Genomic DNA, 50,749 nt, shown 5'->3' on the forward strand with positions numbered 1-50,749 from the left:
GGCTCGCGCGCGTTTTTGACGCGCCCTTTGCCGCCCATGGTCTGACGCCGGTCACCCTGCCCGACGACGGCGAGTTGCTCGCCATCATCCGCGCCGTCAAGGCGGGCGAAACGCCCATAGAGCTTGGTCCGCGTCTGCGAGACCAGGCGCAGATGCTGATCGCTGAGGGCGCCGATCACCTGCTGGTCGCCTGCACCGAGCTTTCGCTGATGACCGATGCCCTGCCCGCCAATCCGCCCTGGACCGACAGCCTTGATTGCCTCTGCGCAGCCATCGCGGAATTTGCCCAAAGCTAAGGCGCGAAAAAGCGGCACAATCGCCTCTCCTGCGTCCCTTCCCGGTTCTTCTTGGCAAAAATACTCAATACCACGGCCGCCTCCAACGACCCCACCCCGGGCATGATGCGACGAAGCGTGACACAAGGGCATCTTGCGGCATTGCAGCATGAGGCGTATGGCTGCGGGATGAGCACAGAACGCCGCCCCCGACTGACCCGTACCGACTGGCTTGTGGCCGGGTTCGCGGCGCTTTGCGATCAGGGGCCGGGCGCGCTTGGGGCCGAGCCGCTGGCGCGGCGGGTGGGGGCAACCAAGGGGTCGTTTTACTGGCATTTCACAGATGTGCCCGCCTATAATCTGGCCCTTTTGGAGCTATGGGAGAGTGCCGCGCAGCGGGCCCTTGCGACCTGCGCGCAAACCGATGCGACCGACGCGACCCGCCTGCGCGCCACCGCCCAGATGATTGCCGCGACATCCACCAGCGACACACCGGCCTTGCGCGCCGAGCCTGCGATCCGCGCATGGGCGCGCGACGATGCGAGCTGTGCCGGCGTGGTGACCCGGGTCGACGAGGCGCGGCTGCACCAACTGCGCGGCCTTCTGTCGGCCTGTGATATCGGCAACGGCGAAATGGCGCGCATTCTTTATGCCAGTGCCATCGGCATGGAAGAGTTGCACGACCGCGACGCGGCGCAGAATGCAGACGCGATCGGCTCGCTTGTCGATCTGGTTCTGGCACTCCGGTAACCCGCATGCGGCTTGCTCTTCTCCTCTCGGCTCTCACTTTGTTTGGCGCCTGCAAGGACGAAACCGTGACCGGCTACGGTGGCGATGACGCGACCTGGACCCTGCAAAGTCTCGACGGACGCCCCTTTGGCGCCCGTGCCACCCTGATCTTTCCCGAGGAGGGCCAGATCGCCGGACAGGCGCCCTGCAACAGCTATTCGGGCCAGCAAACCGCGCCTTACCCGTGGTTTGCAACCACGGGCATTGCGGCCACCAAACGCGCCTGTCCCGAGCTTGCCGACGAGACCCGCTATTTTGCCGCCCTGGCGGAGATGACCCTTGTCGAAGTGGTGGGCGATATCCTTATCCTGAGCAATGACACCGGGCGCGAGATGATCTTTTCCGCCGCCGAGTGATGCCAGCCCGCGCGAGGCGGCCTCGTCAGGGCCGATGAGCGCGTTGCGCAAACCGGTCAACGAATCTCTGGCGTGCATCCGGCAGCGGCTTGTTGCCAAGCTCGGGCGCCAGACTGTTGCGCAGGAAATGCCCGGTCAGCTCGAACCCCTGCAAAATCTCGGCGTCAGGCGCGGGCCCCTGCCGCAGCATGCAGGGCGGCAGCGGCAGCAACCGATCGGCCCAATCCCCCGCGCCTGCGCGCGACACCGCCCGCCCGCTGCGCGGCGAGACGAACGACAGGTCATTGGCCTGCGACCCCATCACCGCACAGGCGCGCAGATCAAGACCAAAGCCCATCTCTTCCAGCAAGGCCACTTCCCAATTGAGATAGGCCAGCGGCCAGATCTCGGGCTGATCCAGCAGGTCAAGCAATGTCTCGGTGCGCCGGTAAAGCGGCAGGCAGGCCTCACGCTCGGGCAGGCAAAACAGCAACAGCGCGGTGACGGCATTCAGCCCCGCCAGCGCCAGCCTGTCGCCTATCGCCGCGCCTGCGCGCGAGCGCAGCGGCTCGACCCGGAAGGTGCCGATGTGATCCTCAAGCCGCGCGCGCCATTCAAGATCAAGCTGGGCACCGGGTTGCAGGACCGGAGCGAGTTTGCGCGAGGCACCACCGCGCACCACGCCGGCATGACGCCCGCGCAGGGGCGTCAACACCTCGATGATCGCGGCGTTTTCGCCGTGCCTGCGGCTTGCCAGCAATATCCCCTGATCGCGCCAGTCCATCACCCGCTCCCTGCGCCTCGCTCCGCGCCATTGCACACCAGACGATGCGCCCTGCCAAGCCCCTTGGTATCTCAGTCCGAAAGGCCCGGTTCATCGAGCAGGTGGCGCCCTGCGCGATCTTCGACCTCAATCACCCAGACATCGGGGTCAAACCCGCGCTGGCGGGTGATGGCGGCGTCAACATCCCATTCGGCGCCCTCGGCCAGAACCACCCAGGCCCGCGCGCCGGACATCAGATCGAACGACCGCTGATAGGCGCGCGCCTGACCGTCGAGCGTGTTGAGTTTGACCAGCACCGCGCCGCCGGTATCATCACCATGCGCCACGACAAAAGCGGGAATATCGACAAGCCGAAGCCGCGCGAGATAGGCCTGCACCCAGAATGACGCGGTCAGGCGCGCCATCAGGCGGCGGTGCCTGTCGTGCGCGCGGACGCCTCCGGCGGGAGTATTTCTCCCAAGAAGAAGCCCCGGCGCATGGCCCTAGTTTCCGTCCTTGAAATTAAGGCCCATTTCCGAATAGCGCTCGGAGTCTTCAAGCCAGTTGGGACGCACCTTGACCTGAAGGAACAGGTGAATGCGCCGGTCGAGGAATTCTTCAAGCTCTTCGCGGGCAGCCTTGGAGACGGCTTTTATCGTCTCGCCGCGGTTGCCAAGGATGATCCCCTTGTGGCCGTCGCGCATCACATAGATGACCTGGTCGATCTTGGCCGAGCCATCCTTGCGCTCTTCCCAGTTCTCGGTCTCGACGGTGAGTTGATAGGGCAGTTCCTGATGCAGGCGCAGCGTCAGCTTTTCGCGGGTGATCTCGGAGGCGATCATCCGCATCGGCAGATCGGCGATCTGGTCTTCGGGGTAAAGCCAGGGGCCTTCGGGCATCTGCTCGGCCAGCCAGGCGCGCAAATGCTCGACACCGTGGCCTTTTTCGGCGGAAATCATGAAGGTTTCCACAAAGGGAAAGCGCGCGTTCATCTTTTGGGTCAGAGCCAGCAGAACCGGCGAATGCACCCGGTCGATCTTGTTGATGGCAAGCGCCACCTTGCGCCCCTTGGCGATATCGCCGAGGCCCTCAAGGATGCGCTCGACACCTTCGGTGACGCCGCGATGCGCCTCGATCAGAAGCACGACAACATCGGCATCAGCCGCCCCGCCCCAGGCCGCCGCCACCATCGCGCGATCCAACCGGCGGCGCGGCTTGAACAGACCCGGCGTGTCGACAAAGACCAGCTGGCTTTCGCCCTCCATCGCGACGCCGCGAATGCGCGCGCGGGTGGTTTGCACCTTATGTGTGACGATGCTGACCTTGGCCCCGACCATGCGGTTCAGAAGCGTTGATTTGCCTGCATTGGGTTCGCCGATCAAGGCGATGAAACCGGCGCGGGTCATGTCTGTGTTTCCAATCTATCCAAAAGGGCGCGGGCCGCCGTCTGTTCGGCGTGGCGTTTTGATCCGGCGGTTGCACGGGCGGTTTCGCCGCTTTTCAGCCTTGCCTCGATCGTGAATTGCGGGGCGTGATCGGGCCCCGAGCGATCCGCTTCAACATAATCGGGCGGCGGCAGGCCACGCGCCTGCGCCCATTCCTGAAGTGCCGTCTTGGCGTCGCGTGCATCATCCTTGACCGTGCCGACGCGCGCGCCCCAAAGCCGAAGCACCAGATCGCGCGCACCCTCGAACCCGCCGTCAAGGTAAACGGCGGCAATCACGGCCTCCATCGCGTCGCCCAGGAGCGCCTCTTTGCGCCGACCACCCGACATCATCTCGGAGCGGCCAAGCTTCAGGACCACCCCAAGATCGACCTCGCGGGCAACATCGGCGCAGGTTTCCTTGCGCACAAGCGCGTTGAAACGCGGTGCAAGCTGGCCCTCGGTGGCGCCCGGATCATGCGCCAGAAGTGCCTCGGCCATCACCAGGCCCAACACCCGGTCACCGAGAAATTCAAGCCGCTGATTATCATCGCGCGTCGGCGAGGACATCGAGGAATGTGTCAAGGCCCGCACCAGAAGCGCGGGCCTGGAAAACTGATAGCCCAACCGCGCCTCTAGCGCTTTCATGTCGCCGGAAAGCTTCAATCGAGCCTCTTGAAAAAGCGGTCGCTGCGCCAGGTCCAGAACGCCAGCATCGAGCGGCCCGCCGAGGAAAAGATCACCCGGTTGGCGCGACCGATTAGGTTCTCAAAGGGCACAAAGCCAACTCCGCCCACCGCCGCCGGAAAGCGCGAGTCGGTCGAATTGTCACGATTGTCGCCCATGAAAAAGTAATGCCCTTCGGGCACGCTGAAGACGCCGGTGTGATCGGCGCGCTGATCGCCGATATTGATGATGCTATGCGAGCGCCCGTTCGGCAATGTCTCGATCTGGCGCGACTTGATGCAAGTGCCGCCCTCCCCCACAACGCCGTTCTCACAGCGCGGGCGAATGCCCATCGGGCCCTGGCGGCTGAACTCTTCGACAAAATCGGGTGCAGGCTCAAGCTTGACGGCGACATCGTTGATATGAAGCACGCCATCCTTCATCTGAATGCGATCCCCGGGCAGGCCGATCACCCGCTTGATGAAATCGGTGCCATCGGTGGGTTGGCGGAACACGATGATATCGCCGCGCTCGGGCTCTGAGCCGAAAATGCGGGTGTTGTCACCATCCAGAAAACCGCAGATATCCTTTGCATCCACATCAAGCCCGGCAAAGCGGATCGACGGGCAGGACGCATAGGAATAGCCGTAGGCCATCTTGTTCACGAACAGGAAATCCCCGATCAAAAGCGTGTCTTTCATCGACCCGGACGGAATCCAGAACGGCTGAAAGAACAGGGTGCGGAACAGGCCCGCTATTACAAGCGCCCAGAATATCGTCTTGATCGTTTCGACGATGGAATTTCCTTTTTTGGCGTCAGGTGCCATCGGGTTTCTCCGAAATTAGCTGAATAAGCGGTCCCGCGCTACATGCGGTGCGCGCGGCGGGGTGTCAAGCCGGAGGGGCGGCAATCGGGTGGGCCTCGATCACCACAAAAGCCTGCGCCCAGGGGTGATCATCGGTCAGGGTCACATGGATGATCGCCGCGTGGCCGGGCGGTGTCATCTCGGCCAGACGCGCGGCGGCCCAGCCGGTGACCTGCATCACGGGCTGGCCGGTCTCAAGATTGCTGACGGCCATATCGCGCCAGGCGATGCCCATCCGCAGTCCGGTGCCAAGCGCCTTGGAACAGGCCTCTTTCGCGGCCCAGCGTTTGGCGTAGGTGCCCGCCACATCGGCGCGCCGTTCGGCCTTGGCCTGTTCGACAGGGGTAAAGACGCGATTGCGAAATCGGTCGCCAAAACGCTCAAGCGTGCGCGCGATCCGCTCGATATTGGCAAGATCGGTGCCGATGCCAAGGATCATTCGGCACCCACCGTTCGGATCAGCAGAAGATCATTGCCTGACATCACACACCCCTTTCACGCCGATCACGACATGGTCTTGCATCCAGCATAAAAATCAGGCCTCGCGCGCCTCGTCCATCAAGCGGCGCATCTCGCCGATGGCCGGGCCGAGGCCGCGAAAGATCGCTTCGCCGATCATGAAATGCCCGATATTGAGTTCGGCCACCTCGGGAAAACCCGCGACCGGCTTTACCGTGTCATAGGTAAGGCCGTGCCCGGCATGCACCTCAAGGCCAAGCGAATGGGCGTAGGCCGACATCTCGCGCAGCGCGGCAAGCTCGGCGTCGCGCGCATCAAACCGGCCCTCGGCATGGGCATCGCAATAGGCCCCGGTATGCAGCTCGATCACCTGCGCGCCGATCCGGTGCGCGGCCTCGATCTGGCGTTTGTCGGCGGCGATGAAAATCGACACCCGGCTTCCGGCCTCGCGCAGCGGCGCGATGAAATGCGCCAGCCGGTTTTCCTCGCGCGCGACCTCAAGCCCGCCCTCGGTGGTGCGTTCTTCGCGCTTTTCGGGCACGATGCAGACCGCGTGCGGTTTGTGACGCAGGGCAATCGTCTGCATCTCGGGGGTCGCGGCCATCTCAAAGTTGAGCGGCACGCTCAGTCCCGCCATCAACCCGTCGATATCGGCGTCGGAAATATGGCGACGATCCTCGCGCAGATGCGCGGTTATGCCATCGGCGCCCGCCTCCTGGGCCAGCTTCGCGGCGCGCAGCGGGTCAGGATAGGCGCCGCCACGGGCATTGCGCACCGTCGCCACATGATCAATATTCACGCCAAGGCGCAGTTTCCCATCACACGGCATCGACTTTTCCTTTGTTGCAAACCGACTCGGGGTTGAACCTAGTCCTGTTTTGGCTTGGCGTCAGCCTTGAGCGCCTTTTTTTCCTTCAGCGCCTCCCATTTCGCCTTGAGCGCCCCCTTGCGGCGGTTCTGATAGGCCTGAATCACCGGCAGGCAGAGGTAATAACAGACCAGCGCGGTGATGATGCCGGGAACGATCCCGCCGATCATGTAGGGAAAAAAGACCTCGTCATAAAACACATGCAGGCTGTGCCAATCGGCCGCGCGGTCGGAAAACATCGCGACGAAATTGTTGCGCAGGTCATCGCCGGCATCCAGAAACTTGCCGCCCAGAGAGCGGCGCACTTCGTCCTCGCCGGGGCCGGTGCGCCCGAGAATGAAATGCCCGGTCTGCAAGGAGGCCACGCCAATCGGCACATAGGTCAACGGATTGCCAAAGAATGTCCCCAGAAGGGCCGCCGGGATACTGCCGCGCAGCACCCAGGCCAGAACCGCAGCGACCAGGAAATGCAGGCCATAAAACGGGGTGAACGTCGTGAAAACGCCGGCAAAAATCCCCCGCGCGATCCGGTGCGGCGGATCCGGAAGACGGTGCAGGCGGTGCTTGACATAGGTAAATGCCCGCGCCCAGCCCCCACGGGGCCACAGGAAGTCGGAAATGACCTTCCAGAATGGGCGTTTGTCACGGCGTTTGAAAACCAACAGTCGGGCTCCTAGGGTTCATGGCTTTGCATAGCCCCGGACCGGGACGGATCACGATAGCGTTCAACAGCGGCAACGTCGGTTTCAGCATCGAGCGCGGACAGCACACCATGCAGATGTTCAGCGTCGCGCAATTCCACATCTATAAGCAATCGGTAAAAATCTGGTTTCCGGTCAACAAAGATCAAGTCCGAGATATTGGCCTTCTGCTCTCCGATCAAGGTGCAAATCCGCCCCATCACGCCCGCATCGTTGCCAATCGTGACATCAAGCGTCACCGCATAAACCGCAGGGTGAGTTCCGTTGTGCCAATGCAAGTCTAACCAGCGCTGCGGTTGATCGTCATAGGCGGTCAGGGTTTCGCAATCGATCGCGTGAATGACCACGCCGCGCCCGCGATAGGTGATACCGACGATGCGCTCGCCCGGCAGCGGCTGGCAACAGCGCGCACGCTCAAAACTCTGATCCGCCTCAAGGCCGATCACCGCAAGATCGCGCGTCACCTCGTTGCCCGCATCGGGCACCAGATCGGGGTAGACCGCGTTCAGCACCTGATGCGCGGTCAACTCGGCACTGCCAAGGCGGGCGCGCACCTCTTCGGCGTCTCGCAGGCGCAGCGTGCGCGCCGCCGCCTCAAGCGCCTTGTCGGTGGCCTTTTTGCCGACATGCTCGAAGGCCGAGCGCGCCAGTTCGCGGCCCAGCTTGATATAGCGGTCACGATCCAGCTCGCGCAGGGCGCGGCGAATGGCGGCGCGGGCCTTGCCGGTGGTGGCGATATCAAGCCATGTCGCCTGCGGTGTCTGGCCCTCGGCGGTGATCACCTCGACCGATTGGCCGTTCTTGATCCGGGTCCAGAGCGGCACCCGCATGCCGTCGATCTTGGCGCCAACGCAAACATGCCCGATCCGGGTGTGAATGGCATAGGCGAAATCAATCGGCGTCGCGCCGCGCGGCAGCTTGATCACATCGCCCTTGGGCGTGAAACAGAACACCTGATCGGCGTACATCTCAAGCTTGACCGCCTCCATGAATTCGGTGTGGTCTTCTTCGGCGTCAAACTGTTCGGTGACGGATGAAATCCAGCGCGCGGGATCGACCGCAAAGGGGTTTTCGCTGCGCACCCCGTCGCGATAGGACCAATGCGCCGCGACCCCGGTTTCGGCCACGTCATGCATCTGGCGGGTTCTGATCTGAACCTCGACGCGCTTGCCATCGCGGCCCGAAACGGTGGTATGGATCGAACGATAGCCGTTCGATTTCGGCTGGCTGATGTAATCCTTGAAGCGCCCCGGCACCGCGCGCCAGCGTTGGTGGATCGCCCCCAGAACCGCGTAACAGTCGTTTTCGCTCTGGGTCACGACGCGAAACCCGTAAATGTCAGAGAGCCGCGAAAAGCCCATTTCCTTTTCCTGCATCTTGCGCCAGATCGAATGGGGTTTCTTCGCGCGGCCAAACACATCGGCGGTGATCCCGGCCTTGTCCAGCTCGTGACACATGTCGTTGGTGATCCGCTCGATCACATCGCCGGATTCCTTTTGCAGGGTGATAAAGCGGCGGATGATGCTTGCGCGGGCCTCCGGGTTGAGAACGCGAAACGCCAGATCCTCAAGTTCTTCGCGCATCCACTGCATGCCCATGCGACCGGCCAGCGGCGCAAAGATATCCATGGTTTCGCGGGCCTTCTGGGCCTGCTTGTCAGGGCGCATCGCCTTGATCGTGCGCATGTTGTGAAGCCGGTCCGCCAGCTTGACCAGAATGACCCGCAGGTCCTTGGACATCGCCATAAACAGCTTGCGAAAATTTTCGGCCTGTTTGGTCTCGGAGCTGCTGAGTTGCAGATTGGTCAGCTTGGTGACCCCATCGACAAGATCGGCCACCTCGCGCCCGAACTTTTGCTCGACGGTCTGATAGGAGGCCTTGGTATCCTCGATCGTGTCATGCAACAGCGCGGTGATGATGGTGGCATCATCCAGCCGTTGTTCGGTCAGGATGGCGGCGACGGCAACGGGATGGGTGAAATACGGCTCACCCGAGTGGCGAAACTGCCCCTCATGCATCGCGCGGCCATAATCATAGGCCGCGCGAATCAGCGCCTCGTTGGTCTTTGGGTTATAATGCCGAACAAGCGTGATCAGGTCGTCAACGGCGATCATCTGATCTGCGCCTCTGGGTGGGGGTAAGGCTTAGCCTTGACCCTGTGCTTCCATCAGTGCCCGCAGAAGTTTTTCTTCGGACATGTCATCGGTCTCGGGCTTGTCGGCCTCGCCCCCCATCAACAGAGCCATCGAATCATCTTCGGGCTCGTCAACTTCGATCTGGCTCTGGTTCGATTCGATGAGACGCTCGCGCAGATCATCCGCAGACTGGGTTTCTTCGGCGATCTCGCGCAGGGCCACAACCGGGTTCTTGTCGTTGTCACGATCCACGGTCAGCGACGCGCCGGATGCAATTTCACGCGCGCGGTGTGCGGCAAGCATCACCAGATCAAACCGGTTTGGAACCTTATCAACGCAATCTTCTGTGGTAACGCGGGCCATTTGACCTCCGAGAAATAGGGGCAGGTTTGCAAGAAGCCCTGTATTTAGGCTGTCAATACAGGATTTACAAGCAGAGAATCAGAGCAATACAACCGCATCTTTCTCTGCTTGCGGCAGCGCATCCACCATCTCCTGCACCGATTTGCCCAGGACCGGATGCACCCAGCCCGGCGCCACCTCTGCCAGGGGCACCAGCACAAAGGCGCGGTCCTGCACCCTGGGATGGGGCAGGAGAAGCTGATCGGGCGCGCGGCTGGTCTGCACATCCGGGGCCAGATTGCGCCAGGCGTTGAAGGTCGCGGCATCCGGCACCACCGTGTTACCGACCGCGATCAGGTCAAGATCAAGCGTGCGCTGCCCCCAGCGCCGCAGCCTCTCTCGCCCGAAGGCCGCCTCGACACGGTGCAAAAGTGCCAGAAGTTCCTGCGCAGTTCCGCCGAACCCAAGCACAGCCGCGCCATTCACATAGTCCGGCCCTGCCCCGGCGGGAAAACACGGCGTGCGGTAGAACCCGCTTGACGCCACGACATCTGCGCCCTCATGTCGCAGCATCTCAAGGGCCGCAGAGAGCGTTTTTGCAGGCCCACCCAAGGCAGATGGCATATTTCCACCTATTGCAATCAAGCATTGTTGATTGAATGTCATCGACATCCTATCCTTTCGATATGGTTCACGCTCTTGCGTGTCGTGTTTATGATCCCTAATTGATTTCTCTGCGTCTGTCTTGCCTCACCACTCACACACCATATCCCAGGCGGGACAGTTTACTTCGGAAGGACATTTGAAATGTTTTATAAGGATGAACGACTGGCTTTGTTCATCGATGGCTCGAACCTTTATGCTGCCGGCAAGGCGCTTGGGTTTGATATCGACTACAAGCTGTTGCGTACCGAGTTCATGCGTCGCGGTAAATTGCTGCGCGCATTTTATTATACCGCTTTGCTCGAGAACGACGAGTATTCGCCGATCCGCCCTCTGGTGGACTGGCTGCATTACAACGGGTTTTCCATGGTCACCAAACCGGCCAAGGAATACACCGACAGCCAGGGCCGCCGTAAGGTCAAGGGCAACATGGATATCGAGCTGACGGTGGATGCAATGGAACTTGCACCCTATGTCGATCATATCGTGCTGTTCTCGGGCGACGGCGATTTCCGGCCTCTGGTGGAAAGCCTGCAACGGCGGGGCGTGCGTGTTTCGGTGGTGTCGACCATCCGAAGCCAGCCGCCGATGATCTCTGATGAATTGCGCCGTCAGGCCGACAATTTCATCGAGTTGCAGGATCTCAAGGATGTCATCGGTCGCCCGCCGCGGGATGTCAGCCACGAACGCGAGCCGGTCTACGAAAATCAAGATTGAACCAATCCTGAGCCGCACCAAAGATGACGCCGAGGGCCGCCGCCGATGATGGGGGCGGACTTGGGCGTTTTCGCGCAACTGGGCGGGTTGTTTCTGGCGGCCTTAGGGGCCGCCACAGTTTTTCCGTTTCAATCCGAATTCGTCTTTGTCGGCCTGCAACTCGGCGGCACGGCGCCGCTTATGTGGCTGATCATCGTGGCCAGCATTGGCAACACGCTTGGGGCGGTGGTCAATTACGTGCTCGGGATCTGGATCGAGACGTTTCGCAACCGACGCTGGTTCCCGGTAAGCACCGGCCAAATGGCCCGCGCCGAGGGTTGGTATGCCCGGTGGGGCGTCTGGACGCTGTTGCTGAGCTGGGCCCCGTTTGGCGATGCCTTCACGGTGATCGCGGGGGTGATGCGCGCACCGCCCTGGCTTTTCCTGGTTCTGGTCACCGTCGCCAAGACCGGGCGCTATATCGTGCTGGCGTGGCTGACGGCCCAAGCGGCGGCCTGATTGCGCCCATCACCACTGGACGTCGCGCACCACAAGCCTTACCTCTGGCCGCGACAGGAGGTGTGCATGACAAAACCAGCCCTTACCCTTTATCTCGCCGCCCCGCGCGGATTTTGCGCCGGTGTGGATCGCGCCATCAAGATCGTCGAAATGGCGCTTGGGAAATGGGGCGCGCCGGTCTATGTGCGCCATGAGATCGTGCACAACAAATACGTGGTCGACGATCTGCGCGCCAAGGGCGCGGTGTTTGTCGAAGAACTTGACGATTGCCCCGATGACCGCCCGGTGATCTTTTCCGCCCATGGCGTGCCAAAATCCGTGCCTGCCGAAGCCGGCGCACGCCAGATGCTTTTCGTCGATGCCACCTGTCCGCTGGTCAGCAAGGTCCATGTCGAGGCCGAACGCCACGCCGAGGCCGGGTTGCAGATCATCATGATCGGCCACGCGGGCCACCCCGAAACCGTCGGCACCATGGGCCAGTTGCCCGATGGTGAGGTCCTGCTTGTCGAAACCCCCGCCGATGTGCCCGGCCTTGCGGTGCGCGATCCACAAAAGCTTGCCTTTGTGACCCAGACCACCCTGTCGGTGGATGACACCGCCGATATCGTCGCCGCCCTTCAGGCGCAGTTCCCCGCCATCAGGGGACCGCACAAGGAAGACATCTGTTACGCCACCACCAACCGCCAGGAGGCGGTCAAGGCGATGGCGAAACAGGCCGAGGCGATGCTTGTCGTCGGCGCGCCGAACTCGTCGAACTCGCGCCGTCTTGTCGAGGTCGGGGCGCGGGCGGGCTGTGGCTATGCCCAGCTCGTGCAGCGCGCAACCGATATCGACTGGCGCGCGATTGAGGGCATCAAGAGCATCGGCATCACCGCCGGGGCCTCGGCCCCCGAGGTGCTCGTGAACGAGGTGATCGCGGCGCTTCAGGACCGCTATGACGTGACCATCAAAGAGGTTGAAACCGCCACCGAAAACGTCGAATTCAAGGTCCCCCGCGTGCTGCGCACCCCGGCCTGAGGCGGCGCAACAGCCCCTGCGCCAAGGTTGCCTACCCCAGACGTTGCGGACACGTGCGAAGCCGCGCGGGGGTGTCGAATGCGTTTCAAACCAGACCTGCTCTGCGGCATGCCCAAAGGTCGGTGGCGCGGGACTTTCCGGCCTTTTGCTTGAGCAGCTCTTGCTGACGCAGCATCCCTTCGCGGGCGCAGCACGCTCTCCGCCGCCTAGCAGCCAAGATTGTTAGAGCGGCCATTCAACGCGGCTTGATGACATCAAATCCAAACATCATTTTCGCTGCACAGTGTAAGAACTATCGAGACACGGACAGCGCGCCATTTCGCTGCGACGGCGCCAATTGCTGCTTGGGGTCAACGATTAGAACATCCCGTTATCGTTCGCGCTTTGATCCGGTAGGACTTGCAGCACATCCCAGTGTTCAACGACTTTACCTGCGTCATCCAGGCGGAAAATATCAATCCCGGCGTATTCAAGACCGTCAGGCCATATCTGATGGCAATGCAGGACAACGAACTTTCCTTCCGCGATTGCGCGCTTAACTTCAACGCGTTTGCCGGGATACTCTTCGGCCATCTTCTCAAAGTACGCGACGAACGCCGCCTTACCGTCACCCACATGCGGGTTGTGCTGGATGTATACCTGAGACGGACTTCAGGCGGTGCGTTCGAAATGCGGGCGGCCAAGTCCGGTCATCCGGTTCAGAACTCGGACGCCAATCTTGGCTTCTGTTTTCTGATTTTCGATGGTGTACGCCTTTAGCTTGGGTCCAATGACGGCTTTCCAGCGGCCCATGAGGGTTTCGCCCCGGCTGCGTTGGTTGTAACCAGTGGCTTTCGATCTCGGCGATATGGCAGTCTCGTGAGGTCGGATTCTGGGTCGCATTCACGCCGCATGACTTGTTAGAAAGCACCTGCTTGATGAACTCCCACTCCAAATCGCGCAGATCCGACCGCGCCATGTTTCTGCTCCCCCATGTTGTTTTGGAAGAAATGAATCGCAAACCTATGCGAAAGAACAGAAATTAATGGGTGTGCTGCCTAGTCATGGCGGTCATTCCAGCCCTCTTCGCGTAACGATTACCACGCGAGAGGCCCCTAGAGTGCGGAAGTCCCGTGCCAGATTTACCAAAGTGATCGCGGATAGCGCCTCATCCGGTACGATCCGAACCACTTCGCGTTCATCTTCCGGGCGCGCGGCATAGAACGCCTGCGGAGAGGCGATGGCCTTGCCCCGGTATGTCAGCCTTCCGTCTGGATGCACGACAATGGTATCGGGCGGCGCGCGGCCTTCAAGATCAGAGGTGCGAACAAGTCTGAGATCCTTATCCAGCGGTTGTGAAAGGGTGCCCGCGACCATGAAGAAGACAAGCATCAGAAAAACAACATTGATCAATGCAATTGTGGGCTCGATCCGCGACCTATGTATTCGTGTCCGCATTACGACCCCAACACGCTTATGCTGAGCCGGTCAATTCCGCGAAGAATGACAAGAACGTCGGTCAATCTTTGCGCCGTCACATCGTCCCGCAGGCTGACGATCACTTGCAGGGTCTCGGCCTCAGAGGACATGTCGGCAAATCTGTCCGGTAGCGCCCCCAGCACAACATCCTGACCGTTCACGCGCAAAGAGGTTTCGCCCAGTTGAAGAAAGCTCTTCTTGACGTCGCTGCTGCCAGTCGCGCCCGCACTGGCGGTGGACAGGTCAACCTCGGCAAATCGCGAGAAGGTTGAAGAGAGCATGAAAAACAACAGCAAAAGGAAGATGACGTCAATCAGCGACGTCATCGACAAGCGCCGACGCCGGGTTTGCTTACGCATGGGTTGGCTCTGCGAAGGCGTGTGCGACGGGGTCGCGACGACCCTGAGGATGCAGGACAGAGGCGATCGCCCGCTCGGCGGTCACGCGCTCCGCGTCCATCCGCCCCTCAAACCAACTAAGCACCATGGCTGTGGGCATCGCCACCGCAAGACCCACGGCGGTAGTCAATAGCGCCACCCAGATGCCCCCCGCCAGAAGCGATGGATCGACCTGTGACCCTGCATCTTGCAATGATTGGAACGCCTCAATCATACCCAGAACCGTGCCAAAAAGACCCAGAAGCGGGGCAAGCTGTGCGACGCTGTCCAGCAGACGAAACCCGCCTTCCAGCCGGGCAAACCTCACCTCGGCTTCTGCCTCCAGTCGTTTGGCGTCCTCCGGTCCTGCGCCAAAGGCCATTTCAACCACAGGCGCGAGGTAGCTTTTGGATTTCTTCAACGCGCTCACAGCGGCGCTGCGGTCGCCTTGATCCCAGGCGGCAACCGAGTCTTTCAACGCGCGATGCCGCCCCACTCCGGCCGCAGAAAACTGCCATAGTTTGTAGAGGATGGTTGCCAAGGTAACGACCGAGACAACCAGCAATATCATCACCACCGGCCCCCCAAGATCAGCCGTCTGGCGCAGGCTTTCCAAAATCCGGGTCATCCCGTCACCTCAATCTTGGTGCGTGTTTTCAGGATCAAACCGGTCTCGCAGGCACCATCGGTCAAATCTGGCGCCTCGCAGGTATGGGCGCCGTTTATCAGGACCTGACTCAAGGCGTCGCAAGCGATCCCCGGAACGGAAAACTGACGCACGCGCGGGCGACCCGGGGGTAAGGTGCCGAAATCAAACAGGGTCAGCCGGTCCACCTGGCCCGCGCTGTCAAACAGGACGGTTTCATAGACCACCTTTTCAATCTGGCTGGCGTGCCCGTTCGCCACCAGAAAGGTCAGCGTACAGCCCCCCTCATTGGATTTCACAGCATTCAATTCAATCGTGACAGCCTCGCCCAGCTCTTTATCCTGTGCCAGGGTTCCGGTGGCAAAGGCGAGGTTGGCAATGATCGCCACAGCCGCCAATCGGGTCGTCTTCATCTGCATATTCCTTATCTGCTGGCACCGCGCCTGTTTATGTCAGAAGCGCTGCGTTTTACATTTCAAATTTGGGCCCGTGACCCAACGAGCCGCCCGACAAAAATCGCCCTTAACGGTCAGAGGCGGTTGGCGACGGCGCTACATCAGGCACCCCGGAGGTGTGTGGATCAGTTCATGCGCTCACCTGTTCCGGTACAGAAAGGCCAGCCTTTGGCTGGTGCCGTCTGGAGGACGCGGGAAGGGCGCCGCGCTTCTGACCTGAGCGCTGGCGGCGCGTCCGATATCCCCCGACCCTGTGCTGTTAAGTATATTGACCCAGGCCACCGTGCCGTCGGGGTTGATCTCAAAGGACACCTGAGCCGTTCCATGCGCCGAAGGATAGACGACCGGGGCACGATTAAGCTGAACCAGGACCCGACCAACGTAATTGGTCGTGCTCGAATTGCCAGGATTGCGGGCCCCGCTAAATCCAGTCGTTCCAGATCGGGAACCGCCGCTGCGAGAGGCAAACGGATCAACGCCGGTGCGTTTATAGGCGGTCAGAGGCGACTCGATAGCGCCGTTGGACCGCCGTGTTCGCGTGCTTCGCGGCTGCGTGCCATTGGGTTGGCCTGCTGCCACGGATGGCCGTTCTTTCGGAGGGCGCAGCGACGTTGTGACAGCGGAGCGTGTTAGATCTGTCTCTTCCTCGGCGCTCAGAATCTCGGGGTCGTCAGGCGCGGAGGTAACCGTTATCTCCGGCTGCACTGGCTCCTGCACTTGGGGTTCAGGAAGGATGGCGGGGCTTGGTGACGGGGCGGGTGCGGGAACAACAGGCGAAACAGTCTCGGTGACTGACACGGGCGCCACCTCGCTGGCCTGAGCATCAGTTGCATCCGGTGCCCCCTCCGCTGCGTCGGGTTCGGTCTCGGGTTCAACCGGTTGCGATATCGCCAGATCGGCCAGATCATCATCTTCACCACCCGAGCGCTCTGCCGTTTCGGGCGCGGGGACATCGCTTTCGGACGGCTCAGCGGTGTCTGGTTCAAGTACCTCGACCTCCCCGGTGTCAGGTGAGATGACGTTCTGGGGATTGTCAGACGCCACCAGCGCCTGGGAGGTTGATGTTTCTTCGATCACCTGTTCAGGCGATGTCACGCTCGGGGGATCAGGAGCCGAGGCTTCTTCTGGCGCCGCAGGTTCTGCCGGGGTGCCGGCGAAATCCTCGAATGTGCCGCCTGCATCAGCAAGATCAGATGCAGTGTCTTCGTTCGATGATGGCCGATTTTCGCTTGAGGTGAAACTCAACCCCAGAGCATGCAGGAGCAAGGACAATAAAATGGCCGCCACCGCCGCAAAAACAGACCCCCTGGTCATTCAGGAACTCGTGCAGTCAACAGAACACGGCAGACAGGCACACGCGGCACCAAAGGGTGCCGGCGAGCTTTGGTAAGGAGAAGACGGTGAAACGACATGGTCGTATTTCTTATCTGTCCAGCGCCGGGCGCTGAGGATACTTTTTTTGGTTAGGCACCACCGGCCAATGCCTCTGTTCCTATCGCAAAGCATGATTTCACGGTAGGCATTTCCACGTCATTGTGATCAGAGGGGATTTGCCAGGTAGTTATGTAGCGACGTGACCAAGATCCTCGCGCCGTTCAGGCAGCCATTTCGGCCGGGGAGTGGGCAAAACCTGGGGGTTACCGGTGATGCTATGATGGTTTCTTTGCAAGGAGAGCTGCAGTTCTCGACGGTCGATTGGCTCTCTCATATCAAACACTTGCCGCCTGACCCCCAGCTTTTGCCCACTCCCTTTGTCGTTTGGCCATCTCTCCTTGAATCCCCAAAAAGCCAAGCATCACTTCGCATTGTTACCCTATCCTCATGATCGCAGTCACTCACACATGCGGTTGCCTACCGCGTCCTACAGTTCGCTGGTCAGCAATTTGATCTGGTCAATCAGTGGATCAATCAGGTTACGGTCTCGACCTTCATGACATACCAACCATACGGGCAAGGAGAACTCGGGCATATATTCCACCAGGGCGATTCTGCCCTGGGTGATCAAGCCGGCAACCAACCGGTAGGGAAAGTATCCGGAGCCGCCATTGGCCAGCAGGTAGTTCAGCCCCAACCAACCGATGTTGACAGAAATCGGCGGTCCCGGCAGATCCGGAAAACTGGCGCTGTGCTGGGCGTAAAACTCCGGCCCCCAGTCGACATAGATGTATGGCGGATCGGAATCGTCATTCCTGCACGAAACCAGGACAAGTCGTTCGCGCAGTAGTTCAAAAGTTTCAAGCTGGGGACGATGTTGAGGTGTATACATGACCGCCATATCCATTCGCCCGTCAATGAGACCCTGCATCAGGTCCGGTTCAAAGCCGATTTCGGCTCGGAATGAAATCTCCGGTGACGAGTAACGCGCCCTAGCGAGCCAGGGGAGCATCAAGCCATCCCAAAGCCCGATGCGTGCGCCAACAACAACGCTGTCGCGGAATCCCTGGGGCAACCCAACATCATGGCGGGCCTGCTCCACGGTCCGGACAATCAGTGCGGCATGTTTCTGAAAACGGCGTCCGTTGTCCGTCAACGTTGCGCCGGCGCGATTGCGCGTAAACAACCGGCATCCAAGTTGGTCCTCAAGCGTCTGAATACGCCCGCTTACGGTGGATTGCGTGACATGCAGTCTCTCAGCAGCAGCGACGAAACTGCCAGCTGACGCAACCGCTAAAAATGTACGTGCGAACTCGCTATCCATAGCGGCATCATCGGATATTCCGATATTAAACACAATTAAAAACCATTTTTCAACTTGCAAACAGATTGCTATTCTGTGGTTATACATTGATCTCGAGGTGTAAAATGCATACTCAACTTTCCCCGTTTGACGTACTGAGCCATACGTTCTGGGCCGGGTCAAAACCACTTGAGTCTGACATTCGCCTGCAGCCCATTGCCGATTGTGTCGGCGATACACTGCCGACCATCGCACGCCTCAGCGAGGTCCATACCAGCCGCCAGATCATGTGGGCGCTGATTGCGATCATCGTCGATATGTCGCTTGAGGAGGGCGATGGAGAGTTGACCGCTGCAATGCTGCACTCGAATGCACGCTTGCTGGAGGTGCAGGCGGAAGTGGATCTGTATGGGACAGCCCGGAGGTTATCATGAGCAAGACCCTCGCAGATCGCCGCCACGCGTTGGCTCCCGAAACCGAAGACGCTTTCCGCTCCTTTTCCAAGGCGGTTTTTGCCGAAGGCACACTAGATGCCCGCACCAAGCAGCTTATCGCGGTGGCGGTCGCCCACGTCACGCAGTGCCCTTGGTGTATCGAAGGCCATGTGAAGGCGGCGCAGCGCGCGGGCGCGTCGGGAGAGCAGATCATGGAAGCCGTGTGGGTTGCGACCGAGATGCGGGCCGGAGCAGCGTGGGCGCATGCCTTAAAGTCCGTGGAACTTCTGGATAAGCCCGGTGCTGACGGAAATACTTAATGCCACCGCGTCCGCCCGTCCCTGACGACTTGAGCGAACGGATCCGCATCAAGCGGATTTATCGTGCTGTGCGTGTCTCTGACGGCAAGCGGATCCTTGTCGACCGTCTCTGGCCGCGCGGGGTATCAAAGGACAGGGCGCGCCTGCACGCCTGGGAGAAGGACATCGCGCCAAGTGACGACCTGCGCCACTGGTTTCATGCAAGCCCCAATCGTTGGGACACGTTCAGGACACGCTATTTGCGGGAACTGGAAGCGAAGGGCGATCTGATAGGCAAAATTGCGGAATGCGCCAGGGACGGCGTTGTCACGTTGCTGTTTGCCGCCAAGGATGAGGACCACAACAATGCCGTCGTATTGCAGGAGTATTTGCAAAAACGGCTGAGACAAGGAACAGGATCATGACCGGCTATTCCAACGATCCGATCCGCACGCCCCTCTGCGATCTGCTCGGTTGCGATGTACCGATCCTGCTTGCCGGCATGGGTGGCGTCTCCCGCTGGGAGCTGGCGGCCGCTGTCGCGAATGCCGGTGGCTACGGAATGCTGGGGATGGTGCGCGAGGATCCGTCGCTGATTAAGCAGGAGGTAACAGCACTCCGCGCCGCGACCGACCGGCCCTTTGCCGTCAATCTAATTCCGGCGGCGACGAAGCCGGAATTGCTTGATGCGCAGCTCTTGTGTTGCCTCGCTCTCGGCGTCCCTGCATTTACTTTCTTTTGGGACGTGGTGCCGGCGGCCATCGAGCGGGTCAAGCAGGCCGGATGTCTTGTCTTGCATCAGGTTGGCACCCTCCAGGCCGCCAGAAACGCTGAAGATGCGGGAGCTGATTTGATCATCGCCCAGGGGATCGAGGCGGGCGGTCATGTGCATGGGCGCCAGTCCGTATGGGATCTAACGGCCGCGATATTGGCACAGACCAGCCTCCCGGTGGTCGCATCTGGCGGCCTAGCGACTGGCGCAGACCTTGCTGCCGCTCTAAGGATGGGGGCGGTGGGTATTCAGTGCGGTACAGCTTTTCTGGCGACCGAAGAGTCCTTTGCCCATGCCTATCACAAGAGGTGTGTTGTCGATGCTGGCGGAGCGGACACGGTGCTCACCGATATCTTCGTATTGAACTGGCCCAAGGCAGCCGCAGTGCGGGTGATTTCCAACAGTGTGACCGCCGGGCTGAAAGGATCTAACCTGGGTCATGATCCCGCCGACCTGCCCCGCGAAACCATCGCCTGGGACGGGAAGACGCCGCGCTTGCGCTACAGCACGGATTCACCTCTCAGGACCACGACCGGAAACCTTGAAGCCATGCCAGCATTTGCCGGGAAGGGTCTGGATGCCATCACCGACATCGTTCCTGCTGCCAGCCGCCTGAACAAACTGGCCGCTGACGCGAGATACAGCATCGCACATTCCTCGGAGGCGACCTCATGAGCGACAAGTTCGACAGCTTTCGCTGCAAGACGGGCTTTTCCTCGCCACCCTGCTATGCCGCCGAAGTCGCGCCAGAGTATTTTGACCCGCTTGCCGTCGACCCCGCTCAGACCCGCGACGTTGCACGCTGGCGCAAGGCCGAGCGCAAACGGCTTCGCGGTGAACGCGACAGAATGCCGGTTGCCGACCGGCAATCGGCTGGAGCCGCGCTGATAGATCACTTACGGCAGGTGCTGCGGCACCGTTTTGGCGGTATGCAGGGCATGGTTTTTTCTGCCTATTGGCCAATCAAGGGCGAACCCGATCTGCGTCCTCTGATGTCGGAATTGCATAAGGCAGGCGTGACGATCGCGCTACCCCTGGTCGAAACAAGGGCGGCACCGCTGACATTCCGCCGATGGACGCCCGATATGACGATGGTCCGCGGCGATTGGAGCATTCCCGTGCCGCCGCCCGACGCGCCAGAACTCACCCCCGATATCGTGCTGGCGCCGCTTGTCGGCTGGAGCGCCGATGCTTATCGGCTTGGCTATGGCGGTGGCTATTTCGACCGAACATTGGCGGCTCTGAAGCCACGGCCTTTCGTCATCGGCGTTGGTTTCGACGCCGCGCGTCTGCGGACGATCTATCCGCAACCCCACGATATGCCGCTCGACCTCATCCTTACAGAGGCCGGGAACAAAACTGAGTAAGCACCTCGGTGGAACAGAGGCGGGCATGGCGTGGCTCTGCAATCCTGAACCAGGCTTCCGGCCCATATTCCTCGGCGCTTGCCATGGCGCTCCGGATTCTGATGATGTCGGGGGCGGTGGACATGCCGAAGTATTCGCCCTGTTTAATTCGCAGCAAGCCCAATGATAAAGAACACAAGCGCTACGGTCGAAGAGACTGTCCGAACGTGGTTTCAAAATGCCCAGCTTAACAATCTACGATTTTTCAACATTGTCCAACGGCAGCAATGTCCCGCGACCTGTGAATTCGGCGTTTGAGCCTTGCTGCGGTCTGCGTGAATGACTGTTACTTCCGCTGCGCAGCGGCACCATAATTTTCGCTCACGCGGCATTTCTGACGCTGTGCGCGCACGCAGCGAGAACGTCGAATTTACAGGATGGGCTCTTCTTCCTCTTTCGCTGTAGTCTGCGCTAAGGTCCGGTTTCGCCATTTGCGTCAGTTTATGACGTGAATGACAAAACCAGCCTCTGCGCGCAACGCCCCTTGCCAAGCGAGGATCACAAAGCCATGTTGCCGCCCATGCAAACGATCCCCCGCGCCCCGCTTCTTCTTGGCCTTGCCGGCCTTTTGCCCTTTGTCTGGGGGGCGATCACCGTTTTGCTGCCCGATCTTGGCCTCTGGACGGCACAGATCATCGGACCGCGCTTTGCCGGGCCCTACGTGATGCTGTTTTACGGCGCGGTGATCCTGTCGTTCATGTCCGGCGTGCTCTGGGGTTTTGCCACACAGCTCAGCGGCCCCCGCGCCACCAGCGGTTATGCCCTTTCGACCCTGCCCGCACTTTGGGCGTTTTTCATGACCGGAGGCGGCCCGACCAGCGCGGGGATTTCCCTTATGGCGGGGTTCATCGGGCTGCTGGGTCTTGACTGGCTCTTCTGGCATCACGGTGTGACCCCGCCATGGTGGATGGGCTTGCGTGTCATGTTGACCGCGGTCGTGCTGATCTGCCTTGCAATCGGAGTATTCTTTTGACCCGCGACCCCGAAACCCTGCGCGTCTATGACGAGATGGCGGGCAAATATGCCGCTGTCACCGCCGATGTTGCCTCTGATCCGCTTTTGGCGAGCTTCATCGACGCCTTGCCGCGCGGCGCGCATGTGCTTGATCTTGGCTGCGGCCCCGGCATCATCGCGGCCCATATGGCGAGGTCTGGCCTGCGGGTGACGGCCACGGATGCCTCGCGCGAAATGATCGCGCTTGCCGTCGGCTCGCCGGGCGTGACCGCCCGTCTCGCGACCTTCGACGAGATCACCGGCGAAGATATCTTCGACGGCATCTGGGCCAACTTCTCGCTATTGCATGCGCCCCGCGCCGACATGCCCCGCCATCTCGCCGCTCTGCACGCGGTACTCAAACCCGGCGGGCTGTTTCACATTGCGCTCAAATCCGGCACTGACGCGCATCGCGACAGCCTTGGCCGGTTGTACACCTATTACACCGCCGATGAACTTGACACCTTGCTGCGCGCCGCCGGTTTCACCCCGTTTTCCTCTGCCACCGGTCGCGACACCGGGCTTAGCGGGGAAATGGCCGACTGGATTGCGATTGCCGCCCATGGCTGAGTTGTTTGCCTATACCGACGGGGCCTGCTCGGGCAATCCCGGCCCCGGCGGCTGGGGCGCATTATTGCGTGCCACCGAGGGTGAAAAAATCGTCAAGGAACGCGAATTGTCCGGCGGCGAGGCCCTGACGACCAACAACCGGATGGAGCTTTTGGCCGCCATCCACGCGCTTGAAACCCTCGCCAAGCCCAGTCAGATCACCATCGTCACCGATAGCGCCTATGTCAAAAACGGCGTCACCGGCTGGATTCATGGCTGGAAGCGCAATGGCTGGAAAACCGCCGCCCGCAAGCCGGTCAAGAACGTCGAGTTGTGGCAGCGTCTGGACGAGGCCCAGGCCCGCCATGATGTCACCTGGGAATGGGTCAAGGGCCACGCGGGCCACCCCGAGAACGAGCGCGCCGATGAATTGGCCCGCGCGGGCATGGAGCCGTTCAAACCCGGCAAGGCGCGCACATGAACCCGCTTATCCTGCTTGATTACGCCTCGGTGCTGATCTTTGCGCTGACCGGCGCCTTGGTGGCCAGCCGACAACAGCTTGATATCGTCGGATTTTTCTTTATCGCTAGCCTGACGGCGGTGGGGGGTGGCACGCTGCGCGATGTGCTGCTGGATCGCAACCCGGTGTTCTGGCTTGGCAATCCGAATTATATTCTGATCGCCAGCGCCGCAGCCCTGCTGATCTTTTTCACCGCGCATCTGATCGAAAGTCGCTATCGCCTGTTGCTCTGGCTCGACAGCTTTGCGCTTGCGGTCGCAGTGCCTGCCGGCGTGGCGGCGGCGATGAGCATGCTGCAACCCGGCGCGATCGTGGTGATCATGGGCGTGTTGACGGGGTGCATGGGCGGGCTGTTGCGCGATGTGGTCTGCAACGAGGTGCCGCTGGTCCTCAAGCAAGGCGAGCTTTACGTCAGCGCCGCTTTCGGCGGTGCCCTGACCGCCGTTGGCCTTAGCTATGTCACCGGCGAAAATCTGTTGATCCTCGGTGGCTGCGCCTTGGTCACCTGGGCCCTGCGCGCAGGCTCGCTTACCTTCGGCTGGCGCCTGCCGGTCTATCGCCCGCGTCCACCAAGAGTATAGGACGGTGCCGGGCGTATGACGCCAGAAGTCCCGCGCCTACTTCCGCCCCAGATAGGTCTGATAGAGCCAGATCAGCAACAACGCCCCAAGCACCGCGCCGATCAGGCCGCCCAACAGACCGGTGACCGTCAGCAACACCCGGATCACCACCCCGCCGACAAGCGCGCCTGCGATCCCGATCAGAACGGTCGGGACGATGCCCGCCTCAACCTTCATCATCCTGGTGGCAAGAAATCCGGCCGCGGCCCCGATGATAATAAGATAGATCACACCCATAATGCCTTACCTCCTGCCTCGCCAATGCGTGGGCACGATGATCAGCGCCCCGATCGAGGAAATGATCGCGTCAATTCCCGGCGCGCCAAAGCGAAACCCGAACATGATCCGCATGAAATAAAACAGGAACGCCCCACCAATACAAATGATGATCGACGCCACATAGCCATTGCGCGTAAAGCCGCTTTTCTCGGAGACATAGCCAACGATGCCCGCAATCACCACCGTGCCGAAAAGTTGCAGAAACATCGACGCCCCCTAGCCCAGAACCGTGCCGACAGGCAGGGCCATGCCACGCAAAAACTCATCCCTATCCTGCGCGCCCTTGCCCGCCCGTTGCAAGCGCAAAAGCCGCACCGCGCCGCTGCCACAGGCCACGGTCAGTTCTGAATCAAGCACTTCGCCGGGCGCGCCCTGCCCTTCGGCCATGGCCGAGCCCAACAACTTCACGCGCAGGCCCTGCACGTCGATCCAGGCGCCGGGAAAGGGCGACAGGCCGCGGATAAGCCGGTCAACCTCTGGCGCGGGGCGGCTCCAATCCACCCGCGCCTCGGCCTTGTCGATCTTGGCGGCATAACTCACGCCCGCCTCGGGCTGCGGCACGGGCTCAAGATCATCAAGCCGCTCAAGCGCTTCGACAATCAACCGCGCGCCGATGGCGGAAAGACGATCATGCAATCCGCCCGTGACCTCCCTCGCGCCGATCTCTGTCGCCTCGCGCAACAACACCGGCCCGGTATCAAGCCCGGCCTCCATCTGCATGATGCAAACGCCGGTCTCTTTATCCCCTGCCATGATCGCGCGATGGATCGGCGCGGCCCCGCGCCAGCGCGGCAAAAGGCTTGCGTGGATATTCAGACATCCCCGCTTGGGCGCGTCCAAAATCGCCTTTGGCAGGATAAGCCCATAGGCCACCACCACCGCCACATCGGCGTCGAGCGCCGCGAATGCCTCGGCCTCGCCGTTGAGGCTCTCCGGGTGGCGCACCTCAAGCCCAAGGCTTTCGGCACGCGCCTGCACCGGCGACGGGCGCTCTTTCTTGCCACGTCCGGCGGGGCGGGGTGGCTGGCAATAAACCGCGACAACCTCGTGTCCCGCCGCGACCAGGGCCTCCAGCACCGGTACGGAAAACTCGGGCGTCCCCATGAAAATTACACGCATGACAGCCCCTTTCATCTTTCCAAAAATACTCAAGACGCCGCAACCCGCCCCACGCGCGCCGACAGCGGCCTAGCCCTGCTTGCGCGCCTTGCGCAAAAACATGTCACGTTTGACCTTGCTCAACCGGTCGAAATACATCCGCCCCTCAAGATGGTCGATCTGGTGCTGAACACTAGTCGCCCAAAGCCCGACAAAGTCGCGCTCTTCCATCTCGCCCGCCTGATTGAGAAACTGCACCGTCACCGCGCGCGGCCGGGCGATCAGGGCCGACATGCCCGGCAGGTTCGGGCTGGCCTCGGCGTGGGGGCGCAATTGCACACTGGCGTGAAGCACCCTTGGGTTGGCCATGCTCACCGCCTTGCCGCGGGTCTCGCTGGCATCGACCACCGCAAGGGCGCGCATCACGCCGATCTGCACGGCGGCAAGGCCAACGCCCGGCATCGCCTCCATCGTGTCAATCATATCGGCCCAATGGCCGCGCACCTCGTCGTCAATCACCGCGACCGGCGCCGCGACGCTGCGCAGGCGCTTGTCAGGCCAGGGCAGACAGGGGCGCACCGCCACCGCGCTAGCCCCGCGCCATTTCACGTTTCAGCTTTTGCATCCGGCGGGTGATCATCTGCCGCTTCATCGCGCCGAGATAATCAATGAACAGCTTGCCATTCAGGTGGTCGATCTCGTGCTGTACGCAGGTCGCCCAGAGTGCGTCAAATCCCTCTTGATGCGCGTTCCCGTCGGTATCCATCCAGCGTACCTCGACCTCTTTGGGCCGGGTCACCTCGCCATATTGATCGGGGATCGACAAGCACCCCTCTTCATAGACATTCGTCTCATCCGACGCGGCGACAACCTCGGGGTTGATCATCACCATCGGGCGCGGGGTTTCATTCTCACCCTTGACGCAATCGAGCACGATCAGCCGCTCAAGCACACCGACCTGCGGCGCGGCCAAACCGATGCCGGGCGCGTCATACATGGTTTCAAGCATGTCCCTGGACAGCTGGCGCAACCCGTCCGTCACATCGGCAACGGGCGTGCAGACCTTTTTCAGGCGCGGGTCGGGGTGGATGAGGATTGGCCGTTTCATAGGGGTCATTTAGGATATGCCTCGCCAATCTGCAACGCCTCTTGCACCCAACGCCAATTCGGCTAGCTTGCGCGCGCAGCCTAATAGGAGAGCACCAATGAATTTCGACGAGATCATCGACCGGCGCGGCCACCTGTCCAGCAAGTGGGACATGATGGAGAAACTCTATGGCGTTCCGGCCGATGACGGGTTGGCCATGTGGGTTGCGGATATGGATTTCCGCTCACCCGACTGCGTGCAGGACGCAGTACGCGCCAAGCTTGAACATGGCATTTACGGCTATCTTGGCGACTACAGCCCCTACACATCGGCGATTCAATGGTGGATGAAGAACCGCCATGGCTGGGAGATTGAACACGACTGGATATTGACCACGACCGGCCTTTGCAACGGCGTCGGCATCGCCATCGACACGCTGACCAGTCCCGGCGATGCGGTGGTGCTGTTTACGCCGGTCTATCATGCCTTTGCCCGGGTCATCCGTTCCGCGAACCGCAATGTTGTCGAATGCCCGCTGGTCAACAATGCGGGCCGCTACGAGATGGATTTCGACGCCTATGAACCGCTGATGACCGGCAAAGAGAAAATGCTGATCCTCTGCTCGCCGCACAACCCCGGCGGACGGGTCTGGAGCAAGGATGAATTGCGCGCTGTCGGCGATTTCGCCCGCCGCCATGACCTACTGGTCATCTCGGATGAAGTGCATCACGATCTGGTCTTTTCCGATCACCAACACACGGCCATGCCGCTGGCTGATCCCGGTATCGCGGACCGGTTGATCATGCTCACCGCACCGTCGAAAACCTTCAACACCGCCGGGTCGCATTGCGGCCAGATGATCGTATCCAGCGATACGCTGCGCGGCCAGCTCAAGGCCCGCATGACGGCCCTGTCGCTGGCCAGCCACGATTTCGGCGTGGCAATGACAACCGGTGCCTATAGCGCCGAGGGCGCCGTATGGGTTGACGAACTGGTCACCTATCTCGACGGCAACCGCAAACTCTTTGATGAAGGCGTCAACGCCATTCCCGGCATCTCCTCGATGAATCTTGAATCCACCTATCTGTCATGGGTTGATTTTTCGGGCACTGGCATGAGTCGCGAAGAATACAAGAAACGCGTCAATAAGGGGGCACGCATCGCGGTAAATTACGGCTCAACCTTCGGCACCGGCGGCGAAACCTTCCTGCGCTTCAACGTCGGCATGCCGCGCGCCCGCATCATCGAAGCCGTCGAACGCCTGCAAGCTGCGTTCAGCGATCTGCAATAAGGCCCTACGAGAAAACTCCGATAGGTTTTCTCGGTCAGGACATCGGTAAAATCAATACCCTGTAGCGTTTCCCCCCCTTTTCGCGAAACGCTACAGGTCCGCAAACCGGGACACCCACCCTGTCGGCCCCGATGGCTCGGCCACAGCATTCATCAGACCCGGACCACCATTACAGAAGCTGACGCGAAGCGCACCGCACGAGGGGCGTTGGGCCTGATCATGCGGCGGGCCAGGTCAGGCGTATGCGCGCCTCGGGCGATCAGATCGCCCATGAGGTGAATCACTGGCGCCAATTCAAGTCATGGTTGTCCAAAAACTATTTCATTTCAAGGAAATGCGACAGCGGATTGATTTACATCAACACATACGAATTAATGAATTATTAACAATCAGTTTGAATTGCCGAAAACTGGCAGATTCGGTGGTCTCCGTAGGCGTAATTTGCTTGCGCCCAATCTAGAAGAAAGGAAAGCTGTCATGGCTGTTACCTATTTATCACCTCTGCATGTGTTCTCAATTGAGGACCTCACGTTTACGTATTCCGGCGTCACCTACACCGATAATCCGTCGCTGCTTGATACGGCCGGGGCAGTTGTCACACCTCAGGTAGACAAAGACGGAAACGTCCTCTACGGAACGGACAGCGAATTCGGCTTTCTCGTAACCGATTTCATCGGAGCAGAAGACAAGACTCTCGATGGTGACTTCGCAGAAGGCTTTGCCGGCAATATTTTCGACATCGACAACAACGTGACCGGGCTGGCCGTGTCCAACGCCGCGACAGACGTGATGAAATCCGGCGCGCCTCTTGGCACGTGGTCGCTCGGGCTGGGGGGCGCGACCGTAAAGGCCTCGACCGAGCATTACGTGTCGATGCAAAGCATCCTTTCGGATCAAAAATTTCCCGGCGATCCGGATGCGATTATGCAACTGGATGACGACCTAAAACTTCTGGATCTACGCCCCACGGGTCTGAACGGTGCGTTGGAAGAGGGTTTGACACACGAGCGCTATGTGCATGAGCTGTCAAAGGGCCTGCAGGTCGCGATGGCCAATACAGGGCCGGGCGAAGACGCGACCTATAGCGATATCGACTTTGATCGTGATGGCGTCTTGGATACTTACAGCACTGTCGCGACCACAGTGCAGGCCACGAACGCCGCAGGCGTCGTCGAGGATCTTGTTGTCGGCGGTCTTGATCTGGATAATGATGGAACGGCGGATGTCGTTGACAGTTTCCTGAACGGCTATGGCGGCACGGCGGATCTGACCGACCTGATGGATCCCAACGAAAACAGCCTGACCTACGACATCGCGTATGGCCAGGACTATTCGATAACCTTGAAAGACGACGGCAAGTTCCTCTATCGCTGGGGCGAAGCCGTGAAGCGTCCGAACGATATCCGGATGGAGGTCAACCTCGACCTGCCCAGCGAATGGACAGAGGACCTTGACGAAAACGGCACACCCGACAGCCTCGAGAACGGCTCGGCAGGCTATATTATCACCAAGGCCGAACTGGTGGTCAACCACGACATCACCAACAACCCCAACGACCAGATCCGTCCCGAGGATTATGAAAACGAGGCTGCCATCGGGCGCCTGCCATCCCACTACATCGTGACAGATCCGGATAACGCCTCGAACACGCTTTGGGTGTCGCCAGTAGACAGCTACAATGGCGAAGGCACATTCCTGCCCAGCTATTTCAAGCTGGACGCAAGCGGGAACATTGATCTGACCGCAGGTGGCATTGCCGTCTACGATCCCGACAACAACCTCGTGGGCTACCGCAATGAGGATGATGGCGGCCAACCCATCGGCACCGTGCTGCGTGATGACAATCTTGCTTCGTTGGCTGATGATGCCGAACTGGACTTTTCGACCGAGGATCTCGACGAGGGCTTCACGGCAGAATGGTACACCACCGTAGACCGCGAGCCCTTCGAGTGGTCCTACGACAAACTGCCCGACAATCCTTATGCGAATGTCTTTGAAAGCTTCCGTACGCCAGAAGATGCCATTGCCGCCGGCTACGCCGAAGATGATCTGGTGTCCGGCCCGCGCTGGCGCCTGACCCCCAACAAGTTTGGTCAGGATTTGCCCGGTCTCGAAATCCCACTTGAGCCGAACAGCCAGCCACCGTTCCAGAACAACAACATCAAGTACGAAACCGGCGAGCCGATCACGACCACGATCAACCTGCTGGATTGGGACGGCAAGTCGCCACTGGCAAGCAGCGCAGGCTGGATGACCGTCGACACCACACTTCTGGATGAAGACGGCAACGGTGTCATCGACGATGGCTGGAGCAATGTGAACGGAACGCTGAATGCGGGCGACAAGATGCCCGAGGGTCTGGTTCTGTCGGCAGTAACCCCCAATGGGGTGAACCTGGATTCCGATTTCTTCGATACTGCCGTCTATGTCAAAGGCGACCGTCAGGACTCGGCCAAGCTATACGATATGCAGCTTGACATCGAGTATAGCGAAGCGTTGACCCTTGGCACCGTGCAGCAGGTGACAAACCTCAATGAACTCGGCCAGACAGTCACCTTCGAGAACGGAGCATCCTTCATCAACCCTGTCGTCTTTGCCAGCCCGGTAAGCATGAACGATGCCGTACCGGTCACGGTGGACTTCTCCAGCGTCACCTCGACCGGCGCGACACTTTTCCTTGAAAAGCCCGACTTTTACGTTGGGAAAGGCGCTCATGCTGCCGAGAATGTCACGCTCCTTACCTTCGAGGAAGGAACTTGGACATTGGCCGACGGCAGCTTGCTTCAGGTTGGTGAAGCGGCAACACAACGGGGGGATACGGAAGTGTTCCAGTCGGTTGTCTTCGAGCAAGCCTTCGACGAAGCACCTGAAATCCTGTTGCAGGTCCAAACCCATAACGGGGCATCCTATGATGTCGTGCGGGCCCGGAACGTTACCACAACCGGCTTTGAGTTTGCGCTTCAGGAAGAGGAAGGGTCCGACAACTATCACAGGTCGGAAGTCGTTGGCTGGGCAGCGATCGACGCTGCGAACGAGGACGACATCGTCGACTGGCATGGCATCACGGGCGAAGCCTTCAACACCGGAAATACTGTTACGAGTCTCGGAGACGAGTTCGAGTTCAATTCCGAGGTCGGCACCAATCCTTTGGTCGCGGCATCTATATCGACCTACAATGGCCCAGATTCCGCAAGCCTTCGTCTGAGCGACCTTACTGATGACGGAACAACGGCGACTGCCACATTCCTGGCTCAGGAAGAGGAAAGCCTGGATGCGGAAACTTGGCACGGTGCGGAAGAAGTCACCGGCCTGGCCTTCGCCGACAGCGGCACATTGTATGGCCTCGAATATGTGGCCGATATGATGGTCTTCGCCTGATCTATCCGACCCATTTCACAACTTTCGGCGGCCCTTTTCAGGGCCGCCGTTTCGTTTTGAAGACCCTTTCTGCGACGCACAGAAACCAAAGCAATTCCATCGCCTATCCTTGCTCGATCAAACGCACATGTTTGTCTGCGATATCGTCGTCATACTTTTGATTTCGCTGATCGGACACGATTGGAAACACCTGCACCGAACACGTCTAGGCCACAATCACCTTCCGGGAAAACAAATTGATGATCTTGGAGACCATATCTTTCTTCACATGGCGCTTGTCCCAGCGATAAGCAAACTCAGGGTCAGAATACTGGACGGCCTCATAGCTCGGGAAATAGAATGCGTCGTCATGCTCTGCGGTGAAGGTTCCCGCAACAGCGCGCAGGATCGCTTTGGACTGGCTGTTTGCCACCACCACATCCTGCCCTGAAGCCACCACCACATCCTGCCCTGAAAATGTGTTGCCCAAGGCAACAGGGGACACCGTGACCATCATCTTGATGTTCGGTTGGATCTCTTTGAGCATATCGCGTATTTCGCTCAGCATTTTCAGGCTTTCAGTATAGTCTATCAACCTTGCTTCAAAACGTTCCGGATTTTGCAGTGCAAACCGGGCTGGTGGTGCGGAATTAAGATACAACCCTTGCTCGATATCGAAAAACGCCTCTGACAGGCCAAGCGTGATGATGAACAGATCACATTTGTTCAGGTGGTCACGCGCTTTGCCTCTGAAATAAGATCGCGCTTCCAGCTTTTCACCCCGTGTACCAAGCCCCTGCACGCGCCCGGTGCCGAAGTGTACATCCAGTACTTTATCATTGTCGCCATAAAGCAACTTTTCGCCCAAAAAATTTTCATCCACCAAGTTGCGGATTTCGTTATGCATCGAGCCGATATTGAAGCGGGTGAAAAATGCGCCATCCTTGACGCCTTCAACGCTGGAGAACCGTTGATCCTCATAAAAATCGGGCACATTGAAACCGCGCTCGTTCAAGGCGCGCTGGATCTCCCAGGCAAAACAACTCCCGATTGTATAAACATGCGCGTCATTAGCGATTGTAAACTTGGGGTCGAATTCGGGCAAAAACTCCTGATAAATGCGTTCGCACGCCATTCCTTCAGAATGCTCTTCATCTCTGCCGTTCCACTGTGCAAATGGACGTTTGAAGTTCGTTCTGGCATCGCTAAAGTTCATTTTGTTTTCTGCTCCAAATTGTTTTGCATTGAGATGGCTGAATTACCCTAGCCGCGTTATAACAATAAAACACGGGGTTTTCAGTCGGCTGTCCGCACACCGGTCCGCAAAGCCCGCCGCGCACCATCAGACGCGCCGGTCGGTGAGTGTTTCGGGCAAAAAGAATGGTACAAATTCGGGATGTTTCTCGAAATAAACTCGCGAAAACTGCATGCCCCGATCATAGTGTTCAGGCGGCATGTCTGCGGCCCACCGCCCCTCCAGATGATAGCTGGAGTCAAACTTGACCTTGGGGTTGACCAGATCCTTGCCGTGCTGGTTTTCAGTACCGCGACGCGCATAGGCTTGCTGGAACAATTCCGGATCATCCGGCGGCGTCAGCGCGAAGGTAGCGCAAAAACGGTCCAGAACGGCGCCGGGGGATTTCAGCAGTTCTTCGTGCTGAACCACCATGGTCCGCTCTTTGTTTTCCAGCGCGAACTGCAAATACTGTGTCATCCGCTCGGACCATGATGTCAGGCACTGCTCCGCGAAATTCGGCGTAAAGACAAACTCCTGATCCGGATTGCGGTACTCAGCCTTTTTCTTGGCAAAGCGAAAATAGCTCCAGAGCCATGACACCGGATCCTTGATAGAGACCACAACGCACAACCTGTGAGTGCGCACCTCTTCTGCCATCTGGGCATAAAGCTCTGGCGTCAGCCCCTCCGCCGTTGGGTTCTGCGCCAGCCACGCGGCCATCTTGTCCCAGCTTTGGGGCACGTGCTTGTCTCCCAGAATATTGGCCAGAAAAAGACAGTCGGGCAGGTTTTCTTCCACGATGGCACGAAAAGCATTGGTCCCGCTGCGTTGCAGCCCCAACTGTTTGAATAATCTCACGGTGTTTCCTTTTCCGGTTTACCAGGCACCATGGCCATGACTGTGTTGACACAGCCAAGATCTGCCACTGAATATCCACAGTCGTCTCGACGGTATCGATATCGGCTGTTTGCATAAAGGCCTCGCCGGTGATGGCGCGGATCTGGTAAACCAAGAGGAAGAGGCAGTCAACGGGATTTGCCGCTTTCCGGGAGTCAACCCCGTCAAGCGCGGGAGCCTGAAGGACAGCACTCTCGTGAAGGTCACATCGGACGATCTTTCAGAGGCAATCGAGACTTACGATGAACTGGTGCAGGCGGTGATCCGGCTTGGCTCGGGGAGGTGCGCAAGGCATGTTTGTCCGCCGCTCCTGCTCAGTCAAAACCGGAACAACACCTGCTGCTGACAACGGCTTCGCTCCGGCGGAGAGGCGGCGATTCATGCAGAGCGTCTGCGGTTGAAAACCAATACCATGTTCTTGGAGCACTACGACGTTCCCGGCGCCGGCACGCCAGTCGTGCTGAGCCTGCAGGATGCAGACATCCTCGAAAGCCAGGATCTTGGCAAAACTTGGAAGCGGTATGAAATCGGCCTGCCCGCGCTCAAAGCTTTCATAATGAGGTGCCCTTTTCATGGGGACGGGTAAAGCACTCCGGTGGCCGGGAAAAGGGACGAGGTTCAAATCCCTCTGACAGCGCCGCCTAAGCAAAAAATTCCTTCGCATCCCGTCAACCCTCCTGTATCGTTTTAAGTGAGACGCAAGCACATCAGGTATCAAGGCCATGGGCCGAACGCCTGGACGTTCCTGCCAAACCGTATTTCAGGCGATATTTCAGAAGGAAGTATTTATGACAACCCTTGCACCTGGCGGCCTCGCGATTGTCGGCTTCAACACCAACGGCGAGGGGTCGGATTTCTCGTTCGCCCTGTTGTCGGGCGTCGAAGCGGGCACCGAAATCTACTTTACCGACGTCGGCACGCAAGACGGCTCCGCGAGCTTCGACAATACCAACTCGGCAGAAGGGACACTGCTTTGGACGGCGTCGACCGATTATGCTGCCGGGACGGTGATCAACTTTCTCACAGACGGAACGGAATTCACGCAGCCCCTGATTGTCGGAATCGGCGGCATCAATCAACCGCTGGAGCTGAACACAGGCGGCGATCAGATCATCGCATTCCAGGGCAACCTTGTCGGCAACCAGATCCAGGATCCATCGTTCATTTATGCCGTCAGCACCTACCGCGATACCTTTCAGGGAACCGGCGATGGCCGCGAGGGTGATACAAGCTCGGTCAACCAGTCCGGCGTTCCGGCTGGTCTGGTCGAAGACGAGACCGCAATCGCGCTCGGCGCGGCGACAAGCAATGTCGACTCGGTGCTCTATACCGGTCCGACGACCGGCACCAAGGCCGATCTGCTGGCCGCCCTTGCCACTGTCGGCAACTGGTCGGCAGACGGCACCACGCAAACCCAGATCACGGCCGACTTTATCGTCACCGATGCGGTCGCGAATGCCGACCCTGATCTGACGTTGCCGGGTGCGGTGACGTTGGATGAAGACGCGGTAGAGGCGATCACCGGCATCTCTGTCTCGGATCCGGAAGACGACAGTGTCACGCTGATTCTGACGGCCGCGGCAACGCTGGATGTGACGGCGTCCGGCGCTGCGGTCGTCTCTGGCAGCGGCTCCGGGTCGGTTTCGATCCAGGGGTCTGTCGCGGATGTGAACGCCAGCGTGGCTGGCCTGACCCTGACACCGCCGCAGGATTCGACCGCCCCCATCACCCTGAGCGTCGTGGCATCGGACAAGGCCGGCACCTCGACCTCTGGGGCGGTAGAGATTACCGTTACTCCGGTCGATGATGCGCCGCAGCTGGAATTGCCTGCCGATTCCGGCGGGTCGGCGGATCGCACGATCACCGATGCCGAACTGGCCACCGATCCGCTGGATTTCGCCGAAAGCTATCTGATCAGTGATCCGGACGGCCCATCGCAATCGCTGGACGGTTTTGAATTGACCGTGCGCTATGGCGCGGGCGGCAGCGACGCGGGCGATCTGCTGGCAGTGACCGATACCCTGGCCTTCGAGGGTGGGAGCAGCAATGCGACCGGCATCGACACCGAGGTCAACGGCACGACCGGGCTGACGGAGGTCTATATTTCAACAGATACCGGTGTGGGCTTTGAGAACATCCAGAGGCTTCTGCTGGGCACCATCGACGGGACAGAAAACGGTCAGGCGGGCACCGACCTGACGATCACACTGGGCACCAACGCCACCACTGATCGGGTGCAGGTTCTGCTGGATGCGCTGCGCTTTTCCAATCCGGCGGCGACGCCGGGAACGCGGGTTCTGGACATTCAGCTGTCGGGCACCGTCGATGGCGCGCCCGGTTCATCCGATCTGGATACGGTCACGGTTACGATCACCGATGGCAATGCCGCGCCGGTCCTGACAGATCTGGCACCTTCGGTGATCTTCGATTCGGCCCTGGTGGGCATAACACCACAGGTAGTGGATGCCGATGTCACCCTGAGCGACAGCGATTCTGCCGAGTTCAACGGCGGTGCCCTGACCATCGCATTCTCAGGATTCCGCCCCGGTGCCTCGACCGTGGGCGAGGCGCTGAGCTTTGATACCTCCGGTCCGTTCTCGATCTCGGGTACGGAGCTGTCGTTTTCCGGGACGGTTATCGGCACGATCAGTTCGGACGGTCTGGACGGCAACGCGCTGAGCGTTGATTTCACCTCGGCCACGGCCACGCCTGCTGTTGTGGAACAGCTGATCGAGGCGCTGCGCTATGGCAACATCGCCACCCCGCCCGAGACGACCCGCGAAGTGAACATCACCGTATCCGACGGCGATGGCGCGACCTCTGCGGTGCAGACCGCAGCCTTTGTGATTGAAGCGGTCACGCCTCCCGGCCCGCCCGACCGGTCGGTGACCTATGTCGAACAATCGGGTAACGTCCTGATCGACGATGAGTTGCAATTCACCGCCGATGGCGCGACTGGCGATCCGACAATCTATGCCGGCGGCACGCTGGACATTACGATGACCGGCTCAGGCGCCAATGATGGCCTGACGTTCTCGACCTCAACAACAACCGGTGAGATCCAGTTCGACGGTGCGACCCTCTACATTAACGAGGACGTAGGTTTTGCTGGACGCAGCATCATCGGATCCGTCGCCGGAAACAACACGCGCAACATCACTGTGACTTTTCAGCCCACGGACCAGGTCTTCGGGAGTTTTTTCTTTCAGCGCCGCCCCACGGCGGAGGAGATCGAAAAGATCGTCCAGGCGCTGCAATACACCAACAGCGAAGGCGACAATCCGACCGACAGCCCCCGGACGGTCGAAGTCGTCCTGACGGATGCGGCACTAAACGTGGAACCCACCGAAACCTTCACGGTCGAAATCGAGGCTGTTGAGGATGATCCGATCCTTTCGGCCATCGACGCCACTGTCCCGCTCGATTATTCGGGCGGTGTGCCAGTCACGCCTGCCACGTTCAACACCGGCTTCACTGTCGCGGACGTGGACACCACCGACTTTACCAATGGCGAATTCCGGGTGTCCGGGCGGACCACGTCCGCCGAGGACAACTTTTCCATCATCGACGGCAATGGGATCACCGTTGCGGGCAATCAGGTCAGCTTTGGCGGCAGCGTCATCGGCACGATATCGGGCGGCACAGCGGGCACCGATCTGATCGTGGCGTTTTCGGGAACCGTGTCAAACGCGGCTGTCGACGCGCTTGGGCTACAGGTGGCCTACCTCAACACCTCCGCCACACCACGGCCTGAACGCAGCCTGGTCTATTCCGTTACAGATGGCGAAGGTGGAGAATCGGCACCGGTGGTTCAGACAATCTCGATCAGCGGTGGCCCTACGCTTCAGCCCCCCGTGATCGGCGGTGTCGATACGCCGGTGACACCGCTCGCCTCCGCCCTGATCGCCGGCCCCGTGGTTCTGGACGCGGACATCACGCTGTCCGATGCGGATATGTCCGGCTTTGATGGCGGCAGCCTGTCGCTGAGCTATCAGACACCGCGCGGTGCCACGACGGACCAATTGTCGATCCTGAACGGAACCGGCGGTGTCGGCATCGAGGTATCGGGCACAACCGTCAGTTTTGACGGCACCGCCTTTGGCACCATCGTCCAGGACGGTGTGGCAGGCGACAATCTGGAAATCGCCTTCTCCGGGGGCTCCGCGACGGGAACGGCGGTCGAGGCGCTGATCGAGGCGCTGCAATACCAATCCACCGCAACCATCCCGACGGGGAACACAGGCCTGTCCCTCACTGTGACCGATGCCAGTGGCCAGGTCAGCAACGAGGCGTCGATTTCGGTCGAGGTCATTGATGATGGTATCTCTTTTGGTGACAGTTCCAACACGCGCGAAGACAGCGATCTTATCCTCTCCTTTGCGAGCCTACTGTCCAACGATGTGAACTTCGGGCCCGGTTTAACAATCACCTCTGTTCAGGCCGCTGTCGGCGGCACGGTGCAGATCGTGGGCAGCGACGTCGTGTTCACACCCACGCCTGACACAAACGGCGCCGCCAGCTTTTCCTACACCGCAGGTGACGGGGTCTGGACCTCGACAGCGACGGTCGATGCCACAGTGACCCCGGTCAACGATGCTCCGGTCGAAACCGGCGTATCGGGCGACACTTCGACAATCCTTCAATCCGGCGCGGGGGCGCAGGCCCTGACGGGCCTGACAGACGCCACCCTGTCCGACATCGATTCCGCCGATTTCGACGGCGGCATTGTGCGCATCGCGCAAACCGGCGGGGCGGCCAACGGAACCTTTGGCTTAGGGCTCGGGGTGACCTCGGGGGGCGATTCCGTCTTTGCGACCGCCGAAACCGTTGCGGTCGGGGGCGTGACGCTTGGCACCGTCTCTGCCAGCGGGGCCACCGGCGCGCCGCTTCAGATTGATCTTGCAGCAACCGCAACCCCGGCGCTGGTGGCTACCTTCCTGCAATCGCTGACCTACGACATCCCGACAATCGTCGAGACGCGGAATTTCCTGCTGACGGTCGATGATGGTGATGGCACGGCGGATGGCGGCGCCTCGACGGCCACTGCGGCCTTTGCAGTGCAGGTGACCCCCAACGCCCCGGTCATCACAGATTTGGATGGCGATTCAGTCAGCGTCGCGTTTGGTGCGGTTGCAGCTATCGACAGGTTTGCGGGTGCCGCTGTCTTCGATGCCGATGATGCCGATTTTGACGGCGGCGAACTAACGATTTCGCGTGGAACATTGCTATCCGGTGACTTCTCGACATCGGGCCTCGTTCTGTCGGGCGCAGATCAAACCCTTGCCACCGCCGAGACAGTAACCGTCGACGGCATTGCCATCGGCACCGTGACGTCGGACGGGCAAGGCAGCAATGATCTGGTCCTCACTCTGTCCGCCGACGCAACCCCCGACAGGCTGAGCACATTTCTCCAGACCCTGAGCTACCGCTCGACCGATCCCGGGACACACAGCTTTGACACCACACTGCGCGATGCGTCGGCGGGGCCGGTTGCGGGGACCTCCTCGGCGGCCGCGTTTACGGTCATTGTCGATGCGCCGCCGATTCTTACTGTGCCTGGAGCAATCTTTCAGGCACCGGATTCCCAGGCGACGTTGATCACCGGGATTTCCGTTGCCGATGCCGACAGTGCGCAGGTTTCCGTGTCTGTCGCCATCCCGGCAGGGCGCGGCGCTCTGGACATGACAGCCGAAGGCGCAGCCGTGCTCGTCGGGTCGGGCGGCGAGACGGTTTCGGTCTCCGGTTCCCTGACCGACGTCAACGCCACTCTGGCCTCCTTGTCGGTTACGCCAACGTCCGGCAATGCCGCAGATATCATCGTCACCGTCTCTGCCAACGATGGCTCGACAACAATCTCTGGTCCAAACACCGACTCGGCAACCGTGACGGTCGATGTCCTCAATCGGCCCGAAATTCAGTCTCTGACTGGGGATGTCCTCACCTATACCGAAGGCGATGGAGCTCGCGTCCTTGATCAGGACAGTGCAGCATCGGTGTTTGATCTGGATTCTGCGACATTGTCCTCCGGGCTTCTGACAGTCGCGTTCCAGGGCGGCGGAACATCGGATGAAACGCTTGGATTCGGGGTCGGTGTCTCCTTGCCGAGCGGGCAAACCAACGGGGCCGCGGTTCAAGTGGGCGGCGTCACGATCGGTACATTGCAGGCGGGTCAAACCGGGCTCGCCGGTCAGGACATGCAAATTCTTCTTTCTGCCGACGCGACGCCCGCCCGACTCTCCACCTTGCTCGGCACCCTGACCTACGAGACGTCATTGGAGGATGTGGCGGCAACACGTACCGTCGCGGTCTCCGTGTCCGACGGAGATGCCGGTGTTTCTTCAACGGCTTTTGTCACAATCGACGTTACACCTGTGAATAACGTGCCGACCCTGGCGCTGAGCGGCGTGGTCGCAAGCCTGTCCGAGGCGGCAGATGTTACTACGCGCATCAAGCTGGCCGATATCGACGTGACCGACGATGCGCTCGGCAGCAATGCCCTGGCGCTGGCGGGGGCCGATGCCGCCCTGTTCGAGATCATCGGCACCGAGCTGTTCCTGCGGGCCGGCACCGCGCTTGACTTTGAAACCCTGCCCAGCCTCGACGTCAGCGTCACGCTCGACGATCCGGCGCTGGGCACCGGTATCGAGGCCAGCCTTCCGCTGAGCCTTGCGATCTCGGATGCCAATGAGGCCCCGACCCTGGCGCTGAGCGGCGTGGTCGCAAGCCTGTCCGAGGCGGCAGATGTTACTACGCGCATCAAGCTGGCCGATATCGACGTGACCGACGACGCGCTCGGCAGCAATGCCTTGGCGCTGGCGGGGGCCGATGCCGCCCTGTTCGAGATCATCGGCACCGAGCTGTTCCTGCGGGCCGGCACCGCGCTTGATTTCGAAACCCGGCCCAGCCTCGACGTCACTGTCACGCTCGACGATCCGGCGCTCGGCACAGGCATCGAGGCCAGCCTTCCGCTGAGCCTTGCGATTGCGGATGCCAATGAGGCCCCGACCCTGGCGCTGAGCGGCGTGGTCGCAAGCCTGTCCGAGGCGGCGGATGTTACTACGCGCATCAAGCTGGCCGATATCGACGTGACCGACGATGCGCTCGGCAGCAATGCCCTGGCGCTGGCGGGGGCCGATGCCGCCCTGTTCGAAATCATCGGCACCGAGCTGTTCCTGCGGGCCGGCACCGCGCTTGACTTTGAAACCCGGCCCAGCCTCGACGTCAGCGTCACGCTCGACGATCCGGCGCTGGGCACAGGCATCGAGGCCAGCCTTCCGCTGAGCCTTGCGATCTCGGATGCCAATGAGGCCCCGACCCTGGCGCTGAGCGGCGTGGTCGCAAGCCTGTCCGAGGCGGCGGATGTCTCGGCGCGCATCAAGCTGGCCGATATCGATGTGACCGACGACGCGCTCGGCAGCAATGCCCTGGCGCTGGCCGGCGCCGATGCCGCCCTGTTCGAGATCATCGGCACCGAGCTGTTCCTGCGGGCCGGCACCGCGCTTGATTTCGAAACTCGGCCCAACCTCGACGTCACTGTCACGCTCGACGATCCGGCGCTGGGCACCGGCATCGAGGCCAGCCTTCCGCTGAGTCTTGCGATCTCGGATGCCGACGAGGCGCTGCTGATCGTTGGGGGGCCAGGACCGGACGCGCTGACAGGGGGCGCCTTTGATGATACGTTGGCGGGGCTTGCGGGCGAAGACACAATTGACGGCGGCGCAGGCAATGACCGGATCTCGGGCAGTGACGACAACGACGACTTGTCGGGTGGCGATGGCGACGACACAATAGGTGGCGGCGCGGGTGACGACGCGATCGACAGCGGCGCAGGTAACGACAGCGCGAACGCAGGTGCGGGCGATGACACGGTCTTCGGCGGCGAGGGCGACGATTTCCTTGGCGGCGGATCGGGTGACGACAGCCTGGATGGTGACGATGGAGCAGACACGCTGACGGGCGGTGGGGGTGACGACACTATCAATGGCGGTCTCGGTGAGGACATCGCCGACGGTGGGTCCGGCGACGACCTGATATTTGGCGGGGACGGCAACGATACCCTCGGTGGCGGTCTCGGCGACGATACGATCGAGGGCGAAGCGGGCAATGACGACTTGGGCGGCGGTGCAGGCAAAGACCTTCTCAGAGGCGGCGCGGGACAAGACACAATTGGAGGAGGCTTCGGCGACGATACGATTGAGGGCGGTCTTGACGATGACATGCTGTACGGCGGCGGCAGAAACGATGTGCTCGACGGTGGCCAAGGTGACGATACCCTCAACGGCGGGGATGGTGACGACACGATGACCGGCGGCGAAGGTGCAGATACCTTCATCTTCAACGTCTTCCAGAGTGGGGAGGCTGATCTGGTCACCGACTTTGAAATTGGCGTGGATGTCTTCCGCCTCAAGGGGGTCGAAAATGAACCTGACACCGGGTTGCAGGGTAAATTCGACGCACTCAGCATCACCGACTTGGATGGCGGTGCGCAGATCGACCACTTGGGGCACACGATCCTGATCGAGGGCGTATCGGCCTCGGACTTGAGCATCGACGACTTCAACTTTATCTGACGCCGACCTGGAGGGGCTGCGGTAATAGATTGGCATCGCGCCCCGGGCTCGCCCCGGGGCCAACGAGGCCGGGCACCCCTCTTTCCAGAGGTGGTTCTTCTTGCAGGTCGGACCGATTCCGATATTGAATCGCCCCGGTTTCACCCGCGAACTATTGCTTCAGGTGAGGCGGTTTTATCGACCGCCTCGATCTGACGCCACTTGCGAGCGGGTCAGGCCACCGCTGGTTGCGATGCCCATAGCATCACGCCAAAGCTCGTCTGTATAGCTCGTTGCCGTTGCTTGTCTCCTTCACAGCAAACATCGCCCGAAAGAGCACCGGATCGAAATCGGGACAAGAGCAAGGCGGCTGGCGCGCCATCCGGTCGCTGTCCTTCGGGACGGTGCTCTGTACGGCAGGGGCGCCGGTCTGGCTCTGGGGTCTGCCGCCGAATTGAGACTCGCACCGCGCCGGAATACCCGTTAACGTCCTGGCATTATCCAGCCCCCGATTGCAGACACCCGATTGCCTCAGGAGATCCGATGCCCCCCTTTCACATGGTCCCGTCCGCCCTGCTGACGCTGCTGATCGCCGCCCTGCCCGCAAACGCCCAGGACAGCTCTGCCAGCCCCGAACCAGCCGCGCAAACCACCCCCGATGCCGCTGCCCTGCCCGACATGGCTGTCATCGAACAGGCCTGGGCGCGTCGCGATTACGTCTTTGTGCGCGAGGGGCTCAGACAGCTGGCCGAGCAGACTGGCACACCGCTTGCGCAGTTTCGCTATGGCCGGGTGCTGCTTGAGGGGCGCGGCGGGCCGCGCGACATCGCCGGCGCTGTGCTCTGGCTCGACCGGGCGGTGGCGCAGAACCACATCGAGGCCGCGACCCTGCTGGCGCGGGTGCTGCTGTCGGCGGATATCCCCGACCAGCCGCGCGACCCTGAACGCGCGGCTGCCCTGCTGAACCGCGCCGCCGCGCGCGGCGATGCCGAGGCGCAGTATTACCTCGGGCTGCTGGCGCGTTCGGGCCAGGGCATGGCGCCCGATCCGGAGGCCGCCTTTACCTGGTTTCTGGCCGCCGCTGAACAGGGCAATATCGCGGCGCAATACGCGGTGGCCCAGGCCTATGCCCGGGGCGAGGGCACAAAGCCCGACCCGACCGAAGGGCTGCGTTGGCTCGAAGAAGCTGCCGGTCAGGGCCATATCGAGGCACAGTTTTCTCTCGCCCAAGCCTATGACACCGGTCAGGGCGCCGCCGCCAATGCGCAGGCGGCCCTGCGCTGGTATCGCCGCGCCGCCGAGGCCGGGCTGCCGCTGGCGCAGCGCATCCTGGGCACCCGTTACCTGACCGGCAAGGATGTCACCGTCGATGCGACCGAGGCGCTGCGTTGGTTGACCGCAGCCGCCGAGGCGGGTGATCCCGGCGCGATGTTCAACCTCGGACAGAGCTATGCCACCGGCGCGGTGCTGCCGCAGGATGATGCGCTTGCGTTCCAATGGTACGAAAGTGCTGCCGACACCGGCCTGCCGCGCGCGCAGGCTGTGCTGGGGCAGTTTTATGAGATCGGGCGCAGCGTGCCCCGCGAAATGGACCGTGCCATAGCGCTTTATCGTCAGGCAGCCGAGGCCGGAGAACCGGCGGCGATGCAGCAGCTCGGACGGCTGGCGGCCTCTGGTGCGCTCGACGGCAAGCTGGCGCCGCAACGCGCGGTGCCCTGGGCCGCCGCCGCCGCCGCTGCGGGCAACGCAGAGGCGCAGGACTGGCTCTCTGCGCGGGCCGAGGACGGTACTCACGGCGCAGCGGGCGCTCTGGGGCAGCTGCTGATCGACACCCCCGAGCGCCAGGCCGAGGCACTGGCGCTGATCACCCGCGCGGCTGAGGCTGGCGACGTCCCCGCGCAGGCGCTGCTTGGACAGGCCTATGCCAGCGGCGATCATGGCCTGGCACAGGACTACGTTGCCGCGCACACCTGGCTCAACCTCGCGGGCGGCGCCGGGGATGGCGCCGCCGCCGCGACCCGCGACGTGATCGCCGCCCTGATGACGCCCGAGCAGATCGCCGAGGCACAGACCGCCGCCCGCGCGCTCTACGCAGGCATCGCGGCGCAGGTGCCTCAAACCGAGCAGACCGTGGTACGACCATGAAGACACTGCGACCGACCCTTCTGGCAGCGGTACTGCTGGCTCTGGCGCTGCTGCCGGGCGGCCTGCATGCGCAGGACGTCGGCACCGCCAGTCTAGCCGATCTGCGCACTGCCGCCGAGGCCGGGGACATCGCCGCACAGCTCACCCTTGCCGCGCGCTATCACGATGGCGCGGGCGTGATCCAGAACTTTGCCCAGGCCGCCGCATGGTATGCCCGCGCGGCAGAGGCCAACGACGCGGAAGCGCAGAACCGGCTGGGCCAGTATTATCACGTCGGCCTTGGGGTTCCTGCGGATCGTGCCGCCGCCCTGCGTTGGCTCTCGGCCGCCGCAGAACAGGGCGCGCCGCAGCACCTGTTCGATCTTGCCGCCGTGCTTGAGATGGACACGGATAATCCCGCCGCCCTGGCCCGTGCCGCCGCGCTTTACGAACGTGCCGCCGAGGCCGGGCACACGAACGCCGCCGTCAGTCTGGGCGTGATGGTGCAGAACGGCACCGGCGTGGCGCAGGATTACGCCCGCGCCAAGGCGCTTTATGAAGGCCCCGCCGCCGCCGGCAACGCGAGGGCGCAGAACAACCTTGGCCTGTTGTATGTGCGCGGCACCGGGGTGCCGCAGGATTACGACCGCGCCGCAGCCCTTCTCGCTGCTGCCGCCGAACAGGGCCTGGCCACCGCGCTCACCAATCTGGGCGTGATGTATGAAAACGGCTTTGGTGTGCCCCAGGACGATGCCCGCGCGGCTGCGCTGTACCGGCAGGGCGGCGCGGGGACACAGGCAGCGCAGGCCGGGGCCGGGTTTGTCTACGACCCCCGCCTCGCCCCGCCGCCCTCGGACCAGGACGGCATCGCCACCCTGCGCGCGGATGCCCAGACCGGCGATCCGGTGGCCGAATTCCAACTGGGCTGGATGCTGGTACATCTGGAAGGCCCCAGCCCCGCCGACTGGCGCGCCGCCGCCACGCTGTTTAACGCCGCCGCAAACAAGGGACACGCTGCCGCGATGGCCAATCTGGGGCTGCTTTACATGCAGGGGCGCGGCCTGCCGCAGGATTATGTGCTGGCGCAGATGTGGCTGGCTCTGGCGGGTTCTGGCGGGCTGAAGGCCGCGCTGCCGCTGAGTGCCGCCCTTCAGGCCCGCATGACCCCGGACCAGATCAATGAGTCCCAAGCCCTGGCCGAGACGCTCTGGCGCGGCGGAAAGCAACCCTGACGAGAACGTCGCGCAAGCCCCACATGGAGAAGATGTTTGACCGCGTTCTGAGCACCAATTAGGTGGGCGCTGATCACAAAAAGGTGAATTAAGTCTTAGTCGTTCATACAGATACGGTGTACAATACCGACAGCAATGCGATTTGAGACAGCGCCGGGAATCCCGGCTCTGCGCAATCTTCAACAGTAGAAAGAGGACTTTATTTGATGCCCCATCTTTTCAGAACCGTTCTTCTCAGCACCAGCCTCGCCCTGACCGCGACCGGCGCCGCATGGGCCGTCGATCCGGTCAAGCGGCACAGTTCCAATGCCGTCTGGTTCGAGAACTGGAGCGGGCTAAGCAACGCCACCCTGATTGTCGTCACCCCAGACGGTGCGCGCACCGAAATCCAGGCGCCGTCTGGCACCCCCGTATATAAGCTTGACCCGACCAAGGCCGTGGACGGCGTTTATGACTTCGAGCTGCGCGCCGCGACCAAGAAAACCGTCAAGGTCGACAACACGATCAACCAGGGCCGGGGCGATGCGGAGCGCAGCAGTACAGCGGTGCCATACGTCGTCAACGGATCATTTACCGTCGAACGCGGCATGATTGTCATCCCCGAGGAAATCAAAGAAGAAGGCAGCTGACCCAGAGGGATCCGGCAAAGCCCGGCCCCTGGCCCAAAACAATAACACCAAAGACCGATAGTCGCGAAGGAGATTTTATGACCTATTCTCTGTATACTGGCCTCAAGGCCACAGCTTTTGGCGCCAGCGCGCTTGTGGCGCTGACCGGCACTGGCAGGGCCGACCAGGTGATAGCGGACGATCTTATCGTCCAGGGCAGCCTCTGCGTCGGCCAGGACTGCGTTAACGGCGAAAGCTTTGGCTTTGACACGATCCGGCTCAAGGAAAACAACACCCGCATCAAGTTTCAGGACACCTCGAGCAGCGCCAGTTTTCCGTCCGCTGACTGGCAGCTGACCGCCAACGACAGCACCAATGGCGGCGCCAACAAGTTCTCGATCGACGATATCGACGGCGGTCGCACCCCGTTCACCGTCACCGCCGGGGCGCGCAACAACTCGATCTTCGTCAACAACACCGGACGCGTTGGTTTTGGCACCGCGACACCAAGCGTCGATCTGCACGTGGTCAACGGCAACTCGCCAACCCTGCGCCTGGACCAGGACGGCTCCAGCGGCTTCGCTTCCCAAGTCTGGGACGTGGCCGGCAATGAGGCAGGCTTTTTCGTGCGCGACGTCACCAACGGCTCGCAACTGCCGTTACGTATCATCCCAGGTGCCGACAGCAATGCGATTGTGATTGGGGCGAACAACGACGTCGGCATGGGCACCGACACCACGCCCGATGAAAACCTGCACCTCAAGGGCAGCGGCAGCGTGGCGATCCGGCTTGAATCCACCGATGCGCCCTATCCCATCCGGCTGAACCTCAATCCCACCTTCGATGTGTTCCGCATCACCTTCGACGGATCAGGTCGCCCGACCCAGTTCCAACTGGATGAAGATGGCAATTTGATAATCCCGGGGACGATCACAACATCGGGCAGTTGCGCGACCCCCTGTGACGGCGTCTTTGGCGAAGATTACGAATTGCTGCCGATCGAACAGAACGCCGCGTTCATGTGGCAGAATGGCCATCTGCCCTCTGTCGGGGCAACGCCGGAATCCGGTCAGTACGAGCTGTCCAGCAAAGTGCTGTCGATGCTGACGGAGTTGGAAAAGGCGCATATCTACATCGAACAGCTGCACAGCCGGATTACCGATCTTGAAAAGAAAGCTGATTCCAAAGGCTGATCCTGAAAGCCCCCCGGTGCAACGTGCCGGGGGACCATTCGAAGTTACCGCCGGTAAGCCGGGTTCAGGATTTTCTTGTGTCCCCCCCGTGTTCAGGCCTCCCCCCCCCTCGCCCCCCCCCCAGCATCCGGTCCACCCGGTCATTGAATGACGGGATATTGCCGGGCAGGCCAGCGGGCAGGAATGCGGTCGCTACCACGCCAAGAAATCCCGCAGGCACGCAAACCAGCAATGACTTAGAGCATGTTGCTCAAAAGTGGAAACCGGTTTTGAACCGGCAGGTGACCCTGCGCGCACAGGGCCCAGGTGACCAGCTCACACCAGAACCGGGGCGCGCGCATCAACCATCGTTGAAAGCCCGACCTCGCCGCCGCTCGTGGGGCCGATGCCACGACCGCCCTGTGGCAAGAGAAGGACCGGGCGGCCTGCACCCCGATCTGCAAAAAAGAAAGGCCGTCTTCCAGGACTTCGTCCACCGCATGTTCGCACCTTGACAGCTCCCCTGAGCCGCCACAGAATTATGACTTTAGCCTCGTTGAGCATTCGTTGAGACGCTTGATTTAATCTCTGGAAACATTCCTATGTCCAATATCAACCTCATCCGTCCGGGTCACAGCCTGCGTTTCCTGTTCGCCCTGCTGATCGTCGCCGTGCTGGCCTATCTGTTCTGGACCGGATCGCGCTACCCGGCGCTGAATGAAAAAGCGATGATGTCCGGCGCCATCCAGCTTGAGGATGCCCTCAGCTTCGAGGCCAGGTTTCCAATCACCGACGATATGAATATCGTCCAGCATATCTTCTGGTCCACGCTGAACTGGATCAACACCAACAAGAAGGGCATGACCTTCGGTGTGCTTTTCGCCGCCGCCTTCCTGACCGCCGCGGGCTATCTGCGCACCAAAAGCTTCAAGGGCCGGTTCTCGAACTCGTTCCTGGGGCTTGCGATCGGCACACCTCTGGGCGTCTGCGTGAACTGCGCGGCGCCAATCGCGCGCGGAATGTATAGCTCTGGCCTGCGCGCCGAAACCACGCTCAGCGCGATGATCGCCTCACCTACGCTGAACGTGGTGGTGCTGACCATGCTCTTTTCGCTTCTGCCGCTTTACATGGCGCTGACCAAGATCGCGCTGTCCCTGGTGATCATCCTGCTGGTTATCCCGCTGATGGCGCGCCTGTTGCCCCGCACCGAAATCGCGCCAGAGCTACGCGTCCAGTCCCCCTGGAGCGCGGACGAGATCACCACCGGCCAGCCCAAAAACGAGAGCCTGCATATCGCAGTATGGGAGGTCACCCGCAGCTACCTGTGGAACCTATGGTACATCGTCAGGATGACGGTGCCGCTGATGCTCCTTGCGGGCTTTCTGGGCACGGTCGCGGCCGTATTCCTGCCCGGCAACCTGATCCTGGGGCTGCAATTCTCGCTCTGGGTGCTTCTGGCCGTCGCTCTGGTGGGGGTGTTCCTGCCGGTGCCCATCGGGTTTGATGTGGTGATGGCCGGTGTGCTGCTGGCCTCCGGGATGGAGCAGGGCTATGTCATGGCGCTGCTGTTTACCTTGGGCAGCTTCAGTGTCTATTCCTACTTTATCGTGGCGCAATCGGTGGGTCGGCGCGCCGCCTGGATGCTGGCCGCCACTGTGGTGGTGATGGGTGTGGTCTCAGGCTATGCTGCGCATGGCTGGCACGAATACAAGACCGACCAGGCGCTGAAGATGCTGACCGGGCAGGCACAGCAAGACCCGCCGCGCATGATGTGGGCCGCCCACGCCGCCAGCGCCGACCACTGGCAGGTCACCTCGCCCGACGCCGCCCGCATCCACATCACTGCCACGCCCTTCGCGCCGAAATCCCCCGCAGCCGACACCGGCTTTACCCGGATGGAAGCCGACACCCGGGGCATCGACGCCCCGCTCGAATTTTCCATGGCCGACATGTGGCCCCCCTTCTGGGAGGGGCGTAGCCTTGCGTCGGGGGATATCGACAACGACCGCGATCTTGATCTCGTCGTCGCCTCGACGGAACAGGGCCTCTACCTCTACGCCAATGACGGCACTGGCGCATTCAGCCGGATCGCTGCTGATCTGGGCCCTCTAGCGGACATGCCGGTCTTTAACGCCGCGCTGGCGGATGTGGACAATGACGGCTGGCGCGATCTTGTGATCGCCACCTACCGGCAAGGCAATTACCTCTGGCGCAACGTGAACGGTCGCTTTACTGGCACGCCCTCTCTGATCAAAAACCGCGACAATGCCGTCCTGTCGCTTGCCCTGAGCCTCGCCGATGCCGACCGCGACGGTGATCTTGACCTGGCCCTCGGCAACTGGACCTCGGGTTGGTATCGCCGTGTGCCGGGCGAGGAATCTCGTAACCGCATCGTGTGGAACGACGCGGGCGCGCTCAGCGGGGCGGATTTCACGGACCTGCCTGGCATCCCCGGGGAAACCCTGTCGATCCTGTTCTCGGACATCGACGGCAACGGCACAGCCGATCTGCTGGTGGGCAACGACTTTGAAATCCCCGACTATATCTATCGCAACGACGGCGCGCGCGGGTTTACCCCGATCACCCACGCTGATGCGCTGATCCCGCACACCACCACCACCACCATGGCGCTCAAGACCGCCGATCTGATGAACGACGGCTCACCCGAGATTTACATGGCCCAGATCGCGGGGCGCTCTTCGGGCGTATCACGCAAGCTCAAGATGCAGGACCTCGATCTTTACTGCGACGCCATCGGAAACCCACAAGCCCAGGCGACCTGCGCGCAGAACATGGAGATCAAGACCTGGTACAGGTCAGGCAATAATTTCGACCCGACCTATGCCTCAAAGTGTCAGGAGCTCACCGGGCGGCTCCAGGGCGAATGCAAGGCGATGCTGGTCAAGGATCTCGCCATCCAGCGCAACGATCCTGCCATCTGCGAACTGATCCCCGCAGACCAGCCGCGCCCACGCAGCTTTTGCGACCTGCACTTTCTACCCGTTCGCACGATCACGGCAGACGAGGCCGAGGCGAGCATTCAACAGATCCTGCGCTCCAACGTCCTGCTGGAATGGCAGGGGGCGACCTATACCGACACCGCAGGCCCGCGTGGACTTGAGGTTGGGGGGTGGAGCTGGGACACCAAGGTGGCGGATTTCGACAACGACGGCTGGCAGGATGTATATATCGTCAACGGCACCTGGGTCCCGAACGAGGTCAGCCCCTCGAACATGTTCTTTCACAACACCGGAGAGGGCACGTTTGTTGAGGCCTCGGGCCCCTTCGGACTTGAGGACTACCTGATGACCGCCTCTGCCACCGCATTCGACATGGAGGGCGATGGCGATCTGGATTTGATCACACATCCGGTGAACGGGCCGCTGGTCATGTTTCGTAACAATGCCCAGGACGGTCACGCCATCGCGTTTGAGTTGGAAGACATGGTCGGCAACCGCGATGGCATCGGCGCGGTGCTGACCCTGACCGACGGCGACGGGCGGATGATGACCCGCGAGATCCAGCTCGGCGGCGGCTTCATGTCTTTTGATGCCCCGCGCGTGCACTTCGGTCTCGGCACCGCCACCTTTGCTGCCAGCCTGACCATCCGCTGGGCCGACGGCACGGTGAGCGCGATCACCGGTCCGCTCGATGCAGGCGCCCTCTACACCGTCCGCCGCGACAGCTGAGCGAGACACTTAGAACGCGTCCTCTCACAGCACTTCCGTTTGGCATTAGGTTTGTGTGGGTATCTTTGCTGCCTGTGACCTGCTCCCCTGAAAAGTCCGGTGTTTTGAGTTAGCCTGTTCTCCAACAAGGAGACAGAGGATGAAGAGAAGCCGTTTCAGCGAAGAACAGATCATTGGGATATTGAAAGAGCATCAGGCTGGGCTTGGCGCGAAGGAGCTTTGCCGCAAGCATGGTGTCAGCGATGCGACATTTTAGAAATGGCGGTCCAAGTATGGCGGAATGGAAGTGTCTGACGCAAAAAAGCTGAAGGCGCTTGAGGCCGAGAATGCCAAGCTGAAGAAGTTACTGGCTGAGCAGATGATGGATGTGTCGACGCTTAAGGAAATGCTGGGAAAAAACTTTTGA

Annotated in this window: 50 protein-coding genes and 1 pseudogene (1 of these 51 running past the window's edge); 24 read left to right on the forward strand and 27 right to left on the reverse strand. The window is 60.9% G+C overall.

From position 1 onward, the window contains the following. The 3 genes from cuyB to BMZ91_RS09595 form a co-directional block, all read left to right on the forward strand. Positions 1 to 296, forward strand: the final stretch of a protein-coding gene (cuyB, locus tag BMZ91_RS09585; RefSeq protein ID WP_092837681.1) for a cysteate racemase. The gene continues 385 nt to the left of window position 1, outside the view; 296 of the gene's 681 nt are visible here — the last part of the coding sequence; the start codon falls outside the window, past its left edge; it ends in the stop codon at positions 294 to 296. Between the two features lie 168 nt (positions 297 to 464). Then, the gene (locus BMZ91_RS09590; RefSeq protein ID WP_092837684.1) at positions 465 to 1,025 is read left to right on the forward strand and encodes a TetR/AcrR family transcriptional regulator; all 561 of its coding nucleotides are present in this window, start codon (positions 465 to 467) and stop codon (positions 1,023 to 1,025) included. A gap of 65 nt (positions 1,026 to 1,090) precedes the next feature. Then, positions 1,091 to 1,420 (forward strand): META domain-containing protein, encoded by a 330-nt coding sequence (locus BMZ91_RS09595; RefSeq protein WP_342741942.1) that lies wholly within the window; start codon positions 1,091 to 1,093, stop codon positions 1,418 to 1,420. A 25-nt stretch (positions 1,421 to 1,445) separates the two neighbouring features. On the opposite strand, the gene recO is transcribed toward BMZ91_RS09595, so the two are convergent. The 11 genes from recO to folK all read right to left on the reverse strand — a co-directional run bounded on the left by recO (position 1,446) and on the right by folK (position 10,294). After that, positions 1,446 to 2,183 carry a DNA repair protein RecO gene (recO, locus tag BMZ91_RS09600; RefSeq protein ID WP_092837690.1) on the reverse strand — a complete coding sequence of 246 codons (738 nt, stop codon included), beginning with the start codon at positions 2,181 to 2,183 and terminating at the stop codon, positions 1,446 to 1,448. A gap of 71 nt (positions 2,184 to 2,254) precedes the next feature. Continuing rightward, positions 2,255 to 2,587 (reverse strand): DUF1491 family protein, encoded by a 333-nt coding sequence (locus BMZ91_RS09605; RefSeq protein ID WP_177193831.1) that lies wholly within the window; start codon positions 2,585 to 2,587, stop codon positions 2,255 to 2,257. 78 nt (positions 2,588 to 2,665) lie between these two features. Then, the gene (era, locus tag BMZ91_RS09610) at positions 2,666 to 3,568 is read right to left on the reverse strand and encodes a GTPase Era (RefSeq protein WP_092837696.1); all 903 of its coding nucleotides are present in this window, start codon (positions 3,566 to 3,568) and stop codon (positions 2,666 to 2,668) included. Next, the gene (gene rnc / locus BMZ91_RS09615; protein WP_092837699.1) at positions 3,565 to 4,251 is read right to left on the reverse strand and encodes a ribonuclease III; all 687 of its coding nucleotides are present in this window, start codon (positions 4,249 to 4,251) and stop codon (positions 3,565 to 3,567) included. Before rnc ends, era begins: the two co-directional genes overlap by 4 nt. Next, positions 4,248 to 5,078: a signal peptidase I gene (lepB, locus tag BMZ91_RS09620; protein WP_092837702.1), complete on the reverse strand. Its 831-nt coding sequence runs from the start codon at positions 5,076 to 5,078 to the stop codon at positions 4,248 to 4,250. Before lepB ends, rnc begins: the two co-directional genes overlap by 4 nt. Positions 5,079 to 5,142: 64 nt before the next feature. After that, the gene (gene acpS / locus BMZ91_RS09625) at positions 5,143 to 5,556 is read right to left on the reverse strand and encodes a holo-ACP synthase (protein ID WP_092837705.1); all 414 of its coding nucleotides are present in this window, start codon (positions 5,554 to 5,556) and stop codon (positions 5,143 to 5,145) included. 96 nt (positions 5,557 to 5,652) lie between these two features. After that, on the reverse strand, positions 5,653 to 6,405 hold the full coding sequence (locus tag BMZ91_RS09630) for a pyridoxine 5'-phosphate synthase (protein WP_092837708.1): 753 nt from the start codon (positions 6,403 to 6,405) through the stop codon (positions 5,653 to 5,655). A 38-nt stretch (positions 6,406 to 6,443) separates the two neighbouring features. After that, complete coding sequence (locus BMZ91_RS09635; RefSeq protein ID WP_092837711.1) at positions 6,444 to 7,106, reverse strand: DUF2062 domain-containing protein; 663 nt, start codon at positions 7,104 to 7,106, stop codon at positions 6,444 to 6,446. A gap of 11 nt (positions 7,107 to 7,117) precedes the next feature. Next, complete coding sequence (locus BMZ91_RS09640) at positions 7,118 to 9,259, reverse strand: RelA/SpoT family protein (RefSeq protein WP_092837714.1); 2,142 nt, start codon at positions 9,257 to 9,259, stop codon at positions 7,118 to 7,120. A 30-nt stretch (positions 9,260 to 9,289) separates the two neighbouring features. Then, complete coding sequence (gene rpoZ / locus BMZ91_RS09645) at positions 9,290 to 9,643, reverse strand: DNA-directed RNA polymerase subunit omega (protein ID WP_092837717.1); 354 nt, start codon at positions 9,641 to 9,643, stop codon at positions 9,290 to 9,292. A gap of 78 nt (positions 9,644 to 9,721) precedes the next feature. Beyond that, positions 9,722 to 10,294, reverse strand: a complete 573-nt coding sequence (folK, locus tag BMZ91_RS09650) for a 2-amino-4-hydroxy-6-hydroxymethyldihydropteridine diphosphokinase (protein WP_425441561.1) — start codon at positions 10,292 to 10,294, stop codon at positions 9,722 to 9,724. Positions 10,295 to 10,429: 135 nt separating this feature from the next. On the opposite strand from folK, the gene BMZ91_RS09655 reads away from it, so the two are divergent. From BMZ91_RS09655 to ispH, 3 genes are all read left to right on the forward strand, one after another. Beyond that, positions 10,430 to 11,002, forward strand: a complete 573-nt coding sequence (locus BMZ91_RS09655; protein ID WP_092837723.1) for a LabA-like NYN domain-containing protein — start codon at positions 10,430 to 10,432, stop codon at positions 11,000 to 11,002. Between the two features lie 45 nt (positions 11,003 to 11,047). Next, positions 11,048 to 11,500 (forward strand): YqaA family protein, encoded by a 453-nt coding sequence (locus BMZ91_RS09660; RefSeq protein ID WP_092837727.1) that lies wholly within the window; start codon positions 11,048 to 11,050, stop codon positions 11,498 to 11,500. Between the two features lie 66 nt (positions 11,501 to 11,566). Then, positions 11,567 to 12,517 carry a 4-hydroxy-3-methylbut-2-enyl diphosphate reductase gene (gene ispH, locus BMZ91_RS09665; RefSeq protein WP_092837730.1) on the forward strand — a complete coding sequence of 317 codons (951 nt, stop codon included), beginning with the start codon at positions 11,567 to 11,569 and terminating at the stop codon, positions 12,515 to 12,517. Positions 12,518 to 12,874: 357 nt separating this feature from the next. Here the strand turns inward: ispH and BMZ91_RS09670 are convergent, their stop codons facing one another. The 8 genes from BMZ91_RS09670 to BMZ91_RS09705 all read right to left on the reverse strand — a co-directional run bounded on the left by BMZ91_RS09670 (position 12,875) and on the right by BMZ91_RS09705 (position 18,238). Further along, entirely contained in the window at positions 12,875 to 13,132 is a 258-nt protein-coding gene (locus BMZ91_RS09670; RefSeq protein ID WP_342741943.1) for a nuclear transport factor 2 family protein, read from the reverse strand. Between the two features lie 36 nt (positions 13,133 to 13,168). After that, positions 13,169 to 13,309 carry a hypothetical protein gene (locus BMZ91_RS22010; RefSeq protein WP_342741944.1) on the reverse strand — a complete coding sequence of 47 codons (141 nt, stop codon included), beginning with the start codon at positions 13,307 to 13,309 and terminating at the stop codon, positions 13,169 to 13,171. Between the two features lie 258 nt (positions 13,310 to 13,567). After that, positions 13,568 to 13,954, reverse strand: coding sequence for an ExbD/TolR family protein (locus BMZ91_RS09680; RefSeq protein ID WP_092837736.1), 387 nt, complete (start codon positions 13,952 to 13,954; stop codon positions 13,568 to 13,570). After that, positions 13,954 to 14,334 (reverse strand): ExbD/TolR family protein, encoded by a 381-nt coding sequence (locus tag BMZ91_RS09685; RefSeq protein WP_245736292.1) that lies wholly within the window; start codon positions 14,332 to 14,334, stop codon positions 13,954 to 13,956. Before BMZ91_RS09685 ends, BMZ91_RS09680 begins: the two co-directional genes overlap by 1 nt. Further along, the gene (locus tag BMZ91_RS09690) at positions 14,327 to 14,980 is read right to left on the reverse strand and encodes a MotA/TolQ/ExbB proton channel family protein (RefSeq protein WP_092837743.1); all 654 of its coding nucleotides are present in this window, start codon (positions 14,978 to 14,980) and stop codon (positions 14,327 to 14,329) included. The genes BMZ91_RS09685 and BMZ91_RS09690 overlap by 8 nt, the downstream gene beginning before the upstream one ends. Beyond that, positions 14,977 to 15,411 (reverse strand): hypothetical protein, encoded by a 435-nt coding sequence (locus tag BMZ91_RS09695; RefSeq protein WP_092837859.1) that lies wholly within the window; start codon positions 15,409 to 15,411, stop codon positions 14,977 to 14,979. Before BMZ91_RS09695 ends, BMZ91_RS09690 begins: the two co-directional genes overlap by 4 nt. A 180-nt stretch (positions 15,412 to 15,591) precedes the next feature. Then, positions 15,592 to 16,767 carry a cell envelope integrity protein TolA gene (gene tolA, locus BMZ91_RS09700; protein WP_092837746.1) on the reverse strand — a complete coding sequence of 392 codons (1,176 nt, stop codon included), beginning with the start codon at positions 16,765 to 16,767 and terminating at the stop codon, positions 15,592 to 15,594. Between the two features lie 547 nt (positions 16,768 to 17,314). Next, a complete protein-coding gene (locus BMZ91_RS09705) occupies positions 17,315 to 18,238 on the reverse strand; it encodes a LysR family transcriptional regulator (RefSeq protein ID WP_218145657.1) in 924 nt (307 codons plus the stop codon). A 17-nt stretch (positions 18,239 to 18,255) separates the two neighbouring features. Between BMZ91_RS09705 and BMZ91_RS09710 the strand changes: the two genes are divergently transcribed. The 9 genes from BMZ91_RS09710 to BMZ91_RS09750 all read left to right on the forward strand — a co-directional run bounded on the left by BMZ91_RS09710 (position 18,256) and on the right by BMZ91_RS09750 (position 23,684). Then, the gene (locus BMZ91_RS09710; RefSeq protein WP_092837749.1) at positions 18,256 to 18,564 is read left to right on the forward strand and encodes a hypothetical protein; all 309 of its coding nucleotides are present in this window, start codon (positions 18,256 to 18,258) and stop codon (positions 18,562 to 18,564) included. Further along, entirely contained in the window at positions 18,561 to 18,884 is a 324-nt protein-coding gene (locus BMZ91_RS09715) for a carboxymuconolactone decarboxylase family protein (RefSeq protein WP_092837752.1), read from the forward strand. The genes BMZ91_RS09710 and BMZ91_RS09715 overlap by 4 nt, the downstream gene beginning before the upstream one ends. After that, positions 18,884 to 19,288, forward strand: coding sequence for a DUF488 domain-containing protein (locus tag BMZ91_RS09720; RefSeq protein WP_092837755.1), 405 nt, complete (start codon positions 18,884 to 18,886; stop codon positions 19,286 to 19,288). The genes BMZ91_RS09715 and BMZ91_RS09720 overlap by 1 nt, the downstream gene beginning before the upstream one ends. Then, on the forward strand, positions 19,285 to 20,310 hold the full coding sequence (locus tag BMZ91_RS09725; protein WP_092837758.1) for an NAD(P)H-dependent flavin oxidoreductase: 1,026 nt from the start codon (positions 19,285 to 19,287) through the stop codon (positions 20,308 to 20,310). The genes BMZ91_RS09720 and BMZ91_RS09725 overlap by 4 nt, the downstream gene beginning before the upstream one ends. Beyond that, the gene (locus tag BMZ91_RS09730; protein ID WP_092837761.1) at positions 20,307 to 21,002 is read left to right on the forward strand and encodes a 5-formyltetrahydrofolate cyclo-ligase; all 696 of its coding nucleotides are present in this window, start codon (positions 20,307 to 20,309) and stop codon (positions 21,000 to 21,002) included. The genes BMZ91_RS09725 and BMZ91_RS09730 overlap by 4 nt, the downstream gene beginning before the upstream one ends. A gap of 559 nt (positions 21,003 to 21,561) precedes the next feature. After that, positions 21,562 to 22,014, forward strand: coding sequence for a DUF3429 domain-containing protein (locus BMZ91_RS09735; protein ID WP_092837865.1), 453 nt, complete (start codon positions 21,562 to 21,564; stop codon positions 22,012 to 22,014). Between the two features lie 35 nt (positions 22,015 to 22,049). Beyond that, positions 22,050 to 22,604: a class I SAM-dependent methyltransferase gene (locus BMZ91_RS09740; protein WP_245736295.1), complete on the forward strand. Its 555-nt coding sequence runs from the start codon at positions 22,050 to 22,052 to the stop codon at positions 22,602 to 22,604. Further along, the gene (gene rnhA / locus BMZ91_RS09745) at positions 22,597 to 23,064 is read left to right on the forward strand and encodes a ribonuclease HI (RefSeq protein ID WP_092837767.1); all 468 of its coding nucleotides are present in this window, start codon (positions 22,597 to 22,599) and stop codon (positions 23,062 to 23,064) included. Before BMZ91_RS09740 ends, rnhA begins: the two co-directional genes overlap by 8 nt. Beyond that, positions 23,061 to 23,684, forward strand: a complete 624-nt coding sequence (locus BMZ91_RS09750) for a trimeric intracellular cation channel family protein (protein WP_092837770.1) — start codon at positions 23,061 to 23,063, stop codon at positions 23,682 to 23,684. Before rnhA ends, BMZ91_RS09750 begins: the two co-directional genes overlap by 4 nt. Positions 23,685 to 23,720: 36 nt before the next feature. On the opposite strand, the gene BMZ91_RS09755 is transcribed toward BMZ91_RS09750, so the two are convergent. The 5 genes from BMZ91_RS09755 to def (BMZ91_RS09775) form a co-directional block, all read right to left on the reverse strand. Further along, the gene (locus BMZ91_RS09755) at positions 23,721 to 23,960 is read right to left on the reverse strand and encodes a GlsB/YeaQ/YmgE family stress response membrane protein (RefSeq protein WP_092837773.1); all 240 of its coding nucleotides are present in this window, start codon (positions 23,958 to 23,960) and stop codon (positions 23,721 to 23,723) included. A 6-nt stretch (positions 23,961 to 23,966) separates the two neighbouring features. Beyond that, positions 23,967 to 24,209: a hypothetical protein gene (locus BMZ91_RS09760; RefSeq protein ID WP_092837776.1), complete on the reverse strand. Its 243-nt coding sequence runs from the start codon at positions 24,207 to 24,209 to the stop codon at positions 23,967 to 23,969. A gap of 9 nt (positions 24,210 to 24,218) precedes the next feature. Then, positions 24,219 to 25,121: a methionyl-tRNA formyltransferase gene (fmt, locus tag BMZ91_RS09765; RefSeq protein WP_092837868.1), complete on the reverse strand. Its 903-nt coding sequence runs from the start codon at positions 25,119 to 25,121 to the stop codon at positions 24,219 to 24,221. Between the two features lie 69 nt (positions 25,122 to 25,190). Next, positions 25,191 to 25,685, reverse strand: a complete 495-nt coding sequence (gene def / locus BMZ91_RS09770) for a peptide deformylase (RefSeq protein ID WP_092837871.1) — start codon at positions 25,683 to 25,685, stop codon at positions 25,191 to 25,193. A 4-nt stretch (positions 25,686 to 25,689) separates the two neighbouring features. Then, entirely contained in the window at positions 25,690 to 26,208 is a 519-nt protein-coding gene (gene def / locus BMZ91_RS09775) for a peptide deformylase (RefSeq protein WP_092837779.1), read from the reverse strand. A 97-nt stretch (positions 26,209 to 26,305) separates the two neighbouring features. Between def (BMZ91_RS09775) and BMZ91_RS09780 the strand changes: the two genes are divergently transcribed. Together BMZ91_RS09780 and BMZ91_RS09785 are read left to right on the forward strand one after the other, a co-directional pair. Next, a complete protein-coding gene (locus BMZ91_RS09780; protein ID WP_092837782.1) occupies positions 26,306 to 27,478 on the forward strand; it encodes a MalY/PatB family protein in 1,173 nt (390 codons plus the stop codon). A 477-nt stretch (positions 27,479 to 27,955) separates the two neighbouring features. After that, positions 27,956 to 30,856, forward strand: a complete 2,901-nt coding sequence (locus BMZ91_RS09785; protein ID WP_092837784.1) for an H-type lectin domain-containing protein — start codon at positions 27,956 to 27,958, stop codon at positions 30,854 to 30,856. Positions 30,857 to 31,061: 205 nt separating this feature from the next. Here BMZ91_RS09785 and BMZ91_RS09790 read toward each other — a convergent pair whose 3' ends face one another. From BMZ91_RS09790 to BMZ91_RS21080, 3 genes are all read right to left on the reverse strand, one after another. Continuing rightward, positions 31,062 to 32,051, reverse strand: a complete 990-nt coding sequence (locus BMZ91_RS09790; protein WP_092837788.1) for a GSCFA domain-containing protein — start codon at positions 32,049 to 32,051, stop codon at positions 31,062 to 31,064. 126 nt (positions 32,052 to 32,177) lie between these two features. Continuing rightward, positions 32,178 to 32,930, reverse strand: coding sequence for a sulfotransferase domain-containing protein (locus BMZ91_RS09795; protein ID WP_143076323.1), 753 nt, complete (start codon positions 32,928 to 32,930; stop codon positions 32,178 to 32,180). Between the two features lie 259 nt (positions 32,931 to 33,189). After that, on the reverse strand, positions 33,190 to 33,543 hold the full coding sequence (locus tag BMZ91_RS21080) for a hypothetical protein (protein WP_143076324.1): 354 nt from the start codon (positions 33,541 to 33,543) through the stop codon (positions 33,190 to 33,192). A gap of 214 nt (positions 33,544 to 33,757) precedes the next feature. Here BMZ91_RS21080 and BMZ91_RS09805 point away from each other — a divergent pair, with 214 nt between their 5' ends. The 7 genes and pseudogenes from BMZ91_RS09805 to BMZ91_RS09835 all read left to right on the forward strand — a co-directional run. Next, positions 33,758 to 41,539, forward strand: coding sequence for a beta strand repeat-containing protein (locus BMZ91_RS09805; RefSeq protein ID WP_092837797.1), 7,782 nt, complete (start codon positions 33,758 to 33,760; stop codon positions 41,537 to 41,539). Positions 41,540 to 42,061: 522 nt separating this feature from the next. After that, positions 42,062 to 43,663 (forward strand): SEL1-like repeat protein, encoded by a 1,602-nt coding sequence (locus BMZ91_RS09810; RefSeq protein ID WP_092837800.1) that lies wholly within the window; start codon positions 42,062 to 42,064, stop codon positions 43,661 to 43,663. Next, positions 43,660 to 44,874 carry a tetratricopeptide repeat protein gene (locus BMZ91_RS09815; RefSeq protein ID WP_092837803.1) on the forward strand — a complete coding sequence of 405 codons (1,215 nt, stop codon included), beginning with the start codon at positions 43,660 to 43,662 and terminating at the stop codon, positions 44,872 to 44,874. The genes BMZ91_RS09810 and BMZ91_RS09815 overlap by 4 nt, the downstream gene beginning before the upstream one ends. Before the next feature lie 206 nt (positions 44,875 to 45,080). Then, entirely contained in the window at positions 45,081 to 45,503 is a 423-nt protein-coding gene (locus BMZ91_RS09820; protein ID WP_092837806.1) for a hypothetical protein, read from the forward strand. 77 nt (positions 45,504 to 45,580) lie between these two features. Beyond that, positions 45,581 to 46,675: a hypothetical protein gene (locus tag BMZ91_RS09825; RefSeq protein WP_092837809.1), complete on the forward strand. Its 1,095-nt coding sequence runs from the start codon at positions 45,581 to 45,583 to the stop codon at positions 46,673 to 46,675. 581 nt (positions 46,676 to 47,256) lie between these two features. Beyond that, complete coding sequence (locus BMZ91_RS09830; protein WP_092837812.1) at positions 47,257 to 50,343, forward strand: FG-GAP-like repeat-containing protein; 3,087 nt, start codon at positions 47,257 to 47,259, stop codon at positions 50,341 to 50,343. 139 nt (positions 50,344 to 50,482) lie between these two features. Next, a pseudogene (locus tag BMZ91_RS09835) lies at positions 50,483 to 50,740 on the forward strand (transposase); the annotation flags it as partial. Between the last annotated feature and the right edge of the window lie 9 nt (positions 50,741 to 50,749).

It is taken from the genome of Roseovarius lutimaris, assembly GCF_900115165.1.
GTDB classification, from domain to species: Bacteria; Pseudomonadota; Alphaproteobacteria; order Rhodobacterales; family Rhodobacteraceae; genus Roseovarius; species Roseovarius lutimaris.

Coding starts and splice junctions, on each gene's coding strand:
- lepB (WP_092837702.1), bottom strand. CDS start 5,078: ATGGCACCTGACGCCAAAAAAGGAAATTCCATCGTCGAAACGATCAAG.
- BMZ91_RS09740 (WP_245736295.1), top strand. CDS start 22,050: ATGGCGGGCAAATATGCCGCTGTCACCGCCGATGTTGCCTCTGATCCG.
- def (WP_092837779.1), bottom strand. CDS start 26,208: ATGAAACGGCCAATCCTCATCCACCCCGACCCGCGCCTGAAAAAGGTC.
- BMZ91_RS09735 (WP_092837865.1), top strand. CDS start 21,562: ATGCAAACGATCCCCCGCGCCCCGCTTCTTCTTGGCCTTGCCGGCCTT.
- BMZ91_RS09750 (WP_092837770.1), top strand. CDS start 23,061: ATGAACCCGCTTATCCTGCTTGATTACGCCTCGGTGCTGATCTTTGCG.
- BMZ91_RS09605 (WP_177193831.1), bottom strand. CDS start 2,587: ATGGCGCGCCTGACCGCGTCATTCTGGGTGCAGGCCTATCTCGCGCGG.
- BMZ91_RS09805 (WP_092837797.1), top strand. CDS start 33,758: ATGACAACCCTTGCACCTGGCGGCCTCGCGATTGTCGGCTTCAACACC.
- BMZ91_RS09685 (WP_245736292.1), bottom strand. CDS start 14,334: ATGCGTAAGCAAACCCGGCGTCGGCGCTTGTCGATGACGTCGCTGATT.
- rpoZ (WP_092837717.1), bottom strand. CDS start 9,643: ATGGCCCGCGTTACCACAGAAGATTGCGTTGATAAGGTTCCAAACCGG.
- BMZ91_RS09640 (WP_092837714.1), bottom strand. CDS start 9,259: ATGATCGCCGTTGACGACCTGATCACGCTTGTTCGGCATTATAACCCA.
- BMZ91_RS09710 (WP_092837749.1), top strand. CDS start 18,256: ATGCATACTCAACTTTCCCCGTTTGACGTACTGAGCCATACGTTCTGG.
- BMZ91_RS09780 (WP_092837782.1), top strand. CDS start 26,306: ATGAATTTCGACGAGATCATCGACCGGCGCGGCCACCTGTCCAGCAAG.
- BMZ91_RS09785 (WP_092837784.1), top strand. CDS start 27,956: ATGGCTGTTACCTATTTATCACCTCTGCATGTGTTCTCAATTGAGGAC.
- recO (WP_092837690.1), bottom strand. CDS start 2,183: ATGGACTGGCGCGATCAGGGGATATTGCTGGCAAGCCGCAGGCACGGC.
- ispH (WP_092837730.1), top strand. CDS start 11,567: ATGACAAAACCAGCCCTTACCCTTTATCTCGCCGCCCCGCGCGGATTT.
- BMZ91_RS21080 (WP_143076324.1), bottom strand. CDS start 33,543: ATGAAAAGGGCACCTCATTATGAAAGCTTTGAGCGCGGGCAGGCCGAT.
- BMZ91_RS09760 (WP_092837776.1), bottom strand. CDS start 24,209: ATGTTTCTGCAACTTTTCGGCACGGTGGTGATTGCGGGCATCGTTGGC.
- era (WP_092837696.1), bottom strand. CDS start 3,568: ATGACCCGCGCCGGTTTCATCGCCTTGATCGGCGAACCCAATGCAGGC.
- acpS (WP_092837705.1), bottom strand. CDS start 5,556: ATGATCCTTGGCATCGGCACCGATCTTGCCAATATCGAGCGGATCGCG.
- BMZ91_RS09825 (WP_092837809.1), top strand. CDS start 45,581: ATGACCTATTCTCTGTATACTGGCCTCAAGGCCACAGCTTTTGGCGCC.
- BMZ91_RS09695 (WP_092837859.1), bottom strand. CDS start 15,411: ATGAAGACGACCCGATTGGCGGCTGTGGCGATCATTGCCAACCTCGCC.
- BMZ91_RS09820 (WP_092837806.1), top strand. CDS start 45,081: ATGCCCCATCTTTTCAGAACCGTTCTTCTCAGCACCAGCCTCGCCCTG.
- BMZ91_RS09630 (WP_092837708.1), bottom strand. CDS start 6,405: ATGCCGTGTGATGGGAAACTGCGCCTTGGCGTGAATATTGATCATGTG.
- rnhA (WP_092837767.1), top strand. CDS start 22,597: ATGGCTGAGTTGTTTGCCTATACCGACGGGGCCTGCTCGGGCAATCCC.
- BMZ91_RS09705 (WP_218145657.1), bottom strand. CDS start 18,238: ATGTATAACCACAGAATAGCAATCTGTTTGCAAGTTGAAAAATGGTTT.
- BMZ91_RS09720 (WP_092837755.1), top strand. CDS start 18,884: ATGCCACCGCGTCCGCCCGTCCCTGACGACTTGAGCGAACGGATCCGC.
- BMZ91_RS09725 (WP_092837758.1), top strand. CDS start 19,285: ATGACCGGCTATTCCAACGATCCGATCCGCACGCCCCTCTGCGATCTG.
- BMZ91_RS22010 (WP_342741944.1), bottom strand. CDS start 13,309: ATGGGCCGCTGGAAAGCCGTCATTGGACCCAAGCTAAAGGCGTACACC.
- BMZ91_RS09790 (WP_092837788.1), bottom strand. CDS start 32,051: ATGAACTTTAGCGATGCCAGAACGAACTTCAAACGTCCATTTGCACAG.
- tolA (WP_092837746.1), bottom strand. CDS start 16,767: ATGACCAGGGGGTCTGTTTTTGCGGCGGTGGCGGCCATTTTATTGTCC.
- BMZ91_RS09655 (WP_092837723.1), top strand. CDS start 10,430: ATGTTTTATAAGGATGAACGACTGGCTTTGTTCATCGATGGCTCGAAC.
- BMZ91_RS09590 (WP_092837684.1), top strand. CDS start 465: ATGAGCACAGAACGCCGCCCCCGACTGACCCGTACCGACTGGCTTGTG.
- BMZ91_RS09830 (WP_092837812.1), top strand. CDS start 47,257: ATGTCCAATATCAACCTCATCCGTCCGGGTCACAGCCTGCGTTTCCTG.
- BMZ91_RS09815 (WP_092837803.1), top strand. CDS start 43,660: ATGAAGACACTGCGACCGACCCTTCTGGCAGCGGTACTGCTGGCTCTG.
- BMZ91_RS09810 (WP_092837800.1), top strand. CDS start 42,062: ATGCCCCCCTTTCACATGGTCCCGTCCGCCCTGCTGACGCTGCTGATC.
- fmt (WP_092837868.1), bottom strand. CDS start 25,121: ATGCGTGTAATTTTCATGGGGACGCCCGAGTTTTCCGTACCGGTGCTG.
- BMZ91_RS09730 (WP_092837761.1), top strand. CDS start 20,307: ATGAGCGACAAGTTCGACAGCTTTCGCTGCAAGACGGGCTTTTCCTCG.
- BMZ91_RS09660 (WP_092837727.1), top strand. CDS start 11,048: ATGATGGGGGCGGACTTGGGCGTTTTCGCGCAACTGGGCGGGTTGTTT.
- folK (WP_425441561.1), bottom strand. CDS start 10,294: ATGTCGATGACATTCAATCAACAATGCTTGATTGCAATAGGTGGAAAT.
- BMZ91_RS09690 (WP_092837743.1), bottom strand. CDS start 14,980: ATGACCCGGATTTTGGAAAGCCTGCGCCAGACGGCTGATCTTGGGGGG.
- BMZ91_RS09755 (WP_092837773.1), bottom strand. CDS start 23,960: ATGGGTGTGATCTATCTTATTATCATCGGGGCCGCGGCCGGATTTCTT.
- BMZ91_RS09715 (WP_092837752.1), top strand. CDS start 18,561: ATGAGCAAGACCCTCGCAGATCGCCGCCACGCGTTGGCTCCCGAAACC.
- BMZ91_RS09680 (WP_092837736.1), bottom strand. CDS start 13,954: ATGCGGACACGAATACATAGGTCGCGGATCGAGCCCACAATTGCATTG.